General features: G+C 49.9%; 30 protein-coding genes. 13 read left to right on the forward strand and 17 right to left on the reverse strand.

Going from position 1 to position 55,174, the window contains the following annotated elements; genetic code table 11:
• The first annotated feature begins 399 nt into the window (after positions 1-399).
• Both NDI52_RS25340 and NDI52_RS25345 read left to right on the forward strand, forming a co-directional pair.
• Positions 400-660 carry a hypothetical protein gene (locus tag NDI52_RS25340; protein ID WP_190772782.1) on the forward strand — a complete coding sequence of 87 codons (261 nt, stop codon included), beginning with the start codon at positions 400-402 and terminating at the stop codon, positions 658-660.
• Between the two features lie 555 nt (positions 661-1,215).
• Positions 1,216-3,492 carry a hypothetical protein gene (locus NDI52_RS25345; RefSeq protein WP_190772783.1) on the forward strand — a complete coding sequence of 759 codons (2,277 nt, stop codon included), beginning with the start codon at positions 1,216-1,218 and terminating at the stop codon, positions 3,490-3,492.
• A 226-nt stretch (positions 3,493-3,718) separates the two neighbouring features.
• On the opposite strand, the gene NDI52_RS25350 is transcribed toward NDI52_RS25345, so the two are convergent.
• From NDI52_RS25350 to NDI52_RS25360, 3 genes are all read right to left on the reverse strand, one after another.
• On the reverse strand, positions 3,719-4,636 hold the full coding sequence (locus tag NDI52_RS25350) for a DMT family transporter (protein ID WP_190789544.1): 918 nt from the start codon (positions 4,634-4,636) through the stop codon (positions 3,719-3,721).
• Between the two features lie 440 nt (positions 4,637-5,076).
• Positions 5,077-6,057 carry a nucleoside hydrolase gene (locus tag NDI52_RS25355; RefSeq protein WP_190772785.1) on the reverse strand — a complete coding sequence of 327 codons (981 nt, stop codon included), beginning with the start codon at positions 6,055-6,057 and terminating at the stop codon, positions 5,077-5,079.
• Between the two features lie 76 nt (positions 6,058-6,133).
• Positions 6,134-7,534, reverse strand: coding sequence for a nucleoside transporter C-terminal domain-containing protein (locus tag NDI52_RS25360; RefSeq protein ID WP_190789545.1), 1,401 nt, complete (start codon positions 7,532-7,534; stop codon positions 6,134-6,136).
• A 181-nt stretch (positions 7,535-7,715) separates the two neighbouring features.
• Between NDI52_RS25360 and rbsK the strand changes: the two genes are divergently transcribed.
• Entirely contained in the window at positions 7,716-8,633 is a 918-nt protein-coding gene (rbsK, locus tag NDI52_RS25365; RefSeq protein ID WP_190772787.1) for a ribokinase, read from the forward strand.
• A 165-nt stretch (positions 8,634-8,798) separates the two neighbouring features.
• Here the strand turns inward: rbsK and NDI52_RS25370 are convergent, their stop codons facing one another.
• Positions 8,799-12,182, reverse strand: a complete 3,384-nt coding sequence (locus NDI52_RS25370) for an ATP-binding protein (RefSeq protein ID WP_190772788.1) — start codon at positions 12,180-12,182, stop codon at positions 8,799-8,801.
• Between the two features lie 1,005 nt (positions 12,183-13,187).
• On the opposite strand from NDI52_RS25370, the gene topA reads away from it, so the two are divergent.
• The 3 genes from topA to NDI52_RS25385 all read left to right on the forward strand — a co-directional run bounded on the left by topA (position 13,188) and on the right by NDI52_RS25385 (position 17,472).
• Positions 13,188-15,452 (forward strand): type I DNA topoisomerase, encoded by a 2,265-nt coding sequence (gene topA / locus NDI52_RS25375; protein WP_190772789.1) that lies wholly within the window; start codon positions 13,188-13,190, stop codon positions 15,450-15,452.
• 226 nt (positions 15,453-15,678) lie between these two features.
• Positions 15,679-16,899 carry an MFS transporter gene (locus tag NDI52_RS25380; protein ID WP_348256548.1) on the forward strand — a complete coding sequence of 407 codons (1,221 nt, stop codon included), beginning with the start codon at positions 15,679-15,681 and terminating at the stop codon, positions 16,897-16,899.
• Positions 16,900-16,959: 60 nt separating this feature from the next.
• Positions 16,960-17,472, forward strand: coding sequence for a 2'-5' RNA ligase family protein (locus NDI52_RS25385; protein WP_190772791.1), 513 nt, complete (start codon positions 16,960-16,962; stop codon positions 17,470-17,472).
• 227 nt (positions 17,473-17,699) lie between these two features.
• Here the strand turns inward: NDI52_RS25385 and NDI52_RS25390 are convergent, their stop codons facing one another.
• The 3 genes from NDI52_RS25390 to NDI52_RS25400 form a co-directional block, all read right to left on the reverse strand.
• A complete protein-coding gene (locus NDI52_RS25390; RefSeq protein WP_199308056.1) occupies positions 17,700-18,068 on the reverse strand; it encodes a response regulator in 369 nt (122 codons plus the stop codon).
• Between the two features lie 239 nt (positions 18,069-18,307).
• Positions 18,308-20,869, reverse strand: a complete 2,562-nt coding sequence (locus tag NDI52_RS25395; RefSeq protein WP_190772793.1) for an ATP-binding protein — start codon at positions 20,867-20,869, stop codon at positions 18,308-18,310.
• A 762-nt stretch (positions 20,870-21,631) separates the two neighbouring features.
• The gene (locus NDI52_RS25400) at positions 21,632-21,985 is read right to left on the reverse strand and encodes a response regulator (RefSeq protein WP_242045929.1); all 354 of its coding nucleotides are present in this window, start codon (positions 21,983-21,985) and stop codon (positions 21,632-21,634) included.
• A gap of 1,137 nt (positions 21,986-23,122) precedes the next feature.
• Here NDI52_RS25400 and NDI52_RS25405 point away from each other — a divergent pair.
• From NDI52_RS25405 to glpK, 4 genes are all read left to right on the forward strand, one after another.
• Positions 23,123-24,133: an SDR family oxidoreductase gene (locus NDI52_RS25405; protein ID WP_190772795.1), complete on the forward strand. Its 1,011-nt coding sequence runs from the start codon at positions 23,123-23,125 to the stop codon at positions 24,131-24,133.
• A gap of 285 nt (positions 24,134-24,418) precedes the next feature.
• Positions 24,419-24,832: a hypothetical protein gene (locus NDI52_RS25410; RefSeq protein ID WP_190772796.1), complete on the forward strand. Its 414-nt coding sequence runs from the start codon at positions 24,419-24,421 to the stop codon at positions 24,830-24,832.
• A 182-nt stretch (positions 24,833-25,014) separates the two neighbouring features.
• Positions 25,015-26,355, forward strand: coding sequence for an FAD-dependent oxidoreductase (locus tag NDI52_RS25415; protein WP_190772797.1), 1,341 nt, complete (start codon positions 25,015-25,017; stop codon positions 26,353-26,355).
• 68 nt (positions 26,356-26,423) lie between these two features.
• Entirely contained in the window at positions 26,424-27,932 is a 1,509-nt protein-coding gene (glpK, locus tag NDI52_RS25420) for a glycerol kinase GlpK (RefSeq protein ID WP_190772798.1), read from the forward strand.
• A 98-nt stretch (positions 27,933-28,030) separates the two neighbouring features.
• On the opposite strand, the gene NDI52_RS25425 is transcribed toward glpK, so the two are convergent.
• The 10 genes from NDI52_RS25425 to NDI52_RS25470 form a co-directional block, all read right to left on the reverse strand.
• Complete coding sequence (locus NDI52_RS25425; protein WP_190772799.1) at positions 28,031-29,845, reverse strand: response regulator; 1,815 nt, start codon at positions 29,843-29,845, stop codon at positions 28,031-28,033.
• 24 nt (positions 29,846-29,869) lie between these two features.
• Positions 29,870-30,832 carry a diguanylate cyclase gene (locus NDI52_RS25430; RefSeq protein ID WP_190772800.1) on the reverse strand — a complete coding sequence of 321 codons (963 nt, stop codon included), beginning with the start codon at positions 30,830-30,832 and terminating at the stop codon, positions 29,870-29,872.
• Positions 30,833-30,944: 112 nt separating this feature from the next.
• Positions 30,945-34,046 (reverse strand): response regulator, encoded by a 3,102-nt coding sequence (locus NDI52_RS25435; protein ID WP_190772801.1) that lies wholly within the window; start codon positions 34,044-34,046, stop codon positions 30,945-30,947.
• Positions 34,047-34,112: 66 nt separating this feature from the next.
• Entirely contained in the window at positions 34,113-38,210 is a 4,098-nt protein-coding gene (locus tag NDI52_RS25440; protein ID WP_190772802.1) for a PAS domain S-box protein, read from the reverse strand.
• Positions 38,211-38,817: 607 nt separating this feature from the next.
• Complete coding sequence (locus NDI52_RS25445) at positions 38,818-39,222, reverse strand: hypothetical protein (protein WP_199308057.1); 405 nt, start codon at positions 39,220-39,222, stop codon at positions 38,818-38,820.
• Positions 39,223-39,643: 421 nt separating this feature from the next.
• Positions 39,644-40,216 (reverse strand): hypothetical protein, encoded by a 573-nt coding sequence (locus NDI52_RS25450; RefSeq protein ID WP_190772803.1) that lies wholly within the window; start codon positions 40,214-40,216, stop codon positions 39,644-39,646.
• Between the two features lie 781 nt (positions 40,217-40,997).
• Positions 40,998-41,945 (reverse strand): UV damage endonuclease UvsE, encoded by a 948-nt coding sequence (locus NDI52_RS25455; protein WP_190772804.1) that lies wholly within the window; start codon positions 41,943-41,945, stop codon positions 40,998-41,000.
• 218 nt (positions 41,946-42,163) lie between these two features.
• The gene (locus NDI52_RS25460) at positions 42,164-45,937 is read right to left on the reverse strand and encodes a hypothetical protein (protein WP_190772805.1); all 3,774 of its coding nucleotides are present in this window, start codon (positions 45,935-45,937) and stop codon (positions 42,164-42,166) included.
• A gap of 125 nt (positions 45,938-46,062) precedes the next feature.
• Positions 46,063-47,436 carry a peptidoglycan-binding protein gene (locus tag NDI52_RS25465; RefSeq protein ID WP_190772806.1) on the reverse strand — a complete coding sequence of 458 codons (1,374 nt, stop codon included), beginning with the start codon at positions 47,434-47,436 and terminating at the stop codon, positions 46,063-46,065.
• A 401-nt stretch (positions 47,437-47,837) separates the two neighbouring features.
• Positions 47,838-50,504: a hypothetical protein gene (locus tag NDI52_RS25470; RefSeq protein ID WP_190772807.1), complete on the reverse strand. Its 2,667-nt coding sequence runs from the start codon at positions 50,502-50,504 to the stop codon at positions 47,838-47,840.
• Between the two features lie 883 nt (positions 50,505-51,387).
• Between NDI52_RS25470 and NDI52_RS25475 the strand changes: the two genes are divergently transcribed.
• The 3 genes from NDI52_RS25475 (at position 51,388) to egtD (ending at position 54,346) form a co-directional block, all read left to right on the forward strand.
• Positions 51,388-51,576 (forward strand): CsbD family protein, encoded by a 189-nt coding sequence (locus tag NDI52_RS25475; RefSeq protein WP_190772808.1) that lies wholly within the window; start codon positions 51,388-51,390, stop codon positions 51,574-51,576.
• Positions 51,577-52,046: 470 nt separating this feature from the next.
• The gene (egtB, locus tag NDI52_RS25480; protein WP_190772809.1) at positions 52,047-53,312 is read left to right on the forward strand and encodes an ergothioneine biosynthesis protein EgtB; all 1,266 of its coding nucleotides are present in this window, start codon (positions 52,047-52,049) and stop codon (positions 53,310-53,312) included.
• A gap of 53 nt (positions 53,313-53,365) precedes the next feature.
• Positions 53,366-54,346, forward strand: coding sequence for an L-histidine N(alpha)-methyltransferase (gene egtD, locus NDI52_RS25485; protein ID WP_190772810.1), 981 nt, complete (start codon positions 53,366-53,368; stop codon positions 54,344-54,346).
• The last annotated feature ends 828 nt before the right edge of the window (positions 54,347-55,174 follow it).

Raw genomic sequence — 55,174 nt, forward strand, 5'->3', positions numbered from 1 at the left:
AGCTGCTTGGTCGCTGGGGCTAAGGGTCAAAACTGGAGGGCGGAGTCCAGGCATAATCTTAGGGAGCAGTGCAACCCTCTAATCATAGGCAAACTTAAGCCGCTGAGTACTAGTACATTTAATAGAGTTGAGTTATTTAGGATGTGCCTTCAATCACCTATCATTCTTTTTGCGAGAATGATGGCGATGCTGCGACTCCCACAAAAAGAATGACAGGTTATTTTGTTTGTGCTTCTCAGCGGCTTGTTAAGAGGTTAAATCTTGGGAAATTTGCAAAGAAAGGTAAAGTCTTTCTTCCTAAGTTTTAAGTATCTATACGGTTTTCTTTGCTCTTCTAGAAAAACGTCAGAATTGAGATGAGGAATGCTTCCACGATCGCCACAGATGAGAGGCAATACTATGAACAGCCCCCTTAATTCAATAGAAACGGAGCCGCAGTCTACACAAAGCCCATCCCCCGATGAGCTTCAGGAGAACATGAGTGAGGAACTTGAAGAATCCTCTACTACCGTAAAGGATGAGTTAGAGCGTCTAGAATCTCGCCTTGAAGTTGTTGAAGATCAGTTGTCTCATCTAAATTCCAATTCCTGTTTAAAGGTTTCGAATCCACGGATGGCCGCTTTTCACCATGTTTATGATCCTGCCCATCGCACTTGGTAAAGAAAATGGGCAAAATTAAACATAAAATCTAAAAGACTGTACCACCCGTTTCACGAGCAACACAGGTTCTGGCTTTTTGTTCAATTGAATTACAGCGCTTTGCGCTTGAATCAGCCACGCTTGTTTTTGTGAGAGCTGCGCGGCTCTAGCTCTCACAAAAACAACCAGGTTTAAGCGCTTGAAAAGCGTTGTAAGCCTACATATGCAATGCAGCTCAGTCAGGACTTACGCATTTGTGTTGTGGGTGGGGTGCTTCGCACCCCACCCACAACACAAATGCGCTACAGATAGCGGACTTGCGTAAGTCCTGTCAGTATGAGACAAAAAATAAACTATCTCTAAAACCCAAATTTTTCGCTATGAGGGCAAAGCTGCCATAACGGAAAAGCTGGGGTTTAAGGGTTTTGTCCTGCACTGAGCGATACAGATACAAAACTAGAGATGCTAGAAAACTGTGTGAATGGTTGTTCTGGCACTTTTGGAGTTAGGAATCGTCTGGTGATGTAGTGTATCCAAATCTTTAGACATACACGGTTCATTACAACGAGAAATTTTATGGTGAGCGTGCAAATACAGCCCCGCTGGTTGAGTGGGGTGATGGCCCTTTGTCTGATGGGACCGCTTGCTTCGGCTTGGGTGCCTGTACAGGCACAGGGTCCTATCCAGGCGCAACCTGTAGTCTGTGCAACAGAGCGGCAGCAAGTGATACAGGGAGCCTTGCTCGATATTCAAAACGAATTTGAGCGTGAACTACGGAAACAGAATTATCCTCAGGCTGGGCAAACCCTGGGCGATTTTTTTGAGGCAACTCGTCAGTTAGATGAGCAAACGCGGGCAGGTTATCTAACTTTGTTTTTGTTAGAGGAATCAAATCAGCAATATGCTCAATGGCGGCAATTAGTTGATTACTCGGTTAAAACAAAAGACACAACGGCGATCGCTCCTGCTCTCACTGCGGCAGTCGAGGCGACCCAAACCCTGAGTAGTGGGCATAGTTTTTCTAAAACTCGCCTCTTTACAGTTCTGGCGGGTATTTATACAGAACTGGGCTATCCAGAATCCGCGTTAACACTTTTGAACCAGGCTCTACAGGCCAGCCAGACAATTCGTGGAGCGGAATTTCAGACCAATGCTCTGGCCCCTCTGGCAGAAGCCTACTTAAAGATTCAGGAACCCGTGCGAGCAATGACCGTTCTTGATCAGACACGAGCCATTGCAGATCAGGTCAATGATCCAGCTTACCCAAGTCGGCGGGGACGGGCTTTAGGGCAGGTGGCAGTTGTCTACGCCAAGGCCGATCAAGTTGGAACAGCGCTGGACTTGGCTGAGCAGATTAAAAATGATCCCGAAAATCAGGGTTACGTGCTGCAAGCAGTCGCGGAAGCTTACCTCCGGGCGGGAGATCGAACGACCGCCATGAACCTGACCGGTACGATTGCATCCCCTGCGGTACGAGCCGCAACATTGCTCAAAATTGCCGAGTATGAAGCCAGTCAGGGTAATTCTGAGCAGGCTGCGGCGTTATATGCCCAGGTTGGGGAAATGTCTCCAGAAGAGATTGGGATTTTAAATCCATTTATCGAGGGCTATGCTCAGCTCCAACCTGAGACAGCCTTGAGGGTGGCTCGTGCTTTGTCAAGGCCAGAACAACGATTCTCTGCTCTATCGACTGTTTCACTAGCCTACCGACAGGCTGGAAACGCAGAGCGGGCAGATGCCGTCGTTGAAGAAATGGTAGCGGCTGCCCAGCAACTTCCAGAGGATTGGCAAGGTTTCAACATTAGCCGTGAGGTGGAACGGGCGATCGCAATCCAGGCGTATGACCAGGCGATTCGTCTGGCCCTAGTTCCCGATCCGGCGCTCCCCTACTACTCGCGAGGGCAGGTGCTGGCTGACATTGCCTATCGTGCTGCGGAGGCGGGGAATGATGCCAGCGTAAGCCAGGCACTCGCGGCGATCAATCCAGCAGAGGTGGAGATCCGTACTCTTGCCTTGGAATCTGTAGCACAGGTTTATGTGCGAGCCAATCAAGTGGATCGGGCATTAAGCTTGGCCGAGCAGATCGAAGCAGCCTATACGGCTTACCGGATTCGGGTTGTGGCAGCGATCGCCGGGGAAGTGTACCGCATCGGTGGTATCGATCCAGCTACACCGTTGTTTGATCAGGCACTTCAACAAACGCGGGCCTTGTCTCGGCCCGAGGATAAGGTGATAGCATTGGGGGCGATCGCCCTGGCCTACAGCCGCACCGGTCAGATCAGCCAGGCACAGGAATTGATCGATCAGATGAAACCCATCGTGCCAAGCTTTACGGAACCGTATTTAGCAACAGCGGCTTTAAAGCCTCTGGTGGAAAAGTTTAGCGCGACTGACCAGCATGTCATTGCTCTGCAACTGGCTCAGTTGATACCGGAAACTAGCCCGCGTAGTTATACGCTTGAGGCGGCGATTGAGCAAGCAATTGATGCTGAGCAGTATGGGTTGATTCCACCTATGTTGGATGGGCTGGAGTTGCCGGAGACACGGGCACGATGGTTGTTGGTACTGAGCGATCGCTATCGCCAAACGGATCAAGCCGTGGAAGCTTTAGGAGCACTGACACAAGCTCTAGAGGTAACACGTACCGTGGCAGATCCAGAAACCCGTGTTTTGGTGTTTGGAACAGAAGGAGCAACGGTAGTAGAGGATGATTTTGATCGGGCCAGTTTACTGGAAAAAATTGCCCTGCGTTATGTGTTGATGGGGCGACGACCTCAAGCGCTCCAGGTGACGGCACTGATTCAGGATCAGGCAAATCGCGATCGGGTAAATCAGCGGCTTCGCTGTTGGTAGGAGCACAAGTTATACCTCACCAGTATTGTGGGCATGGCCCAGAGCGTCACGCCCACAATAGCTGGCCAAACAAACCTTAAGGATCTCGTACAAAATAAGACCCTGATTTTTGAGGAAAGCTCGACATAGTCGAGCCTTCCTCAAAAATCAGGGTCCTATTAAATTCACGCTCTTAAGGGATTGATGGTGTGTGCGAAGCACGCCACATCAATCCCTTAACGAATTATCAGCTGGAACGGGCGATCGGCGCTTTTTTCCCCAGAGCAACCATGACTACCACAATGAGAGCTGTACCAATCGTCATCGGTGTGACTGTCTCATGGAGCAAGAACGCAGAGGCAAAGAGGGTCAAAAAAGGTTGCAACAGCTGCACCTGACTAACACGGGCAACACCGCCGATCGCCAACCCATGGTACCAGGCAAAAAAGCCCAAAAACATACTAAACACACTGACATAGCCAAAGCCCAACCAGGCTTGAAGCGAACCCTGTATCCCATGATTGATTACGCTGAAGGCAACCGGCACTGCCAGAAACGGGGCAGATAACACCAATGCCCAACAAATTACTTGCCATCCTCCTAATTCGCGGGATAAGCGGCCACCTTCGCCATAGCCAATAGCCGCTGCGATCACCGCACCCAACAATGCCAGATCTGCCAGTTGCAGGTGCCCCCCACCCGATAGGATGGCAAACCCAACGACGATCGCACTACCTAGACTGCTGCATACCCAGAAAGCTGGAGAGGGGCGATCGCCTGTCCGTAATGCTCCGGCTAACGCTGTCGCCAGGGGTAAAATGCCCAATACAATTGCACCGTGGGAAGCTGGTAAGAATTGCATGGCCCAGGCAGAGAGCAGAGGAAAACCGACAATGACTCCCAGTCCGATAATTCCCAGGCTGGCTATATAACGACGAGCGGGAAGCGGTTGCCGAGTTACTTTTAGCAACACAGCCGCGAGCATTGCTGCCACGACAGCCCGCCCCAAGCCAACGACGGTGGCCTCCAACTCTGCTACGGCCACACGAGTCGCTGGCAACGTCAGGCTAAACGTTAACACCCCTAAAAAACCATAGAACAGCCCCAGAGTTTCGGGATGAATGTCCTTCAGGGTATGTCGGTAAGCAACGAATCGATTTCCCATGGTTGTTGGCAGTGTGATGCGCTGTTACCAGCTCAAAATTGAGAAACCTACAATGTGTTTCTTTATTTTTTAGAACATGACAGTGTATAACTGCTTGAGCTTAGCGAGATGGATTGAGTCTTTGCAAGGGCCAATTTCTACCTGTTGTAGCAAACCACTTTGGTACGATTGGCGTACTCAGCCCCATTAAATATAGGACTTAAAAGGCTGTGCCCTTGAATCAACCACGTTGTTTTTGTGAAAGCCGCGCTCTGCGTGGCTCTCACAAAAACAACCAGATTTAAGCGCTTGAAAAGCGCTGTACGTTTAAGTGCAACCACTTACTCTGTTATTTGGGTCATGTTTCAAATACATGGATGGGGTGTGGTGAAAGAGGCACAAAGTGTCCTTTTCACCACACCCGCAGAACACTACCGTTACGTGGAAAAGCTGGTTGAGTATTAATCCTGGACCAACTTTTTCAGATCCTCAACCATCACGGCTAGTAAATCAACACTTCTGGTTTGAAGCGCAACCCAGGCATTGGCCGATTGCTTTGCACTATGACGGCGATCGAATAATGTTTTCCCTCGTGTCCAGGTTCCCTGCATTTCAATTTCTACCTTTGCTCGCTGAAAGTGCAGCATTTCAGGGTAGAACAAATAAGCCAATGTTGCGGCATCATGCACCAGAAACCCAGAAACTCCCTTTGTTTCACGGTAGGCCAAGGCCGTGCTCGTCATAAATTCACAGAGCGGCACGATGAATTGAGAAATTTTATTTTGTGGGTTTACCTGGCTGACTTGTCTGGCCATCTCTGGCGTAAAGATCAGGTGATGCGTCACATCAAGCGGAATGACAACTAAGTCATCCCGGCTGTTCAACACGACGTTCGCCGCTTCTGGATCAAACGCAATATTAAACTCGGCTTCAGGTGTCACATTTCCCCACGTTTGAAAGGCTCCCCCCATGATCACAATTTCTTTGGCATTTTTGAGAATGCCGGGTGACTTTTGTTCTGCGGCTGCCAGATTGGTGAGGGGGGCGATCGCAACGATCGTAATTTCCCCCGGCATCTGATTGAGTTTCTCAATCAAAACCTCATCAGATGGACGGGCTGTCTCAAAGGATTGGCTCACCTCAGGTAGCGTATGGGACAAATTCCCCATCCCATCTGCTCCATGGATGTGAGCCGCATCTTCAATCTCGGCTCCCGGTTGCCCCACGCCTCGACCGACTTCTACAGCATCAAAGCCGCCTGCAACAAGCAGCTTGCTGGCCCCCAAAAAGGTGTTGCGTGCATTCACATTGCCGGCTGAAGCGGTGACTGCAACAATATCCGCTAATCCCTGTTTCGCTAAACTCTGCAACCACAGCAGCGCAAACGAATCATCACCACCCGGATCAGTATCTAAGATAATTTTGGGTTTATCGAGTTGCATGATTGTGAATTGGAGTTCCTTGAGGGATAACTTTTTTGTGCTCGTATCGCATACGGAATAGCTCTTTGAAGAAGAATTAGAGCAATAACCCAGCGATCGCAGCGGTGATAAAGTTGCATAACGTTCCAGTCAGCATGGCTCGGAAGCCCAGCTTGGCAAGGTCTGGAATTCGTTTGGGTGCAATTCCGCCAATACCACCGATTTGCTGACCAATTGACGAAATATTTGCAAAACCACAGAGCGCAAAGGTCGCGATCAGGATTGATCGTTCAGAAATTGCCCTGGCTTCTACCATGCCTCTCAAATCAACATAGGCAACGAACTCATTAATAATCGTTCTTTTACCGAGCAGAACCCCAACTTGCCCGGCATCTTGCCAGGGAACTCCCATGAGGAAAGCGAGCGGAGCGAGCAGCAAAGATAGTAGCCATTCCAGGGAGAGTTGGGGAAATCCAACCAATCCACCTAACCAGCCCAGAATAGCATTCAAAAATGCGATAAGTGCCAGGAATGCAATCAAAATGGCAATGATATTGAGAACCAGCTTCATCCCTTGAATAGCGCCATCTGCGATGGCAGCGATCGGGTTATCAATAGATTGTTCTGATTTGATTTCTTCGTCTTCCTGTAAACGTTCTTCAATTACATCTTCTGTATTAGCGTCTGGATCAATATCTCTGCCGACATCGTCATTCGGATACCGGGCCATCGTTGCTGCAGGAGCACCAGGATTCGGGCCAGCAATCTCATCTCCTAATGATTTGGTATGCTCTCTACGATTCACAGGCAATACCGCACTTCTTTCCTTTCTGTTTGATCGATAGCGAGACCTTTCTAGCTCTGGATACACAATTTTTGATATAGCTAACGCACCCGGCGCATTCATTACAGTTGCTGAAATCAAGGCTTGTGCAGAAAGCCCAAACCCAATGAAGGCGGCTAGCACACTTCCAGCAACCGTTGCAAATCCACCCACCATAACGGCATGAAGTTCTGATTCCGTTAGATGGTTGATAAACGGCTTAATCAATAAGGGAGCCTCTGTCTGCCCGACAAAAATATTGGCCGCACAGGATGTTGTTTCAGGACCTGAAGTTTTCATAGTTCGCTGCATAACCCAGGCGATGCCACTCACAAGCCGCTGCAAGATGCCGTAATAGTAGAGCAGGCTAATAAAGGCAGAAAAGAATATGACCGTAGGCATTACCTTAAAGGCAAAGAATATGTCTCTAAAATTTTCACCAAAGACAAACTCCGCCCCTGCATCTGAAAAATTCAGAAAGGCGGTCACTAAATTACCAATTCCATTAAATAGGTGAAAACCAACTCCTGTTCTTAACACAAACACGCCAAACAGAAATTGCAGCGCAAAGCCCCATACAACAGTACGCCACTGAATAGCTCTACGGTCAACGGATAATAGATAGGCAAGCCCAAAAAATACCAGGATGCCAATCAAAGAGATAAAGCGTTCCATCTACTTTTAACCGTATGTTATGGATTCGTTCACACAATTCAATATTGCGATCTCTAAGATTATAGAAACAGCAACCTGAAGATTAGATATGAGAAATAAAGCAGGAAATTTGAGGCGAAAAGTGTAAAATCAACACCGAATAACTAATAATTAAAGTATTCCTATTTAATTCTCCTCTATCATGAGTGTGATTATTTTTGGCAGTATTAACATGGATTTGGTCGCCCGCACGCCACGGCTACCAGCTCCCGGTGAAACGTTAACTGGACATACATTTGAAATGATTCCGGGAGGTAAAGGAGCAAATCAAGCGGTTGCTGTAGCGCGCTTGGGAATCCCTACAACTCTGGTTGGGCGTGTAGGAAATGATAGCTTCGGCCAAACACTACTACAAGGGTTAAAAACTGACAGAATTGCATGTGACCCTGTTTTAGTCGATCATTCAACCCATTCGGGTGTTGCTGTTATTGCTGTTGATGACGCCAGCGAGAACAACATTATTGTGATTCCAGGAGCTAACGGCAATATTGAAACTTCAGATGTTGATCGGTTGCGATCGCTACTTCCTCAGTTTCAAGTTTTGTTACTTCAGCTTGAAATTCCGTTACCTGCTGTCATATCGGCAGCTCAAGCTGCCAAAGAAGCTGGCGTAACCGTCATTCTCGACCCCGCTCCAGCCCAATCTAATTTACCTGCCGAACTGTATCCTCTCATTGATATCATTACTCCCAATCAGGTTGAAACCAGTCAACTGGTTAGCTTTCCAGTTAAAGACTTAGAAACTGCGCATCAGGCTGCACTGGTTTTACAGCAACGAGGTGTACAAACCGTGATCACAAAATTGGGTAAGCTAGGGGCACTGTGCTTAACAGGGTCTGAAACCTTGCAAGTTCCCATCTTTCCAGTACAAGCCGTTGACACTGTTGCTGCGGGTGATGCTTTTAATGGGGGGCTAGCCGCAGGTTTAGCAGAAGGTCTTCCGCTAGCGCAAGCAGTGACTCAGGCCACCGCAGTTGCAGCGCTCTCTGTTACAAAAGCAGGTGCTCAGCCCTCGCTGCCAACGCGCGAGGAGCTCAACACATTTCTGGCTCAGCACTAGTAGGCTGCGGCCTAAGTTCACAACCTATGTTTTGTGTGGGGTGCGAAGCACCCCACACAAAACATAGGTGATGGATTTCCGCCTCAGCGTACTAGTTTAATCGGTTGCAGGTTCCCCTTCCATCCACCTATTGAAACGTCATTCTAAAACAGGTATTGCAATAGCTCAGCGAGACGCGCCTATAGATGATGGCGTTGGTATCATGACAAGCTTAGCGATCGCCCTTACCAATGCTTCCGGGTCCACAGGTTTCGAGAGATGCAGCTGAAATCCTGCTTCAAGGGCTTGCTTCTGGTCATATTCCCCCGCGTAGGCGGTGAGGGCAAGTGCAGGTAAAGGAGTTTTTGCCTGTTGGGCTTCTTGCGATCGCACCTGTTGCATGAGCATATACCCATTCACCTCGGGCATACCGATATCGCTTAGAAGGACATCTGCCTTGGTATGTTCCAGCAATTGCAGTGCAAATACCGCAGAGGAGGCTGTTGTAACCGTTGCTCCCGCCTGTTCCAGAACATAGCAAACAAAATCGCGGCTGTCGTCTTCGTCATCCACCACAAGCGCATGAATCCCGTGCAAAGCCAAATCGGCAGCAAATGAGGTTATATCGGAAGGCCCATCGAACTCTTGTTTTAATTCACATAACACGGGTAGTTTAACGGTAAATGTTGCACCCTGGCCTTCACCTGCACTCTCAGCCCATACCGTTCCTCCATGTAACTCCACCAAATGCCGAACGATCGCCAAACCTAAGCCCAATCCTCCAAATCTGCGGGTCGTCGTGCTATCAGCTTGCCGAAAATAATCAAACACATAGGGCAGAAACTCCTGAGAAATACCTCGGCCTGTATCTTGCACAGTAATGAGTGCATCAGAACCCACCTGAGTTAAGCACACTTCAATTCGCCCTGCCGGATCAGTAAACTTAACCGCATTGGATAGCAAATTCCAGACAATTTGTTGGAGCCGGGTTTTGTCACCCAGCACGTGCCCAGCCTGAGTATCTAACTGGGTTTGGATTGTGATGTTTTTTGCAAAGGCGGCAGCTTGTACCGTTTCAATGGATGCCTGAATGACAGAGGCCAAATCTATACGCACCATCGTGAGGCTAAGTTTGCCCCGTAAAATGCGCGAGACATCCAACAAGTCTTCAATCAGTTGCGACTGTAAGTTGGCATTGCGTTCGATGGTGGCGAATGCTTTTTGTAAGGTAGGTTTGTCAAATTCACGGGTTTGTAGCAGTTTGGCCCATCCCAGAATGGGGTTGAGGGGCGATCGCAACTCATGGGACAACACCGCTAGGAATTCATCTTTAATACGATTGGCAGATTCAGCTTGCTCACGGGCCAGACGCTCCCGAGTCAACAGTTGCTCGCGTTCCTGTTCCATTTGCTTGCGTTCTGTCAGATCGAGTACAAAGCCAATCACCTGGTTTGACGCTTCTTCAATCAATGCACAACCCATTAGCACAGGTACACGGCTACCGTCTTTACGGATGTATTCCTTCTCAAAGGGAGTACACACGCCCTGAGTTTTGAGTTCATGCACAGAGTGCTGACTGATAGCTCTAAACTCCGGAGGCGTCATTGTCTTCCATCCGATGCGATTGCAACGCAAATCCTCACGGGTATAGCCAATGATTTGTAGAAATGCGTCATTTGCTTCCAAAACTGAGCCGTTTAGATCCGCCAGAATCACACCGATCACATTTGATTCCACTAGACGACGCATTTTAGCTTCGCTCTGGCGTAATTCAACTTCGGCCTGATCGCGCTCTGCGGTACGGGCTATGAGGCGATCGCGCATAGTCCCAAAGGCGTGAGAAAGGTGCGCTACTTCTGTAATACGACTGCGTGGAAGGGGAGCCTGGCGATCGCCCAATGCCAGTTGCTCGGTAGCATAGGCCAGGGTACTGAGCGGTTTTGTGAGCCTGCGAGCAATTAATAAGCCAATGAGTAGGGCGATCGTTGCAATAATAATCAGGGTGACAAAGTCACGGTTACGCCGTGTATTCAGTGCCCGTAAAACATCCGCTACCGGACGTTCTACGATCACTCCCCACCCTAGCTTTGGCACATGGGCATACCCAGCCAATTGCCAGGATGACGAATCCCAGTAATGTATCCCCCCATAGCCCGTGGTTGGATTAAGTACTGCTGCTACCGGAGGCGATGCTGAATAATCGGCGAACTCATTTACCAGGGCTGTATTCGGATGGGCAACAACCCGTCCCAGGTCATCCACTAAATACGCTTTCAAGTTCGCTGTACCGGAGGTTTCTACTAACTGTTTCGTCACCTCTGTAGCCTCAATGGCCCCCGACACCACCCCAGCAAACTCTCGATTACGGGTATACAAGGGGCTTAAAAAGACGAAAACAGGTTTGCCGATAACGCGTCCGACACGAATGCTGAGCGTTGGTTCTCCCGTCCGGCGCGCAGTCTGAAAGGAGGAGCGATCGGCAATAGAAGGCCCTAAAGGGCGATTGTCACTGCGGGCGATCGCATTGCCTCCTGCATCGTAGGTGGCCAGAACGACGAAATCGGTATAGGTCTGGTTAATCAACCGTAAAAAGTTTCGCTGCTCCGTTGGAGACATGCTGGCCAAATTAGGTTGTTGCGCGAGTGCATGGACAGCTGCCCGATGTAAGCTCACATAACTGGCAATATCTTGGGATAAAGCTTTGGCAAGCGTTTGTTGCAGCGCCAGCGCTTGCTGAATGACGGTCTGCTCCTGAGGGAGGGTCACGAGGGTCACTGCCGTCAGGAGGGGCAACACGACTACACTGACCAGAGTGACAGCTAGTTGAGTTTGCAGAGAGCCCGGATCGACCCGTCGCAGCCAGGGGGAGAGCCATGGCAAAAGGGCCAATAGGCTACCCAGTCCACCATAGTAGAGAACAGAGTTCCAGGTGGGAGCTCCCAATCCAATCGTCCACGCCCACATGACCCCACCGGCTATTAGATGAGCACATCGAAAGCACCAGGGTGGAGTCTTTGGATAAAAATAGGCAGCGAATAAGGCTAACCCGCCTACCAGGTAACCAATACCGTACCAGAGCAGATAGGGGCGAACCGGATCATAGAGGTGAGCCTCAAATTGAGGGTTGAAGGGGGCCAGCACAATCAAGCCATCTAACAGGCTTCGAGTGGCCATGATGAAGGCAAACAGATCAATTTGCCGGGGGAGGGATAGCCGCCAGGAGCTAGGAATCAGGGGGGCGATCGCAATCCCAATCCCTAAAAGGCTGAAGTCTACCAGTGCTGTCCAGGTGTTTGCCAAAAAATGCCCACGAGCAACCTGAAACAGTGCAAAAGCCACCATGAGGTGGGCAGCCATCAGAAACAGACGACGCGGTAGCAGGGTGATCGCCATAATCAGGGTTACCCCGGCAATGACTTGCCAGGCCCCTAACCAGGGCAATTGGGCTTGAATCGCAACAAATACATGAGTCTTGAGGGTATGAGGCAGCATCAGCATCAACATCCCTCGGACGACAATGTAAATCCCGATGAACCACTGTAAAGTGTCAATTCTGATGGGCTGTTTCATTCTCTGCTTCCACAAGGAAATATAGGCAATTTAGTGCAGCAGCAGATCTCCGCAGCCCTCAAAAAGGATTTTATTTGGCAAATAGCTAGTTTCAAGGTACTATTCAGCAATTCTTTGGTAGCAAGTGATGATGCTGGAACATCGAACACAAGCTTAATTCTCAGTCCAAAGAGAGCGGATCTTATCTACCCTTAGCAGGATTTACAGCGGACGAGCGACTTCACTAATTCCACATTCGCTACCACTGGATACTTTCGCCACATCAGTTAGTTCTGCCAGTAGAACCTACAGCACTTTGCGTTTGAATCAACCACGGTTGTTTTTGTGAGAGCCGCTCTTCGCGCGGCTCTCACAAAAACAACCAGATTTTGAATGCTTGAAAGCACTGTAATAGAAGAACTTTTAGGATTTAGGGTTATCTGTTGTTTTTTCAAAGCAGAAAATATTGTGAAGTAATGAGATCCTCTCAAATACTTAGGCAGCTTTAAAATTATGATGCAAACGTCATCTCAGATCGATTGGATAGAACCGTTTAAACACACACCAATCCGATGCGGAAAATGGAAAAAAAGAAGGAGTTAATTAGTACAGAATTACAACTTTCATTTCATTGATTTGTTCGAGAAGAATTAATGACGTGTTTACAACAGCATGAATACAATAATTAAGTTAACCTCAGTTCGGGATAAGCTGAAGTGCCCATTTTGGCGTGCGCAAAGCGCACGCCAAAATGAGCGTTTTCGAGTGCCGCGCGTTACGCGGCACTCGAAAACGCCCTTAACCCGAACTCAGGTTAAGTTAAGTGGGCATAGCTCAAGCAAAGTTATAAACCCTCCTCAATTGCCGAAGGACTCATTCGCCATCTGGGGGGAGAACATGCGCCCGTTCCATTCCACCTAACCACACATTTGAAATATCACCAAAGCACTAAGTATCCAGGCTTTTACATTTGTGCCACCAAGGCAGTTCGCGTGTACTATTAAAGCAGTGAGCTGCGGTTGGGCGATGGCAAATCTGTTGTTGATTGAGAGTCCAGGTAAATCTAAAAAGCTAAGCCAGATTCTGGGTCCAGGATGGATTGTCAAAGCCAGCATGGGGCACATTCGGGAACTGGCAAACGACGGAGAAGATGCCCTCGGATTTGACCTGGGCAACACCATCGACTGTCGCTATATTCCACGGGGCGATCGCGGCAAAAAGGTAATCGCCGACTTACGGCAGGCCGTGAAACAAGCCGAGGCCGTCTACATCGCCACTGATCCAGATCGAGAAGGGGAAACCATCGGCTGGCATTTGCAACAGGAATTGCGGATCAAGAACCCTCGCCGCGTAGTCTATAGCGAAATCACGCCTCAGGCAGTACGGGCCGCGATCGCCCATCCCCGTTCTCTGGATCAATCGCTCATTGCAGCAGGGCGCGCGCGCGATTGCCTGGACAAGTTGGTAGGTTATAAAGGCAGCAAGCATGTGGTTTGGAAGCTCAACATTGGAGCAAAATCCATGGGACGGGTGCAAAGTGCAACGTTGCACCTGCTGTGCCTGCGCGAGAAGGAGATTCAGGCATTCCAGCCTCAGGATTATTGGAGTGTCTGGGTGGAGTATGCAGAAGGATTCAAGGCGTTTTATCGGGCCAACTTGAAAGCGCTCAAGCCAGCGTCGGAGGAGGAACTGGATGATGCGGCAGCAGAAAAGAAGGGGCCAGAATCGGACCGGGTGACGAGCCAGGAAGAGGCAGATCGGTTAGTGGCGATCGCCCGCAACCATCCTCATCAAGTCGTCAAGGTAGACGGCAAAGTGACAACCCAGTCACCACCCCCACCCTTCATTACCTCCAGCTTGCAACAGGCCGCCGGAGCCAAGCTCAAGTTTAGCCCGGATAAGACTATGAAGGTAGCCCAATCCCTTTACGAGGCGGGCTTCATTACCTACATGCGAACGGACTCAGTGATGCTGGCAGCCCCCTTCTGCGATGCGGTGCGAGAGTATTTGGAGCGCAACGATCCAGACAATGTGCCCAGTACAACAACACGCCATCGGGCCGTGAAGGGTGCCCAGGAAGCTCACGAAGCGATTCGTCCGACGGATGTGAATCGGCTCCCAGCCCAGTTGAGTGGAGATGACGGTAGGCTATATGAGCTGATTTGGAACCGGGCGATCGCCTCTCAGTGCTGCCCCGCTCGTCTGCGCAAAAGCCGCATCCTATCGCGATCTGAGAATGCCCATTGGGAAGCCCGAGGGCAGATAGTCGAGTTTGCAGGCTACACCCGCTACTGGAATAACCTGAGTGCTGACACGCAACTACCCACTGTTCAGCAGGGGCAACCCCTGACATTGAAGCAAGCAGGCTCGGAGAAAAAGCAAACTCAGCCGCCACCCCGCTATACGGAGCCAAAGCTGGTGCAACTCATGGAACGTAAAGGGATTGGACGACCCAGTACCTATGCCCCCACCATCAAAACTCTGAAGGAACGGGACTATGTGCAGGTAAACAAGGGCAAACTCCACCCAACAGCTCTGGGGTTATCGTTGGATGGGGCACTGGAGGAGTTGTTACCTGACCTGCTCCAACCAGAATTTACAGCTCAGATGGAGTCTGCTCTGGATACGATTGCCCAGGGGCAGCAGGATTGGCAGGCTTATTTGACAACCTGGCATCAAACTTACTTTGCCCCTGCTCTAGAGAAAGCCCGTCAAATTCTGGGCTCAAGTGCCTCTCCTGGGCTACGAACTGAAAATTTCTCAGCATCAAAAGCAAAGCCAGCATCTACGAAGACTAAGAAAAGGTCTTCCAAGACCGCTTCGCCTCCGGAAATGGCTTCTGCCAAAGCTGGTGGTGCAATAGAGGAAATTTCAGAGGGACAGCATCGATCGCATGGGATCCCGACTCAAACTCCTTGCCCCAAGTGCCAGAACCCAATGCATAAGATTTCGTCCCACTCCAAAAAGATGAAGGCGGATCATTTCCTGAAATGTATTACTCCAGCCTGTGGCACGGTGATGTTCTGGAACCCTAAAAATAAGCGTTATGAGTTGCCCTATGCAGAGCGATCGCTCAGCCCCGATCGTTTTGTAGATCATCCATGCCCGGTTTGCGGTGCTTTGCTAGAACGCTACGTCTACACCAAAGAGGGAAAAGAAAAGGCGATGTTGCGCTGCTCCCTGCCAGATCATCGGCGTGATAAGTGTAAAGAGGTGGCATTTTTTGAGGGGCGTGATGGGTTCTGGTCACCCAAGTTTGGCACTCTGAAGCTGGAGACGTTGCATCGTTAAGGATCACGAACAAAATAACCTGTAATTCTTGTTGTGAGAGGGGCGGCTTTGCCGCCCCTCTCACAACAAGAATTACAGGTTAATAAATACACGATCCTAAGCTCGTTTTAGACATATTTTTTTCGTGCGCGACGCGCACGAAAAAAATATGTCTAGCAGAGTGTGAACGATGGAAACTCATGAATAAATACTTTGGGCAGTAGCCTGAATAAGCAATCGTACTGTATTGTCCTATTTTGATAATGCTGTCCTCGCCTTCATGAATCGCAATTTTTGGATTATTGCTCTCATTTCGCTGATCAACTCTCTGAGCCTCACCATTCTGATTCCCGTCATTTACTTGTACGGTAAGCAATTTGGCCTCAATGAGCTACAGACCAGCCTGCTTTTCGCAGCTTACTCCATCGCTCAATTTTTTGCGACTCCTATTATTGGCAGATTATCCGATCGGTTTGGGCGGAAGCCGTTGTTGATGATTTGCCTATTCGGCACTGTAATTGCCAACCTGATTGCCGGATTCGCCTCTGCTGCCTGGATTCTATTTCTAGCGCGATTTTTAGATGGCATCACAGGTGGAAATGCCTCTGTTGCCCAGGCTGTAATTTCTGATGTGACGACCCCGGCAACACGGGCACGAGGATTTGGCATCAATGGCGCAGCCTTTGGGCTGGGGTTTGTGTTGGGGCCTGCCATTAGCTTGTTGGCGCAGCAAATCTCTCTGGGAGCGGCGTTTCTGGTGTCAGGGGCGATCGCAGCCGTCGCCTTCGTAATCACCCTGTTCTTTCTTCCCGAAAGCTTACCAACACGAACTCAAGCCGGTAATCTGTTTGACTTAGGTTTGGCTTCACTCATTCGGGGGTTAACGTTGCCACGAATCGGGATTTTGTTGATTCTCAATTTTCTAATTGGTACAACCTTCACGATCTTTACCTTTGCATTTCAGCCCTATTTCATTCAGGTATTAAACCAGACAAACAAAGAACTAACGTTAATGTTCTTTACATTTGGTGTTTTAGGAGTTTTGATGCAGGCCTGGGGGGTAACAATATTAACCAAGCGTTTTAGCTTAGTTTCAATTCTATTCTTAGGTTTAGCCATTCGTAGTGTTTTCTTTATTTTGATGCCAGTTTGGCCCAACGTTGTTTATTTTGTTGTGGTTAGTGTTGTATTTTCCCTATTTAATTCCCTGGTACAACCGATGATCAACGCGTTGATTTCGTTAAACGCAAAACCAGAGGAACAGGGATTTGCATTGGGTCTAAATTCGTCTTATCTTGGGATTTCTAACGCCTTTGGTCCTGTTATTGCCGGGTTACTAATTCGTCAATCGAATCCAGCGACCTATTCACATCCGTTATATTTAGCAGGGGTCTTGACCTTCATTGTCTTGGTATTGGCGATCGCAACTCGCCAACGCTATCAAATTGAACCCCAGGCTGCGCCTTAAACACGGATGATGAACCCAGTCGTTGCATGAGAGATCTTCACCATCTGTGAAAGAAATGGTATGGCAAACGATCCACGGCCTCTGATTCTAACCCTCAAACTGGATACACCCGCCTTTGAGGTATTCAACACCATGCGGCAGCAGCACTTTCCGTCGGAGCGGAATTTTTTACCGGCCCACGTTACACTATTTCATGCCCTTCCGGGTCAACACCTTGAAGCTGTTTGCTCAACCCTGCGTGAAGTTTGCGCAGAAACAGCACCTTTATCTCTCTCGTTTCCAACGGTACGCTTTCTGGGTAAAGGTGTTGCGATTCAGGTGGAAGCTCCAGACTTGTTGCACGTTCACAAACGCCTCGCCGCTGTGTGGCAAGACTGGTTAACGCGACAAGATCAACAATCCTATCGACCTCACATTACTGTGCAGAATAAAGTTGATGCGGCAGTGGCGCGATCGCTATACAACCAGTTAAACCAGACCTGGCAGCCGTTTACGGGATGTGGTGAAGGGCTTCTGTTATGGTCTTACGAGGGAGGCCCATGGGCTCTAATCGAAGAATTTTTATTTATATAGAGTATTGCCCAGCACAGGCTAAAACCCTTAAAGCCTATATCATGTCGTGTTAAATGCACACAACAAAAAGCAATGTGACGCAAAGCGTCACATTGCTTTTTGTTGTGTGCATTTAACCTTATTTGTTATTACATCAAAATTCAGAGCCTCTGTTTTCGCCTAATGCCCAAAATAGAGGCTCTGAATTTTTATGCAATGTGCAAAATATAAATTTTGTCGTACAAGAACTAGCTACTAGGGGGGAGAATGGCACGAACCTGGTTGAGTAATTGAGTGATGTCTACAGGCTTCCGAATAAATCCATCAGCTCCTACATTAAAGCCGTCAGCGGCTGTAGGCTGGTCGTGTCCGGTTACCAGCACAATAGGAATAAAGGGGAGATTCGGATTTGCACGAATCTGCTGAGTGACCTCATAGCCGTTCATGTCAGGCATCATCACATCCAACAAAACCAGATCGGGAGGCTCAGCGGCGATTTTTTCTAAAGCTGCCGGACCGCTATCAACTACATCTACCTGATATCCCTCTGACTCCAAAAGAGTTTGCAGGAAGAAGGTGTTATCAGGGATATCATCAACAACCAAAATCCGATCCATTTCGATGCTTGGGGGGGGATACGGAGTGTTCATTTTACCGTGAGAGCAAATTTTCAACAGGGAAGGGATGTGCTCATTGTCGTTAATGTAACATCCTTTGCCCTCCTTCTAAAGGGAGGGGCCAGGTCTACTAGAAAAAATAAGCAGTATCCCTTAAGGTGTACATGAATAGCCTTTCATGCTGGGTTTCACACCCCATAATTCTGTAACAGTGCCCCGATCTTGAGCTTCTTCAGAGGTTATGAATGGGTAGGCAAGGTCACTGTAAAGATTGCGCCCTTGCCTTCTCCTGGGCTTTCGGCCTGAATGCTGCCGCCGTGTAGCTCAACCAGTTGGCGGGCGATCGCCAGACCTAAGCCCAGGCCCCCGTGTGACCTGGTATTAGAAGCATCAGCCTGACGGAAGCATTCAAAAATATAAGGTAGTGCCTCCGGCCTGATGCCCAATCCGGTATCGCTAATTTGCAGGCAGATGTTACTACTATTCTGCTTCAAAGCAACTTTGACAGACCCGTCTTGAGGCGTAAATTTGACGGCATTGGCTAATAGGTGTTCAAACACCTCCCGTAATCGGTCAGGATCGCCAGGAATAGGGGCGATCGCGTCAGGAATTTGGCTTTCCAGATGAATAGACTTACTTGCTGCTACTGGCTGTATGGTTTCTAGCACTTGAGTTAGCACCACTGGCAAACTCACCGGACTACAATTTAGAGCGATTTCTCCCCGTAGCAGACGAGAAATATCAAGCAAATTATCGATGAGCTGGGTTTGCAGGCGAGCATTGCGCTCAATTGTTTCTAAAGCGCGTTCTGTGACCGTGGCATCAAACTTACGACTTCGTAGCGCTTGCGACCAGCCCAGAATGGAATTAAGAGGAGTCCGTAATTCGTGAGAAACCAGACCTAAAAACTCTTCCTTCAGGCGGTTAGCCTGCTCCAACTTTTGAGTTTGCACCTGGAGGGTATTAACAGCGATTTGCAACTCTTGTCGTCGCTGGCTAACCTCTTCGACCAGGGCTTCCAAATCATGGCTCTGGCTTGCTAATTCGCGTTGCAGCCGATCGCGCACTCGATTAATAGCAATTAAATTGCCAATGCGAACTCGCAACTCTTCTACGGAAAAGGGTTTCATTAAGTAATCCTGTGCCCCCCAGCGCAGTAACTCAATCCGCAAATCCACATCCGATTTTGCCGTCAACATAACAACGGGAATGGTGTCCAGCTCTGGGTACGTGCGAAGCTGGTGGATAAATTGATCGCCGCTCAGGTAGGGCATCATGACATCACTCAGAATCAGGTCAGGCTGAAGGGCGATCGCCTGCTCCAACCCGTCCTTTCCATTGGAGGCAGTAGCGGTGCGGTAATCAGAAGCTAGAGTTGAGGTGATGAACTGATTCATTTCGGGATTGTCTTCGACCACCAGTACCAGAGGTTTACCTTCAGGTTGTACGGGGCCAGATTGACCAGCGGGATTAATCGTGCGAAGCTCTTCAACAATGAGATTGGCAATATCATCAGAGCTAGAAACAACGTAAGGAGATGTTGTTTCTTCTCCGGAAAGAGCATGAATGGGAAGTTCTACAGTGAACTGTGCGCCGCCATCGGGTGCATCCCCAACCGTAATCGTGCCACCCTGCAACGTGACAAACTCACGGGTAATGGCGAGACCGAGGCCGGTGCCACCGAACCGCCGTGTTGTGCCGCCTTCCCCCTGGCTAAACCGCTCAAAAATAGTTTCTCTCAACTCCACGGGAACCCCACAACCGCTATCCTGAACTGACAGGACTGCCCGTGGAAGTGGCTCGGAGTTGTCAGCCTCCACAGACTGCACCCGTAAGCGACAACGAATAGTGCCACCCTGGGGGGTAAATTTGAAGGCATTGGAAAGCAGATTCAAACATATCCGCTGGGTTTTGGCCGCATCAAGCTGCAATGGAAGCGACTCGGGAACATCAACAATAAAGGTAATTTGCTTCTCCTGAGCTATCCCATCAAAGTTGGCAGCCGTCAGGCGTACCAGATGAGCCAAGTCAACGGGAACATAAGTTACCGCCATTTTGTTGGCTTCTAGTTTAGACACATCCAGCAAATCGTTGACTTGCTTGAGAAGAAGGCGCGCATTACGCTCCACAATATCTAACGACTGGCGTTGCTCCGAGGGTAGGTCGGAACGGCTGAGTAAGGTTTCCAGTGGCCCCAGAATAAGAGCCAGGGGTGTGCGCAATTCATGGCTGACGTTGGTAAAAAACTGAGTTTTTAGAACGTCTAGTTCTTTCAGACGTTCGTTGAAAGCTTCTAGTTTGAGATTAGCGGTTTCTAAATGCGATCGCCGCTCCTCCGATAGCTTAGCGGCCTCGACCAGGGCTAAGGCCTGAGGCACCAGCATCGGCAGGATGACCGCCGTTGTTACAGAGGCGATCGCTGTCACTACTTTCAGTGCCCCTGACAACCAGTAGGTTGGGTGCCACAGCGTCCACACATCCATAAAGTGGGTGCTGGCGCAGGCCACAATAAATGAGCCAAAAGCCAGAAACATCCAGTGGAAGGGGATTTCTCGGCGAGTTTTATATACCAAGTAAGCCAGAGTTGCAGAGATCGCCACATAGGCGATTGCAATCAGCGAATCTGAAATGACGTGCATCCATACCAGACCCGGCCTCCACAAGTAGCAGTGCCCATGAGGGATAAACCCACTTACGGATAGGAGAGATTTCCAGCCTCCGGTAAAGGTGAGGAGAAAGGCGATCGCTCCCAGGGCTATCGCAACGGCATAACTAACATTGTTTTGACGGGTACTAATCATGAAATATTTGAGTCTGGAGGCGGGCTTTGTTCTGACTCATTCCCTATTCTGGCATTTTGCCCAAATAAACATATCTACCCTCACATCTTATTCAAGACTACAACTCCTCTGATCCAGCATCGCAACTCAAAACACCAATTTTGCCATCGTAAAGCAGCAGAATAGGTACAGCTCAGTCTTGAGCGTGGAACTACCTACCCACTAAAAGAAAAAATCACCCATGTTTTGAAAAGGGAGTAAGAAGTACCCTCCCTTCAAACATAAACAAGGGTATAGGAATTAATCCCTTCAAACTCTTTTCACATATTCCGGGCTTATACAAGCCTGCCATGTCTGGAGTATTTTTGTTATGGATGGTGTGTGAGACACATCCCCCATAACAAAAATACTTAAGTCCTAATTTCTATATACCTGTCTGAAGGAAATTGATTTCTCTTGCACTTGTAGCAGGACAAACCAATTATTTTAGCCTGAGTTCGGGTTAAGGGTATTTTCGAGTGCCGCGCAAAGCGCACACCAAAATGGGCACTTCAACTTATCCCGAACTGAGGTTATTTTAAGAGATTTTGCAAGAACTATAGCGGGTGCATCCCACTTTTGTAAGTGAGGCGGGCTAAGCCCGCCTCACTTACAAAAGTGGGTTTCCAAATCTGCAAAAGTGGGATGCACCCACTATAGCGAGGTAGGAGAGATGGATGCAGAACTTTTTCCTGTATCCATCTCTCCTACCTCACCAGATTGGAGAGGAATATGTTCGAATGATTAGGATGGCTTTAGAAAAGCTTCGATACGGCTCAATAGCTGATCAAAGTCAATGGGTTTACGAATAAAATCATTAGCTCCCAATGATAACCCTTGCCTTGCATCTGTTTCAGAATAGGCTGTCACTAGCAGAATAGGAATAGATGATAATGCCTGGTTCTGTCGAATTTGTTGGGTCACTTCATACCCACTCATGTCCGGCATCATAACATCCATGAGGATTAGAGCAGGTGGCGAATTTTCAACTTTTTCTAGAGCCGAATGACCGCTGTCAGCCACTTCAATGTTATATCCCTCTGCCTGCAAAAGGGTTTGCAGCAAAAACAAATTGTCAGCTGAGTCGTCTACGATCAAAATGTAGGGACTTGGAATGGAACACACAAAATACAGATTTTAGAAAGAGGATTGTTATACAAATATTATTATATAGCATGAGTTCAGGAGGTTTATGAAGGATCGATCTTGTCTTTATCATGAAGACAAAATCAATCCTTCATAAACCCTCCGGACTCTCTATCAAACGCTTGTTCTATAAGTACAAATATAGCCGCGCGATGATGGAAGTTTCGAAACGAGTTATCGTGATCTTCTCCAAATCACATCTAGCTTCAGACAGAAATATTTACTTTCACGTCTTTTACTAGCCCCAGAATCTATTTATAAAATAAGTGGATGTCATTAAACATAAAATCCTAAAAATCTTTGTCGCTCAATTTGCAGGTGAGACAGATTTTCGGAATTTTATATGGAATTGAGCTGGGTAACTCACCATCACAACCAAATGGCAAAAAGAATCGTAAATCTAGTTTTACTCTCAAGAAACTTATAGATTTTTATATAAGGAAATTAAGGGCGATCGCCCCGAACTCTCCAAGAGGCTCCTAAAACCATACCTAATTTCCCATAATTTCCCTCACCAAGCCAAATAGTAGAACGGCTTTGTTTAGTGAAGAGCTTACAGCTTATATCTGCACAAACCCAAAACTTGAAACTCCTATCTTTTTGTTGTCTTACAAAAAGAACAGGCGTTGCCGCATAGGTACATACAGCGCTTTTTAAGCGCTTAAAATCTGGTTGTTTTTGTGAGAGCCGCGCGGAGCGCGGCTCTCACAAAAACAAGAGTGGCTGATTCAAGCGCAAACCGCTATAAACCTGGAATAGGAAACTATAGTTTTCCATTTCATATTCATATATCTACTCAGCAACAGAAGAAAATACATTAGTTCGGACAGTTTTTCTGAAACCCTTGATTTTGCGTGCGCTTCGCGCACGCAAAATCAAGGGTTTCAGAAAAACTGTCCAGAGTATTGAAAATAGAAGTTACACATTTTGCTGCAGAGCACGAGTTTAGCAAGATGAAAGATAGAGCTGTAGCTGTTTCTGCTCAATCCCTAGGAGATGGATCCTGGCTTGCCTAGATCTTTCATATGACAGACGTTATCGCTAACAAGCTGACGTTATTCTCCGGACATCAAGACAGGAGTAATATTCATGCAACTGAAGCCAATTCAGGATCAGGTTGCCGTCGTCGTTGGTGCAACCAGTGGCATTGGTCGAGCAACCGCCCTTCAGTTTGCCGAACAAGGAGCGAAGGTTGTTGTTTCAGGACGGTCTGAAACAAAGCTAGCATCCCTAATGGATGAAATGCGCAGCCTTCCCGGTGAGGCAACTCCAATCGTGGCTGAGGTCGCTGATTTCAATCAGGTTAAGGCGATCGCGGATAAAGCCATTGATGTTTATGGGCGGATAGACACCTGGGTACATACCCCGGCAACGGCAGTGTTCGCTCCCTTTGAGCAAACAACCCCCGACGAATTTAAGCGTATTGTTGAAGTGAGTTTGCTGGGACAAGCCTACGGAGCTATGGCAGCTCTTCCTCACCTGAAGCAAGGGGGCGGAGCTTTAATTCATATTTCTTCCGTGGAAGGGACACGAGCGTTGCCCTTGCAGAGCGCCTATGGAGCCTCCAAGCATGGCATTGAAGGCTTCCTGGAGGCGCTGCGGGTTGAGTTGAAACACGAAAAGGCTCCCGTTAGCGTCACCAGCATTCGTCCAGCCGTTATCAATACGCCCTTCTGGAACAATGGTTTGACTCGCTTAGGGGTGCAGCCCGCTGGCCCACCACCTTACTATGACCCTCGCTTAGTGGCTGATGCGGTGCTATATACGGCAACCCATCCCACTCGCGATTTCATCGTGGGGGATGCAGGCCGCGCAGTGGATTTGATCCAGCGGATTTCTCCGGCTTTAATGGACACTATCCTACTTCAGATTGGTTTTCCCATGCAGGACTCGCGCAGGCCCAAGTCTGAGGATGACCCCAACAATTTATACGAGTCTGTGTCAGATCCAAAGCACAACCGCATTGATGGTGATTACAGCCACCTTGTGGCTCCCAGTGTTTTAGATTGGGTCGATAAGAACCCAATGCTGAAGTGGGGAGCACTGGTCAGTCTGGCCGCCATCTTTGCCCTAACCCAAGGAATTCGGGAAGGTTCTTAATCATGCCGTTCCTGGACTGACAAATGTAAGATGCTCACTCTCAACTCCTGTTCCAACATGGAATAGGAGTTTGAGAGTTCTTACCAATTCTAGGGTCTGCTTTAAATGTTGTTTTTGATTGCACAAAGCATACAAAAAATACCCTTCCAGCCAGCTTTAAAGCTCACTCTAGAATAATACTTTTTCCTGAATGAGAAGGGGTTGGGCGGTAAGGAAATACGTTCTGTAAGTGATGAGCCTGTCTCCACAGCGAACCTTTATAAAACCTCATTGAGAGAAGTCGTCATGAATGATTTGGCATTCTGGAAATCTGTTTTCCTAGCAAAGTCTGTCATTACCGCTGCTGAAGGTGCAGCCCTGTTTATTGGAGATGCCTGGTTGCGTTACATTCTCCATGCACCACCGCTGGTCAATACAGAATACTCTCAATTGTTTTATGGAGTTGTATTTTTCATTGGAATTGCCTACAGTTGGGTAAGCAGTGATGTGGTAAGGAATCTCGGCATTATCAAATTTGGTGTTTGTGTGCAAACCTTTGTATTTGTCGTTTTGGCTTATCACACGTTTGCCGGGAACATCCACCCGTTGTACTTTACACCTGGCATTATCGACCTGATCTTTGCCATTCTCTACAGTGTATTTCTAGTGCAGTATTCTCAAAATTCTCCTGAGCCTGTTCTGGGAAGCGATCTTGCTTAAAAAGATATGGTTGCGAGGCATCAAACCAATGGTTTCACGCCTCGCAACCATATTAGAGCCTGTTTAAAGATCATTTTTTCACGCGCGAAGCACATGAAAAAATGATCTTTAAACAGGCCCAAAACCAAGAATGTATAGAAAGCGCATGGAGGAAATTTTCATAATATAGGAACTTAAGAACTATGAACTGTGATTATGAGCTTCTGGTGATTGGAGCCGGCTCTGGTGGATTAGCGGCAGCGCAACGGGCGGCATCTTACGGGGTAAAGGTAGCGATCGCAGAACGCTTCAAGCCCGGAGGAGCCTGTGTCAACTATGGCTGCATCCCCGAGAAGCTGCTGGATCATGCGGCGAGCTTTCGACGGCTCAATCACGTGGCCATCCATTACGGATGGGGAGAAGACCAGCGGCAGTTCCACTGGCCAGAGTTCGTGGAAGCGGAAGAACAGCACATTGACTTCTTGAATGCCTTACACCAGAAGCATTTAGAAGATGCTGGAGTAACCTTGCTGCGGGGTCAGGCCTACTTCGCAGATGAGCATACAGTAATAATTAATGATCAGCCCGTTACCGCTGACAAAATTCTCATTGCTGTGGGCGCAAAGCCCTGTAAGCCCGCAATTCCCGGTATTGAGCATACTATCACCTGGCATGAACTCTATTACTTGAAAGAGCAACCAAAAAGCGTTGCCGTGATGGGAGGTGATCCCATCGGTGTGAAGATTTGCGGCAGTCTCAATGCCCTTGGCTCTCAGGTAACGCAAATTATTCTAGAAGATCGCATTCTTCCGCTTCTAGACGAAGAATTGATTTATGTCATTCAAGACCGTATGCAGCAACATGGTGTCCAATTATTAACGCAGCGGGTGGTCGAGAAAATTGAACCCATTAGCGAAGGTTTCGCGCTTAGTCTGGTCGGTCATTCTGCACCCCTCATTGCTGCATCCGTTCTTGCAGATACGGGTCGCATGCCAGATACCGATGGGCTACAACTCGAAAATGTAGGGGTAAAGCTAGCTTCCGGCATGGTTCAGGTTGATGAGTTTAGTCGCACCCACTGCCCACACATTTTTGCGATTGGTGATTGCACCGGACGAATGCCCCTGACCCCCAGTGCGATCGTCCAGGGGCGTATCTTTGCTGATAGCGAGTTCGGCAATCACGCTAAACCTGTTCGTCTGGATTTAATTCCAATGTCGTTATCGTCGCATCCAGAAGCCGCGACGGTGGGGTTATCTGAGGCACAGGCCCGCGATCGGTATGGGGAGGCGATCGCCTGCTACCGCAAGCACTTTCGCCCCCTGCTCTACGCCATCACCGGTCTGGAGGAGAGAACTTTTATGAAAGTGGTCGTGAACCGGGAGGATGGCGATCGCATTCTCGGAATCCACATGGTCGGTGAAGGTGCCGTGGAAATTGTGCAAAGCCTCGCCGTTTCCCTCCGCCTCGGTGCTACGAAACAGGACTTAGATGCAACCATCGGCATCCATCCCTCCAGCGCTGAAGAATTGTTCTCGCTCTAGAGTCTGTTTTGTACACGAATGATAAGCCTTTTGCATTGTAGAGTAGGATTGGATTTGGCAATGGGATTATGGCCGTTTCTCCTCAATACATTCTCGCTTTAGATTTAGGCACAACCGGTAACCGGGCGTTTGTATTTAATGCGGCGGGGCAAGTTGTCAGTCAGGCTTACCAGGAGTTAACCCAGTATTACCCTCAACCGGGTTGGCTGGAGCATGACCCTATGGAAATCTGGCAGGCGACCTGTACTGTCATGCAGTCTGCCATTCAACAAGCGGGGATCCAACCGTCTGAGATCGCAGCTATGGGTCTGACGGTGCAGCGCGAAACCTGTTTGCTGTGGGATAAAACTACAGGCCAACCTCTGCATCGTGCCATTGTATGGCAGGATCGCCGTACAGCCTCCCTTTGCCAAAAACTACAAAACGAGGGGTATGGAGCCGAGATTTTTGAGCGAACGGGTTTGGTCATTGATGCGTATTTTTCAGCGACCAAATTGGCATGGCTCTTAGAACACACTGTTCAGGCAGAAAACGTTGCGCTAGATCAGGTTTTAGCCGGCACGATCGATACCTGGATCCTGTGGAATCTCACTGGACGCAACGTGCATGCAACGGATGACAGTAATGCGAGCCGCACGATGTTATACAACCTGACAACCCGCCAATGGGACGAACGGTTGTTATCACTATTCAATATTCCAGCCCACCTCTTACCCACTATTCAACCCAGCCTGGGATACTTTGGTGCCACCGATCCCCAGGTGGCCGGAGCTGAAATTCCAATCATGGCAATTTTGGGTGATCAGCAAGCCTCGTTGTTTGGGCATGGGTGCGATCGCCCCGGCCTGGTCAAATGCACCTACGGTACCGGTAGCTTTCTCGTCGCTCATACAGGGAACCAGATTGTGCGATCGCCTCACCAGTTGATTGCCACCATCGCCTGGAGCCAGTCAAGTGCCGAGGGCGAAACTACGGCTGGCTATGCCCTGGAGGGTAGCATGTTCACCACTGGAGCCTGCATTCAGTGGTTGCGGGATGGACTGGGGCTAATTCGCACAGCGGATGAAACAGATGCATTAGCCCAACAAGTCTCTGATAATGGAGGTGTCTATTTCGTTCCGGCTCTGAGTGGCCTGGGTACGCCCCATTGGGATATGGATGCTCGGGGGGCGTTTTTAGGGATCACCGGAGGTGTGCAGCGGCCTCACATGGTGCGAGCGGTGCTGGAGGCGGTCGCCTACCAGGTGAAGGAGGTCGTTGAGGCCATCAACAGTTCTGGGGCAGCTCCTATTGAGCGCTTAAAGGTGGATGGAGGAGCCTGCCAGAATAATTTCTTGATGCAGCTTCAGGCGGATGTGTTGGGCATTCCGGTAGAGCGACCCAGGATGCAAGATACTACGGTGCAGGGCGTAGCCTTTGCCGCAGGAATAGCCAGCGGTTTCTGGCCATCGAGGGATGGGTTGCAGGGCAAGCAGGTTGTAGACCGGGTATTTGAGCCGGGGGAGGGAGGTGAAGAGGCGATCGCCAACTTTGCCACCTGGCAGAAAGCAGTGGAACGCGCAAAGCACTGGGCCTAGATTGAGCTTCCTCCATGGATTTTCCGGCTTCACCACACAACAATTCACGCCCCACAGTGTGTAGAAGGCGAGACGAAGCCCTGCCTCTACGGCTCTCATTAGCCCTGATCCATAGCAAGTAGAACGGTAAAACGGGTTTGATCAGGGTTACTTTCGACCTGGATATGGCCTTGCATCTGCTCAACAAGCTTTTTCACCAGGGTTAAGCCTAAGCCTGTACCGCCATGCTTCCAGGGGTCGTTATTGGGAATGCGGTAGAACTTGTCAAAAATGCGGGGGAGTTCAGTGGGCATAATCTCAACCCCCGTGTTGGTGACGGAGAGACGCAGCTTGATCGGCTCTGTTCCTTCATTTTGGGCAGAAGCTCTGGCCATGACAGAGATCGTCCCTCCGGCCGGGGTGTACTTACAAGCATTACTGAGCAGTTCAGTCACTACGCGCGTTAGGCTCAATGGATCGAGATTGAGGGTTGGAAGATCTGGGGCGATGGTTACATTCAGGCGTTGCTGCTGATTGTGGGCACGCGCCTCAAAGGGTTCGAGCAGATAGGGGATAAAATCCTGAAGGAAAACTGGGGTGGGCTGATTGTCGTAGGTTCCAGCTTCAATATGCTGAAGGTGTAATAAATCTTCCACCAGGGCGAGCTCACGATCGCACTCCTCCTGCAAAACCGTCAAGTATTGCACAGCCTTTTGCCGATGCTCCATGGAGTGTTCCATCATGTCGACGAAATTCTGTCCCTGATCGGTCAGGTTCATCAGCAATTTCAGAACCATTTTCATGCTGGCAACGGGCGATCGCAACTCATGGGAAATCGTACTCAAAAAGTCATCCTTAAGCTGATTCAATCGCTCCAATTCTCGTACCTGCGATTGGGCGGCCTCGTAGAGTCTGGCCTGACGGAGGGCGATCGCGCATTGATTAGCGGCCTGCTGCACTAAATGGACTTCCATCGCACTGAAGCTGGCGTAAACCTCCCGGAACAACCAGAGATCGCCTAGAATCCCTGATTGGTCTACCTGATGGTCAAAAATAGGGCAGGCCAGAATGGCTGAGTGATGACGAATAGCGGTGGGTTGAATTTGGCAGAACGCGAAGCAGAGCCGCTCTTGTAACTGCTCATATAACTCTGGGAAATCGGCCATGTACAGGGTTTGACCCTGGGTTACTGCTAGCCCAGGCTGAAGCCACTGATACCGAATAGTAGAGGTTGCATGATCAGCACTGTAGAGGGCAGCATCACAGCAATGCACATTGAGCACCTGGGCCAGGGTCTCAACCGCAGTTTGTAGAATCTGGTTTTGATCAAGGGAATCTCGCACCTGATCAGAGATGCGTTGCAAGGCTAGTTTCAGGTTTAGAGCCTGTTGTAATTCTCGGGTACGGGCTTCAACTCGTTGCTCCAGGTCAGCGTTCAGTCGCCGGACTTCTGCTTCAACGCGCTGACGCTCTTCAATCTCCTGGTGCAGTTTTTCGTTCTTCTGAATAACCAGCGCTTGTTGTTCCAAAATTTCTTTTTGCTGTTGCCGGATGAGAAGCTGATTTTTAATGCGAGCGAGCACCTCCATCTCATGGAAGGGTTTGGTAATATAGTCTTGCCCACCCACCTCAAAGGCGTAAACTTTATCACTTACATGATCAAGGGCGCTGATAAATATGATGGGGATATGCTGAGTTGTAGCCGAAGCCCTCAACTGTTGGCAGACCTCATAACCGCTCATCTCCGGCATATTAATATCCAGCAAGATCAGATCAGGTGGATCTCGGAAGATGGCTTGTAGAGCCATTTTGCCGCTCAATGATTTGCGTACGAGGTAATCATGGGATTCGAGTATTTTTGCCAACAGTCGTAAGTTATCTGGCGTATCATCCACCAGTAAAATATTCGCGATGGAGGGATTGGATGATACCATGGCACGTTTGCGATCAAGGATAAGTCAATGGCGTATTGAGTACTTAGCACGTTTATGCTCATACATGAGTTGATCAGCCTGGGCTATGAGTTGAGTCAGAGAAAAGCGATCGCCCAGGTTACATTGGCTAATACCAATACTCATAGATACCTGTTCAGCAGGTTCGCAAGTTTGATTGAAATTGCAGAGATTTGTCTCTAAACGATGACTGACATCTGCGGCATGGTCCGGACAAGCTGGAATAAAGACCGCAAACTCATCGCCGCCTAACCGCCCTACAATGTCAGCATCGCGAAAGGTTTGCTTGAGTAATTGAGCTGCATGGGTGATCATGCGATCGCCCACGGCATGGCCCAAAGTGTCATTAACGACTTTTAGTCCATCCAGATCAATAAACACTAAACAGCACGGCATCTGACTGCGCCAAGCAGCTTTAAGTTGGTGCTCGGCCAGGACAAAAAAGCCTCGTCGGTTATAAAGGCCCGTTAATTCATCGGTTAAGGAGAGCTGCCTGACCTCTGCTTCTGCTTTTAGCCGTTCTTTAATTTCCTGTTCTAATCGTTGGTTTTGTATCAAAAGTTGTTGTCGTTGCTGTTGAATGAGAAGCTGATTTTTTACGCGCATTAATATTTCTAGCTCTTGAAAGGGTTTGGCAATGTAGTCTTGCCCTCCGATTTCAAACGCTCGAACTTTATCATTGATCTGATTCAAAGCACTAATAAAAATAATAGGAATATGGGCTGTGCTTTCAGATGCTTTTAACTCCTGGCAGACAGCATAACCACTGATGTCAGGCATATTAATATCTAACAGGATTAGATCGGGAGGATCGCGGTAAACTCCCTGAAGCGCCATCCTGCCTGACAAAGATTTACGTACCATATACCCCTCAGCCTCCAGGATGCGGGCCAGCAACCGTAAGTTATCAGGGGTATCGTCAACAATTAAAATATTCGTCTCAGTAACAGATTTTAGTAAGGTAATCATAGCGTTCCTGTCCCAACGAATTCGGGTGTTTCTTCTACAACTCCTAATTTTGTAGACGCCTTAGATACACAAAATTAGGAATTACAGAAAAAATACCCAAGGTGTTGTTTATCTAACATTGAGTGAGGTTGGCGATTGTCTCCAATTGAAAGTTGTCAACCAGAAATTTCATCACACCAATTAGGTTTTGCTCCTCCGTAGGAATTTGAGCAATTAGCTGACGAAGCTTTATATCGTTCAGATCCAATGCAGCTTCATGAACTTGAGTTACCCATTCTAATCCCATTATTCCCAGTTCCTGAGAAGTCAAGTACTTTTCTTGATGTGTGGCCGCTCTCAACGGTATTTCCTCCGCATAACGGTAACGGATTCCTAAGTGATATGCCATTTTGTTAAACAGCACGCTTTCAGTAAAGGGTTTTGCGATGTAGTCGGTGCACCCCGCCTCGAAGCAAGCTATTCGATCATTGTCAAAAGCATAGGCCGTTAAGGCAATAATAGGCGTGCTACTTTTCTGGAGGACGGTTCCTGCCTGCAAGAGAGTGGTCTGAGCTTCCTGCATACGAATTTGCCGGATGGCCTCGTAGCCGTTCATTTCAGGCATTTGAATATCCATCAGAATGAGGTGTGGATGCCAGGCCTGCCAGTGGGCGATCGCCTCAACACCATTCTTGACGGCTTGCACCTCAAATCCTATAGATTCCAGTAAGGTCACCAGTAATTGCCGATTTTCGGCGACATCTTCAGCGACCAAAATGCGAGGGGTGGGTTGTCCGGGAGCCAGGCCAACGACAGAATATTGCAATTCAGGTTCCACAATATCTAATCCTTCTGGCAGGCGCAGAACTACCTGGCAAGTAAATGTAGAACCCCGGTTTACCACGCTCCGAACAGTCAGGGTACCCCCCATCAAGTTGGCAAACTGACGACTGATTGAGAGCCCCAATCCGGTGCCCTGAGCATGACGGCCCTGATCCGTCTGAATGAATGCTTCAAAGATGGAGTTCAAATCTGTACTGGCAATACCCGGGCCTGTATCTTCCACGTCAAACTGGAGAACAATGGGCTGCCGGGAGGAATTGGAGTGTGATTTTAAGTGTGTGAAGTCATTGCAGGATAATGCTTTAACTCGCAGGATGACCTTTCCTTCTACGGTAAATTTGATGGCATTACTCAGCAGATTGATCACAATTTGGCGAAGCTTGGCCTCGTCACCGCAGACATAGCACGGCAGATTATCATCCTGTTCAGTTTCAAGCCGTAGACCCTTTTCTGATGCCTTTAAGGTGAACATCTCTTGAATGGACAAGATTAAGCGATGAATATCAAAACAGGATTCGGTTAAGACCAGTTGTCCGGCCTCAATTTTTGACATTTCCAGGACGTCATTAATCAGGGTCAAAAGATGTTCACCACTGCGGCTGATAATACCCAACTGTTCTCGAAACTCGGTGGGAGTTTCCTGGTTGCGAGCCATCAGTTGAGTGAATCCCAAAATGGCATTCAGGGGGGTTCGCAGTTCATGGCTCATTTTGGCCAGGAACTGACTTTTGGCGCGGTTGGCGATCGCCGCTCGCTCTGCCGCTTGTTCCAACGCCGCCTGGGAAAACTCCAGGACTGCAAGCATCAAGGTGTTGCGCATTTCTGCTGCAGCTTCCAGTTCCGCTAACTGCCAGGGGCAAGACATCTCCTGCACCGTTTCCTTCCAGAGCTCAAAGGATTTCCGGGGATTGAGGCGCATGTTGCCAACTTCATCAACACTAATAGCTGACTGCGGATTCCCAGCCCAATTCACAGTTTGGACTTGTTCGGGTCGAAACCAGAGAATGTGGTATGACTTTTGCTTCACCTGACTCAGGACAATGGAAATGGCCAGGATGCCGCTGGCACAATCCTTAAACTGCCGGGCCGGGGGGTATAAAGCGGGAAGCGTACTGGTCGCAAACACCCGCTCTCCAGGTGATAGTTCAGAGTTGGGTTGGTTGCTTCGGTGCTCCCCCAGCCAGGTAATTAAGGACTGCACCTCATCGCTAGAAGGTGTTTGCCCAATGAGGGTCAACTGACCATCAAGGAGTAAGGCGGCTCCCTGGGCATGAACCAGATTCAGGAGTTGCATCGTGTTGTCTGCGAGCACTTGTTCGATCGCGCTGGCATCTCGCAAAAAAGCCCATTGCAATTGATCTTGAATAGCCTTGACTTGCACCCGGTATTCGTTCAACTCACGCTCTTGTTGGTTAACCAATTCAATGGAGGCAAATTGGCCTAAAAATTCACAGGTTTTGCGTAATTCGTAGTCCAACAGATGGGGGGTGTAGTGATGGCAGGCGATCAATCCCCACAGCTTTTTATCGTCAATCAGTGAAATGGTAAATGTCCCCGCAACACCCATGTTTTGCAAGTATTCCACATGGTATGGCGATACACCTCGCAGAACACAGGTACTGAGATCCAGTGATGAGGGCTTGTCGCTGTCAAGGATGAGTAAACGAGCCGAGGAAGCACTGACATCAGGGATTTGACGTACCCAATTGTGGCGGAAGAGTTGACGTGCCGGAACAGGAATATCGAAGGCGGGAAAATGCAGCCCCAGGTAGCTATCGAGATGGGGCTCCTTCTCTTCGGCAATGACCAATCCATGCTCATCCGCCTCAAATCGGTAAACCATGACGCGATCGAATCCTGTCAGCGCCTTGATTTCTTGGGCAAGAATTTGAGCTAACTCCTCCAGGTTTGTGGACCGGCGAAGGCTCAGGGTTGCCATTTGGAGCCGATGGTAGAACTGAATGGAATGGGTTTTGTTGATGGGCGTGTGGGGTTCCAATTCCAACAAAAGGCCGTTTGACATTCGATGCAACGTGCAACGGAAAGCCCTTTTTCTTAGATGGGCCTGATGTCCTTTACGTTGAAATTTCAGGTCGAATGGATTGTGCAATTCCAGATTAGGATGAGCCAAAATCTGCCGCAGATGCTCGAGCTGTTTTCGGGAACATATTTGTTGTAAAGACCGGCCCAGTACCTTCGCAGCAGGGATACCCAGAAAGGCCTCTGTGTTATCGCTCACCTGCACAATCTTGAGGGTTTCCTCCTCTAGCACCAACACCATTCCATGGGGCTGGATATAACCAGGAGCGTAGACGGATGCGTCATCACACACCTCCAGAGAGGCCAGTTTTGTAGCAGTTAATAAAGGAGTAAGTGCGATTTGTGACTTCATGGTGGTGGCGAGAGCAGGAATGAAGGAAGGGAAATCCGGGACAACCCACAAAAACTTTAGGAACTGCTAGTGCTCAACGGGTTGGTGGAGCAGGTGTAAAATGTGCTCAAATGCAAACTGGTCAACCAGATCAAGCAGAAAGGTGGCGAGCTGAGTCGCCTGCGTGGGCAATTGGGCTACCAGTTCGGCGATCGCCCGGTCATTGCCACAGATCGCAGCATCCTCCAGAGCCTCTAACCAGGAGGCGGGCTGGGAAGTGAGTAAGGCCACATAAGGCTCGTTGGCATGAGGAGAGGCTGCTGGGAATGGAGTGATGGCCACATCCGGTTCTGCATAGATATACTCCAATCCCAGATACTCCCTCATTTTCAGAAATAGGGTCTCTTCACGGAAGGGCTTGCTGATATAGTCATCGCAACCCGCAGCCAGAGCGAGGGTGCGATCGCTCTGGGAGGCTTGAGCGGTAAGGGCAATGATGATACTATTGGCCCCCTGTTCCAAAGCTCGAATTTGCCGGGTGGCCTCATACCCATCCATCCCGGGCATCCGAACATCCATCCACGTGAGGTCAGGGTACCATTCCTGCCAGAGGTGAATTGCATCCTCCCCATTACTGGCTTCCCGCACCTCCAGTCCTGGCTGGGAGAGCAATCGCATCATGAGTGTACGGTTTTCGAGTTGGTCATCTACGACAAGAATGCGGCGAAGGGGTTGTCCGGGAGTTAGGCCGATGACAATGCGATCGCTGGCTTCGGGGACAACACTAACCCCACTGCAAGGCTGCACCGGGAGAGTAAGGGTAAAGGTACTTCCCTGTCCCAGGGTACTCCTGACGGTAATACGACCCTCCATCAATTCCAGCAATTTGCGGCTGATGCTTAGCCCCAATCCCGTACCGCTGGCAGATTGTCGCCCAGCCTTCGCTTGCACAAAAGCATCAAAGATTGTGGTCAGTTCGTCCTCGGCGATGCCCGGCCCGGTGTCGATGATGGTGACCTGGAGCGTCAGGGGGGCAGGGGCAAGTGGATAGGTGGAGGGGTAGGGCCTAGACTTAGCGTCTCCACCGGGCCACTCAGCCACTCGGCCACGCGTCGGCTCCTTAATGCGCACCTGCAGCGTGACACTTCCCCGATCCGTGAACTTAATGGCATTGCTCAAGAGGTTGAGCAGGATTTGGCGCAGTTTTTGAATGTCGGAAAGAATGAATTGAGGAACTTCGGGGGCAATGTCAAAGAACAGGAGTAACCCTTTGGCTGTGGCGCGTTCGGCCAGCATGGTACGCAGGGAATGCAATAGTGCGATGAAGTCAAATCCGCTCAGGTCAATGGTGCTATAGCCAGCTTCAATTTTGGAGAGATCCAATACGTCGTTAATCAGATTCAGTAGATGATCGCCGCTACGGCGAATGGTTTGCAGGTCGGATTGTTGCGGGAGGGTGAGGGCCGGGTCGTGGGTCATGACCTGGGCAAAGCCGAGAATGACGTTGAGAGGGGTACGAAGCTCATGACTCATATTGGCGAGGAACAAACTTTTGGCCAGATTGGCCGCTTCTGCGGCTTCTACGGCCTGGCGCAGGGCTGACTCACGGCGTTTGCGATCGCTCACATCCTGCCCAATACCCAGGGAATGCCCGTTGGAAAGCTGCACATTGGCCCAGGAGATGTCGAGGTTCCGTCCAGACGCGGTTTGAATGGTAAAGTCATGCCATTTCCCACTGGCTGCCAGTCGATGGGCGCGCATTTGGTGTCGTGCGTCTGGGGAGCTGTTATGTTGAGCCGGAGTATCCAGGTGTTGCCAGTCTGCCAGTGACCAACCCAGTACCTTTTCCAGTTCGGGGTTGACCAATTCCACCTGGCCTTCCCCATTGAACAACACAATCATGAACGGAATGTGGTTAACAATGGCCTGAAAGATTTCTTTCTGGTGGCGTAGTTCAGCTTCGGCTTGTTTGCGATCGCTAATATCCCGATAGGCTCCAATCATGCGGAGTGGCTTACCATTGGCATCATGAACAACGACCTTGCCATAGTCTGTAATCCATTTCCACGTGCCAGATTTGCATCGAACCCGATAGTCACAGGTATAGGTGTGTGAATGATCGTGCAGGTGAGCTGTGAGGCACCTCAGCACTTCTGCTTGATCGTCTGGGTGAATCGTTTCCTTCCAACTGGGTAAATCCAGGAGTACCTCACCAGGCTGGTATTCGAGGATCTCTAGATAGCGATCGCTATGGTAAATATCTCCCGTTTGCATATTCCAATCCCATAGCCCATCCTGGGAGGCATCCAAAGCCAGCTTCAGGCGTTCCTCACTAAATTGGAGATTGGTCTCAGCGTGTTTGCGATCGCTCACATCAATAGCATTGCCAATGATGCCCCTGACATGGCCATCTGCGTTGGTAAAGGGGCTGATAGTGGTTTGATACCAGCGGGTCATTCCGTAGCGATCTTGAATTTCTTGATCAGGAAAGGTGATGGGCGTAAGGTTTTGAATGACAGCTTGGTTCTGGCTAGCAAATTCCTTCGATTGCAAAAGGTTCTCGTTGAAGTCGCAATCCTGTTTACCAAGCATCTCGCTAATGGGAATGCCATAGATAGCAGATGCTGCTTGATTGACGATCAAGAATTTTCCCTGTTGGTCTTTCACAAAAATCGAACTGGGAACAGCATCGATTACCTGTTGCAAAAAGTTCTTCTGAGCTTGCAGCTCCGCCTCAGCCTGTTTGCGGGCGGTAATGTCGCGTACCATCACCAGTACATCATGTTGAGGAAGGGGTACCACACGCAACTCTTCATGGCGCTGTTGCCCACCGAGAAGAAACTCATGCTCATAGACCTGTAGTTCATGGCTTTGCAGAGCCTGGTGGATGGACTCCAGACGTAATTGAGCGAGATGAGGGGGCAACACTTTGTTCAGCGTAGCGCTGGCTGCGATCTGATTTGGGTAGAGATGATCAAAGCCATTTTTAGACATAAAGTCCACATAGCTTCCATCAGAACGCATGTGAATAAGGAGGTCTGGAATGGCTTCGATGATGGCTTGCTTAGTGGCTTCACTCTGGCGTAATGCGTTCTCAGCTGTTTGGCGTTCTAATTCCATGCGTTTACGTTCACGCAGGGCAGCCTGCTGCTCATTAATATCAATGAACGTCACAACGACCTGAAGGAGCTGATGATTTTGATCAAATTCTGGAAATGCGTTTGCTAATAGCCATCGCGGAGGTTTTTCTGCTTGCTGGATGCCCAACACAACGTTTTTGAGAGGAGCCCGAGTCGCTAAAACCTGGTTCACAGGATGGCAATCCGGAGGGATGGGTAAGCCATCCTCATCGGTAAAATGCCAGGTTGGATCCATTTCATCTTTTCCCAATGAGCCCATGGAAAGACCCAACAGATCACAGGCGATTTGATTGCACATCAAAATCTGGGTGGCTGTCCTATGAATCACAAAACCTGCGTTGAGATTTTGGATTAATCGTCGATAGCGTTCTTCGCTTTCCCGCAAACCGACTTCAGTTTGCTTCTGCTCTGTAATATCGGTGTGAGAACCTGTCATACGAACTACACGCCCGGCATCATCCCAGAGCGCCTGCCCACGGTCAAGAATCCACTTATAGGAGCCGTCTTTACACAGTACTCGATGCTCCGTGATGTAAAACGGTGTTTTTTTCGCAAAATGATCTTGAATGGCCTGGGTAACCCAGCCTAGATCATCGGGGTGAACTCGTTTTGACCATTCATCGATATGATTAGCAATTTCATGGTCTGCAAACCCTAGCATTTCCTTCCAACGGCTGGAAAAGAAAACGTCGTTTGTTTGCACGTTCCAGTCCCAGATGCCATCGTTATTACCCCGCAGTGCAAGTTGCCAGCGTTCTTCGCTTTCTCGCAGGTCTTGTTCAATGAGTTTCCGCTGGGCAATTTCGTGGTGTAGCTGCCGATTGAGCGCCTGGATAGAGGTTGTTTGTTGGCGTAGATAGACCATGAAAGCGATCGCCCACCCGCCCACGGTCCCCAACAGCACCATCATGGTCAGGATTGAGGGTGCTTCACAGAAGGCCTCTCGATGGGTCCAGAAATGCCATATTTCTAAAATCAGAATTGTGGCGATCGTGGCTGAGCCAAAAACCGCGCCAATGAGAGGAAACCGTCGATAAGCGCTCATAGTTTTTAACAGAGTACCCCTCTTAGGATTCCCTGACTAGGGACGCAAACATGAGAGATTTACGGCGTGAATGTTTAATCAAATATGAAATATGGTTTCAGCTAGAGAGTCATACAGATTGGAGAAAGTTTTATTGATAATTCTTAATCCGTAGGTTGTGTTTGATGAGCTATAGTTCCAGGTTCTGTAGATGGGGTACGCAAGTAGTCTCTCCTAAATACCCCATTTACAGGATTGCAGGATAACGCTAAAACCCAGATTTTTTCATTGCGAAGCGAAGCTCCCACAATATAGCAGTTCTCATTTTGAAATCAGGCCCGAAAACCGCGCGCCTTTGGCGCGCGGTTTTCGGGCCTCAAAGCCAAGAGTTCACGTCCTACGGGCGTGAACTCTTGGCTTTGAGGCCCATACTAAGAATTACTGCCCACAATAAAAATCTGGGTTTTAGAGGTAGTTTTATTAATATTTAAGTGCTTCTTAAGCGCTTATTCCTTTCAAAAAGCTGTTTTTTCGTGTGCAAAGCACACGAAAAAACAAATCTTCCAAACAGCTTTAAAACAGGCACTAGGCAGGTGGGTATCACAGCCTGTTGGAGAGGAAGCGGCGTTTATCCTTTTAAGACTTGATCGAGTAGATTCCGGGCAGGTTGGGCTTTGTCTAACGCAACCTGGTAGTCGGTGTAAGACCGTACCAGGCGAGAGAGGCCCCCAACCCCGACTTTTAGTTGTTCCAATTCGTCGCCGGAAACCAGTTCACCGTCCAGCAATCGCCCCACTAAAGGCTTGATGTCGCCTACTTCCTGACGGGCTTTTTGAAGTTTTTCGACGGTACTCAACAGAGTTTTGAGTGAACTGAAGATTTCGTCGATTTGCTGCATATCGGCAATGGGCTCAGACGAAGTGCTAGCAGGCTGCTTGCTGGCTTTGTCTGCAGGGGTAGATGATTCTCCGGAGGAGGCACTGTGAGATCGCTCGGCCGGGGTATGGGTTTCAACCTCTTTAGTCGGCTTCATCAACATTTCCTTTAAGAATTTCTTTCAGTGTATAGCAAGCATTTAGTTGCTTAGGGCCGTCGGTTTTGAAAACTTGTACGTTTCACCAGTTTTCAAAACCGACGGCCCTAAAAATTACAAATAAACCAATACCTCCGCCATTTTTCTCAAGCCCTTGATTTTGCGTGCGTAACGGGCACGCAAAATCAAAAGCTTGGGAAAAATGGCGAGCATGGTGCAAAATAACCTGTCATTCTTTTTGTGGGAGTGGCAACTTCGTACCGTTTTCACAAAAAGAATGACAGGTTATTCAGTACACGGTCCTGAGCAGATCTCCTAAGGTTATATAACCTTGCACAATCTGGTTAGGCCAGTTCATTCTTGTTGAGTGTGGTGGGTTTCACAGGCCACACTCAATAAAAATGCGTCAGCATTGGATGATTTAGGCTGATTTGAATAAGCGGTTGAAGCCGTACCGTACCAGGCGGCGAATTTCTTCAACAGAAAGGGTAAGACGGGGTTTGTCGGGGTTTTCCATCAGACGCACCTGAGTAAACCCAAAAGATTCCACTCCCATCAGCCAGTAGAGCAGAGGAAGCACGTCTGAGATCCGCACAGGCTTTGCGTACAGATCGAGACGGGGTCCGTTAGGGTGGACGGTCAATCCATCCTGCCGCAGACGCTGCTGGACAGACTCGGGCAAGGTTTCCATGTACAGTAGCCATTGAAGCTGGGATTCGCATTCCAGGGAAACCAGGATTTGGCAATCGACACAGGATTCCAGGGTCATCTCGTGGCGATAGTTGGCTTTGTCGGTGATGACCAGGTGCTCACAGCCGACAGAGTCGAGGGCATCCGCCCAGATAGAGGCGATCGCCAGGGCTTTAGCCTTTGTCTCGTCGGGGGCAATGACAGTTAGAACACCTGTAACAATGTGAAACCGGACCCCCTCCAGGTGTTCCCAGAAGGTTTCGGGCAAGGCTCGTAGAATGGTTTCTTGCAGAATCGCGTCCATGGAGTTGCTCGCAGCATCGGCAGGGGAGGGCAGCTGAGCATCCTAGGCTGTACGGCATAGGGTGCAGTGTTTGGAGTAAGGTTAGAGAACCTAAGAGAAATGAATTTTCTATGGGTATCATGCATAAAAAATTCACGTTTCCAAACATCTCTAGTTAACAACGAAACCAGCTCATCAAAAAATCTCCTACCAGGGATAGATGAAATCTTTACAATTCACGACAATTGAATTAATTCGGCATAACGTGCTTGCGTTCAGATAACGACCCTGCAATGACTAAAGCGCACTTTTTCTGTCAGTAAGAGGTATTTCAACGTGAGCTTTTTCGAAGTGTTCCTTGCAAGCTGATGATGAAATAGCATTAACGCTTCGTGGGGCTGGCACAACCGGAACTCTCAAGAATTGAGGTCAGGAATCTGAGCTCTTGATGAAGTAGCCTGGGTCCGGATCAGGGGCGTTTTCGAGTGCTGCACGTTACATAAACACTCGAAAATGCCCATTTTTGGGTACGCTTCGCGTCGCAAAAATGGGTACTTCAGCTTAGCCCAAACTGGGATTAAGTTAGTGCTTTTGTCGCTTTACGCAATTTACAGCGCTTTTCAAACGCTTAAAATCCGGTTGTTTTTGTGAGAGCCGCGCGGAGCGCGGCTCTCACAAAAACAACCGTGGCTGATTCAAGTGCAAAGCGCTGTAAGCTATAGCCCTGATGGTGCCGTTGTGAAGCAACTCATCTCACGCTTTTCTTTGTTGCAATGGAAGCATTAATCTTTGTTACAGAAAACTAACTCAGTTGCATAGGCTGCAACCACTCTTGCCGGAGGCGGGCGATCGCTTCCTCCTTGTGCTTGGCTTCAATTTCAATCCAGGGCACCTGACGGAAGGCTTCGGGCATATTCCAAATCACATCACTATGGCTGGGATCGTGAAGGGAGTCGCGCCCGTTGGAGATGTGCACCAGCTGCCAAGTGGGATCAGGCCAGGTGCTACGGGCCTGGGCGATCGCTTCCGCAATGCTGGGGTCGTCGTAGCTGTCTAAGCGTTCGCGTACAAGGTGATGATGAGCATCGAAGACCATGGCAACCCCTGAAGCCTGACAGATCTCGAAAATGGATGTTGCACTATACATGTGCTCGTCATTCTCCAGGGTAAGCCGGGTACGAATAGGATCAGGCAGATCACGAATCACCTGGATTAACCGTTCTACGCGATCGCCTTTGCCCCCGTGGATGTTCATCGTAGTCCAGGGAGATTGGGGTTGGCCCATCAGGTCAAACTGGTAGGCGAGAGCGGATAGGACCGTAATGCTGTTCTCGATAACAGTGGGGTTATCGGAATTCAGCACAACAAATTGTTCGGGGTGTAGCACCAGACGGAGGCCGTACGCTTTGGCGCGATCGCCAGCCTGCCGCAATTGAGGAGCCAACTCATCGAGCAAATCGCGACCCAGGGGAGTATCGCCAAAGGGGAACAGGTTGGAGGGAAGGCGATACAGACGAATGGCCTGCTGATGGCAAAACTCAATGGCCTGGTTGAAGCGGCGCAGGTTCTCAAGATAAAGCGATCGCAATGCAGTGGTTTGCTCCTCTGGGCTCATCAGCAGGAGGCGCTTGCGAGTTAAGGTTTTGTAACGAACTGCTTGGGAGGTGGTGATACAAACAAGCCCTAATTCGGGGATTGCAACACTGGGGGATAAGCAGGACGGGCTGGTGGAGGAAGTCTGCACAGGCATAGACCTTAATCTGCACTTTCTTCCACTATGACAATGTGTAACAGACGAAAAATCAGCTTTTGGGTGGGGGTTTCCGTTGTTTTTGGCCGGATCTTTCTCCAGTGTTTGAATAGGCTGAAAAGCCCGTATGGAGGGATTTTTAGCCTATTCAAACTCAAAAATGGCTGCCTGGTGAAACCATCTCGAAGAGATAGCTCTACCAGGCAACTGCCCCTACCTTAGTCCCATTGCTCCAAAGCACCGAGCCAATAGCGAACGAACTCTGCAATTTGGGCGCGGCGAGCTTCAAAATTGGCCGCAATCCAGATGAAGAGGAGGCCCAAAGCAATACCAACGGCCCAGAGGAGAAGGGGGTAAAGGTCGATGAGCACGACTAACTGACGGAGAACCTGGTAGATGAAGGCAAGCGTGCCGACGAACAAATAGGCGCGGACTCGAAAGGCTAAACCCGCAATGACGAGAAGCAGGGCGATCGCCAGGGCGAAACCGGCCATCCCCAAGCCCCGCTCGGCTTCGTAAATGCTGGTCAGTACAATTAAGCCAACGGCTAGAATGCGCAACCAATGGCGATTCTGACGGCTGTTCGCCGTTTGCAGGTTAGGATCGACCTGGGCCAGATAGAGCAGGGATAGACCTATCAGCGACGCATAGGCCAAGGGTTCTTGAATGCCTTGCTCATTGAGCCATTGGAAAACGCCCCAGTTCGCCAACAGCACACTGAAGTAGCTCAACCGAACCTGATGCCTGACTTTAGCGACCCAGGCATAAAAGGCACCAACGATAAACAGCGATGGGGCAGCCGCCTGGTCAGCGAATAAAACAACGAGGGTGAGTGGAAGAATCAGGGCAGAGTTTTGCCAGGGGCGATCGCTCCAGCCAAGGCGAGGCCACGGTACCAGGTACATGGCGCAGGCGACAGGGGTAGCGATCGCGCCCGCCCAGGCCAGTAGTAACGCTGTATCAGGAACGGCAAGCCAGAGGCCGTAACCACAGGCCACGGTCGCCGCTGTGATACCGGCATAGGTTAGATTCTCCTGAGTGCGGCCCTGCCAGAGCGCATCAGCTGCCAGAATCAGAGCGACGCTAATCCAGAGCAGGCCACCCTGAAGGCTGCGGTCGAAGCTCAGTGCCATCAGGAGTAATCCACTGCCCAGAACCCAATGACCCAGCGCAAAACTCTTAAATTCATCATGGGTTAATCGCAGATAGGGCCCAATCCAGCGGCTGAGGAGGCGATCGCCGACCCCCAGCACCGCTGCCAGTCCGGCCAGCAGGACCAATCCATCCCCTGCTGCCCCGCCGGATGCCTGGCTGAGTTGATAAATCAGTAACTCATAGAATCCGGCCGTGATGAGAAGCATGGCCCCAAAGGTCACGGGTTTGAGCCGGGGGCGTCGCCGTCCCACCCCTAGCCCGATGAGCGCAGCGGCGAGGGTGTAGAGTCCGGTGGCAGGGCTGAAGGGTTGCCCATGTCCGATGATGATGCCAGCAGCTCCGTATGACAGAGGGATCAAATGCCAGCTTTGGCGATAGGGTCGTGATTTCCGAGCCGTCCAGAAATCTCCAGCAATTTGGGTTCCTAGCCCCAGAGCCAGGTTGGCGATCGCCCACATCTGTCCATCCAGTGGGGCTGTTGGCTGGAGGTTGTGGATGAGAGCCAGCAGCAACATTTCGACGGCGATGGCAAGGCTATAGAAGCCGGGGTTGCGAGGGGCCAGCCAGAGGCGATAGGCGATGGCAGCGATCAGCAGGACTATCCCTGCGGTCACTTGCCTGCTTAAGGGCACCTGCTCCGCAATGGTATAGAAAATGAAGCCATACAAGACGATGAACGTGCCGATGGAGAGGGCGATCGCCCATCCCGTCAAACTGGGTTTGTAAACCCGGCTGAGGGGGTTCTCTTTGCGAGATTGCCAATGCCAGAGACCCCATAAAGCAGCAATCATCAGGGGCAGCACTACGGGCCACTCAGGGGCTACTTGCTCCCGGACTTGCCAGAAGAGCGCACCGACAAACAGAAGACCCAACCCAATATGGGTAGTGGCATTGAGGCCAACTGATTGCCTACGGGTGTTGAAGAGTAATAACCCCGTCATCAAACCCAAGCTGAATAGCCGAGTTTCCCAGGTTTCATAGGTCAGAGCCTGGACGAGAACAGCCGCAGCGGTGCTACATCCAATTGCCGTTCTGTAAGGGGGAAAGGTGGGTAAATAGGCCAATCCAGTTAGAGCCAGAGGCACAGCCAGCCAGAGCCAGCCCCAGGGTTGAAGCACGGCTTCATTCCAAAACATCAGCCCACCCAAGCTGGCCAGCCCTAACCCGAGATGCCAGCTACTCTGGTGTACCCGAGACCAGCCAGGGCTGAGACAAAACCCCCACTCTACCAGAGCTGCCCCCAATAGCAGTAAGCTCCAGGTGGTGTAACTCAGCGTCGGGAAGGCCAGCGCAACCCAGGCCGCGATCGCCCCTAATCCTAGAAATTGTGCTCCATAGATGACCCAGCCCGGCAGCTCTTCCCGCCGACGGACGGTCACAATCAGGGTCAGGAAGGCAAGGCTGAGGGTGAGCGATCGCATCAACGGGTTAGGCAGACTTACAACCACCAGTCCGACGCCCAGGGCCAGAGCCAGGTGCTCAGCCGTACGACCTAGAGACCTTTGGGATTGGCGGTAGTACCAGTTCCCCACCAGTAGTGTCCCGATCAGGTAAGGAAACATGGATACGCCCAACGCGGCCCAGGGCATACCCGCAGGGCCAGCCTGTTGCACTAACCAGGCAAAAATTCCTCGACGGGTTTCTGGCGGGATCACGCGGCCCATCAACCAGTAGGCTTGTAAGCCCACCAAAAACAGTGAGGCCAGATCTTCTCTCCGCTGCGTGTGAAGCAACTGCTCCAAAATCAACCCAACACCGATTAGACTGACGGCGATCGCCTGGAGCGGGGGCTGAGCTCCCACCGTGACTCCCCAGCCGAGTAACAGCAAAGCTATCCCCAATTGCATCCACAAACGCCGGGCAGGGACGCGGCGAGATTGCCAGGCCAGAAGTCCACCACAAATACCGAAGGCCAGCCCCAGTTGAGAAAAGGGCACCTGGGCAACCCATAAGGCTCGCACCAGCAGTATCAGCAGGGATAACAAAATTACGATAATAGGCTGGCTCAACCCAGAACCCGTTGGGGGTTCACCCTCCTGGGAAGTCGTGGGAGGAAATTGGGCCGTCAAGGTCAGGGCGCTGCCGATGGTGGCTCCATAGCTGGCAATCAGGGCCATCCCAGCGATAGCCCAACCTCCATGCAACCAACTCAGGGCGACGATAGTTGCGATGACCCAACGGGGTTGGGCTGGCGGCTCAATGGTTGGTCGTAATAACGTGACCAGCATGGCGCTTAACATCAGGGCCGCCAGAGGAGCGATCGCCCAACCCCAGGGTTGCTGCCAGAGGGCGATCGTATCCATGCGCCAGAAATTAATTGGAATGAGCAGCAGGGTTGCCATCTGCACCATCTGGGTGGTGAGCTTCAGCGTCGGACGACGGGCCGTCCATGCCGTTGCTGCAAAGAAGGCCACGCTGTAAGCCAGCAAAACCAGGTATTGCCCTGTTGGAGAAAAGTTTTGCCATTGGCTGGCAGCCAGCACCCCTGAGGACACAATCACCAAAAACACGCCCAAAAATAGCAACCAGATGATGCTGATTTCTTCCATCAGGGCCTGGAGGCGTTGAGTTAACCAACCGGGTTCGGCGACCGAGCGAGGAGCGACGGCACGCTGTCGATTTGCTGCTGTAGGTTCAACAAAATTGCCCACAGGGGAAGGAGGAGCAATAGCCTGAGGGGATGGCAAAGGGCAAGTTAAATGGCGGTGGCAGAGTTGCCGTACTTGCTCATCGGAGAGCAAGCCGAGTTGCTGCCAGAGGGCTAACCCTTCGAGGAGAGCCGTATGGTGGGCAGGTACGACAACTTCAAAGCGAATGGTGGATTGGGGGTCTGTCACCGATTTTAGAACGCAAAGTGATCCCTATTTATATCAATCACCCGTCCGGTTGCGACAAAACAGTGATGGAGCTTCACACCTGCTTGCTAGTCCACCTGCCCCTACCCGCCAATAACAGTGGTTACTTATGCTGTTTTGCCGATAGTCAAGTTAAAAGACTTGTCGATAAACTCCCCACGGTTACTGGTGCGGCGAATGGTGATGGTTTTGTGAATGGGTTGACCCTTGCCATAGCGTTCCAGGCGACTCTTAAGAACACGCAGCTCATTGCCCCGCAACACAAATAAACCTTCAGCGCGATCGACTAGGGAATAGTGGAAGACCTCTTCTTCCAGGTCCGTTGCTGTGGCCGGAAGACGGGCGACGACTTGTTCGTCGGATAGATCGACAATGTCGCTATCGTGATCTTCCAGATAAGGAAAGAGATAGTCTTCCGAGGTGAGCCGTCCGGCATTCGCCAGTGCAATGGGGACTTCCTCTCCGATCGCTTCCACCAGCGGCATTTCTGGGGCAGCGGGCGGTGGAGGTGAGGCGATCGCGATCGGTTCAGGTAAAGGAGCCGGATGAGACTGCGGTGGAGGAGCCGGGGGTTTTGTGGGGGCTGCGATCGCGGCGACAGGTTCAGATCGGGGAGTGGGAGGGTTAGAGGGTTCGGTATTGGGAGCGGTTTCTGGGGGGTTGGGACTGGAGTGGTAAGTTGGGGGAGATTCAACGGGAATAGCGCGTTTTGTACGCCTGGCTTGATGCTGGCGCATTCCATCACGGATGATGATGACCCAGCCTGCTCCATAAATGACAGCCCAACCAACGATCCACAGGGCGTAGGAGGGGGAGTCCGTGTCAAAATCGTAGGTGATCGGAGCCCGTGGGCGATCCTGGGGCTGAGGCGTAGCTTCCTGGAGAACCTCCGGGGCTTCTGTTAGCTGGGAAGGCTTAGCTGCCTGGGGTTGAGGCGTGGCTTCTGGAGACGATTCTGAGGTCTCGGCTGGAGGTTGTGCTGGAGCCTCAGGTGATTGAGTCGTGAAAGACGCTGAAGAAGGGTCTGAGGGTGAAGTCAGGGTGGCCCAAGTCTCTGCACCAACCATGCCATCGTCAGGTAGATTGTGCGATCGCTGCCATGCTCGTACGGCTGCCTGGGTGCGTCGTCCAAAAATGCCATCTGTGGCGTCGGTGTAGTAACCCTGTTGTTGGAGCTGGGTTTGCAAGCTTTGCACCGCTTCTCCCCGGCTACCCAGTTGCAGGAGGGGTTGGACGGGTGCGGCAGCTGATTGTATCCATGCACGATTGGGTTGGGTGGCCGGAACGGAAGGGGGCGTCTGAGGTGTACGCGCAAATTCAGCCTGAGTAATAGCATCGGGTGTCTCGATGCTGGGGGTGGAGAAGGATGTTGTGGCGATCGCCACCGTCACGTTATCCCCCTGCTCCACATCGGTCTGCTGAATGGAAACAGGGCCAATCTCGGACGGGATGCAGTCAGGGCAGGTTAGAAGCATCACCATAATTACTGCTCAACTCGTTGGAGGGGCATGAAATTGTACGAATGGTGCAGGATTCAAGCCATGGGTAACGATCTTTCCTGGATATTTCCAGGGGAATTCACAACGGTCACAATTTTGCTTACCCCCCTTTACAAGCCACCATCCGGCAAACCGGATAATGCTTGACAAAAGTTTTATCCAGTTGCGCAATATTTACAGCGTTTTTCAAGCACTTAAAATCTGGTTGTTTTTGTGAGAGCCGCGCTCCGCGTGGCTCTCACAAAAACAACCGAATTTGATTCAAAGCAGTAAGGGGAGGGCTAAGCCCTCCCTTTACTGCTTTGAATCAAATTCGGTGAAAGAACCTTGTTATGGTTCTTTCACCGGAAATCTAAATACTGAGCTGAGCGACGTAGAGAAAACTATGCCAACGTGCTGCTAGATGCCATGCCTCGGAAATTGGACTCCGTCAACCCTTCGAGGGCGAGGGGTTGGGGTGCAGCAAGGGGATCCAGGGACGTTGTATTGCCATTGCCAACACCCGGGAGTGAGAGGACATCGCTATTGAGTGTGGCGATCGCCCCCGGTTGCCCGGCTACGGACGCCTGTAGGGGATGAGTAGGAGCCATCCATAGAGAAGCGGGTTGTTCACATCCTGGGAATTGACCGCCGACCAGAAGCTGATCGGTTGCAACATCGCTACCATTCACACCACGACTACCGCCAGGGGTGGGCACCTGTGTTGTTCCGCTAATGGGGTCATCGGAAACAGAAACGGTGACATCATCTGTGACGGCTTGCAAGCTGAAGTCGTCTCCACCGCGATTGGAGGCTTGAATGGAGCCATCAGAACCACTGGGGGCAAGGCTATTGGGGTCGTTCATAACACGGCGATCGCTGGTGTTGCTCCCATCGACCGTGACCGCCAGGGGGGCGATCGCATTCGTTTCACTAAAGCCGCTGGTCGTCAGGGTCGTGGGGCTAGAACTTCCCGCGCTCAGGCGACTTTGAATGATGTCTTGCAATGCACTCCATTTAGGACTGGTGGTTTGATACAGGCTTTCCCGTGCCCCCCAACTGCCCCATTTGCTGGGGGTATAAACGTCGCTAAAGTTGGTAAATAAATCTCCACCTGAGTTGTTCCAGTTATTGAGATATTGCCGATACAGGTCGCCCATACGCGGGTCACGGTTAGCGGCAATGAACAAGTTGGTGATGGCCTGGTTATTCGCAACGTTACCTACTCCCGCCAGGTGCTGCCCGCCTTCATAAGCTGTCATCGTCAGGCCATTTTGCCGGGCCAGGCTAGCAAAGTTTTGCATCCATCGCGTCGCAGAAGCCAGGGCACCCCCGGTGGGGCCGCCGCTCAACTGGCCACCACTGGAGAGTTCGCGGAATAGCCGATTAAGACCTCCATCTGCGTCCCGAGTCCAACTGGTGATGGTGCTTTCGTATTGGGAGTTGCCCAGGTAGCCGCCAAAATAGGGGGCGATCGCAATGGTATCAATCCCGGCTTGCTGCGGTGTCCAGCCCTGGCTACGAATGTAATTCAAGACAGACGTGGCAGTTCCCGTATTCGCAGCCTGAGCGGCTAATACGCCCATCACTCGACCTTTATCTGCACCAAATACCGAATCAAACATTCGGGTAATATCAGTGGTGCGCTTGGCGAAAAAGAGGCGATTGCGATCGAAGTCACTGCTGCCCTGATTGGGAAATAGAAGATTGCCCTGTTGTGTGGCGTAGCTGGTCTGGGAAAATATCCCATTCCATACTTCATTCGAGTACTCCACATACACTTTCAGCCCAGGATTGAGATGCTCTTTCACATATTGGGCAAAGTTGCGAACGTAGTCATCGGTGGCCTGATGGGGGATGTTAAACCAGGGGTCAACACCGGTCTGGTTTGCCAATTGCACCATCAGTTCCAGCGGCACTCCATCGGCCGAGTAAATGGCGTCGTTGGCCTGAGGGCGATCGCTCCAGTTTCTCTGGGTGGAGTTGTTGGTATCCATCCAATCCATAAACCGCAGGGTTTCCATTCCCCGCACGCTGTTAACAAAATCAGGATTAAAGGGCTGTGTCTGGTAAATGTTGATGTAGGGCTCTGGAATCACACGAATGTTGCGGACGTAATTACCCGTGCGATTAGGATCGGTGCTGACGATACTGAGCTGAATGGGGTTGTTGCCCGTGGTCGTGATCACATCCCGTCCGGGGCGTGAAGCGGTGGTGTCACGAGTGCCATTCCCGGCGTAGCGCAACTCCCCTTCCCCGTCATACAGCACGATGTAGCGATTGAACTTGGCGGCTGTAGGAACCAGGGTGGTGACTCGATTGAATTGCAGGCCACTGCTGCTAGTGGGTAGCGATCGCACCCAACCCTGGCTATCCAAATCAATGCGACTGGTTTCCCCAGTATTCCAGGTGCTGGATGTTCCCGGTATCCAGGCACGGGCGTTTTTGAAGAAGTCGGTAAAGGGATACTGAGTTGACCAATCGCTAATACCGTTTAGATTGGTGCCAATGTTTGTATTGGCTGCCGCGGTGCCCGTGGTGGGGGGTGTGCTGCCGCCGCTGGTGGGAGGTGTGCTACCTCCTGATGGGGCAGAGATAGGCACAAACTCAATGTAATCAAACCGAGCATATTCGCCCTGATTGCGCGTGCCTTGAATCTCGATGCGATCGCCCGGATTCAACTGAATTGAGTTATGGGTTACACGTGTTGTGAAGGTTCTGGGACTGGCGAGGTTATCAAGGGTGCTGCGATTGAACGAAAAGGAGTTACTCTGCCCAGCAACGCGAATAGTTGCCGAAGCGACGCCATCATTCTCATCAAAGTAACCTACACGAACCTGGTAAGTACCTGCTGGCCCACTAAAGGTGCCAACAGCGGACCCTGTATTGCTGGTCGATTGGTTTAGGGAAATCTGGCTTCCCCCAGAAGCTCCAGAACCCGAGGTCGTTTCAGTACGATATCCCGTTAACGTCAGACGCTCAGCTTCAATGCGAATGGGCGTAGCCGTGGTTGTTAGCTCAGTGCCTAAAAGATTGGTTTCCTGAGAAAGGAGCGTATTGTTAGTCGCCATCTATTTGTCCTCTGAACGAAATGTTTGCACAGATTGCACAGCAAAATCTGTAATGAATTGGCAGACGCAAACGATCGAATGACAGAATCAAACGATGGTTAGGGAAACTGTTTCATAAGGTTTAGCGAAACTTTTGAGAAACTGTTCTCCCAATACTTGAAATTGACCTGACAAGACTAGGAATACAGGTGGAATGAAACTTACTGAAAAACTTCCTCCCAGAACTTAGCCTAATGTTTATGAAGATGGCAACAATTTTCTGATGTCTACTGGAATTAATTTATTCATTCTTATAAGCACTTTCTATTATTAGAAAACGCAAGCAACTGTCTTATCACGGAAAACATAGAACAAATATTTTTTTGCACAATTTCCGGATGCTTAAACTCTGGTTAAATTTAGGGATATCGGAGGAATTGTCATGAAAAATTGTAGAAAAAACCAGTAGAAGTACGGATTTATCTTGCTGAGTAAGGAGACGGGAATATTATTTATTACTGCAAAAGTAAAATACTCAGCGCGAGTGGTAGTAGAAAACGGGTAATAACCCTGAAATATAGATTTGTGATAAATAAGTCATCTAAAAGTCAAGAAATATCAGTTCTGTGAGTCTTTCAGGCGGCTTGCTTGGCCTCTTGAAGGTTGTGCCGGGCGATCGCACCAAACATGGAAGAGTGTTTTTTCTACCAGCGGATTGATACAGGTTCAGGCTAACGATAGAGCCAGGTTCAGCGATCCAGTTGCTACGCTTGTTAAATACTAAGGTCTGTTTTAAGGGGTCTTTTTCCTACGCGAAGCGCACGAAAAAATAACTCTTCCAACCAGCTTTAAAACATACCCTAGATTTTTCTAACCCTATAGAAGCGATAAAAGGAATATAACCATGAGTATCAACGATAGAGCGAAAGCAACAGGTAAAAATATTGAAGGCAAGATTCAAGAAGCGGTTGGCAAGGTGACAGGCAATCCTCAAGATGAAGTGGCAGGCCGGGCAAAACAGCAAGAAGCATCCGCTGAACACACCGTAGAAAACATCAAGGATAATTTGAAAAAAGCAGTAGATGGACTATAAATAGCATCTGCAAGCCGCTTTAGTGAATGAGATGAAACCCTGAGGGAGTTGGGGCGATCGCCCCAACTCCCTGACACAAGAAGAAACAACCATCTTGAAAGCATATAAGAAGCATCCCATCTTCGAGGATGCTTTTTTTGTATGCTCACGCGAACACAAAACAGTCATGTTTCAAACAAATGGATGGGGTGTGATGAAAGGGACATAACTGTCTCTTTCATCACACCCCATCTGCATAAGTACAAGTCCGCATGAAGCGACAAGCGCAAGAAGCATAGGTAAGTCCTATCCTAACCACTTAATGACTTTTAGACTATATAATCATCAAGTTACTCCTTTAAATAGGCTGTATTTCCCTATCAACCCACGGGATTGTACAAACGCAACACTTGTATTCTTCCTTATAGAACTGGCGGGAACTGTGTTCTCTCCCTAAGCTATTAAAGACTATTTCCAGGGAACCCCCTACCATGGTTATTCCAAAGTCTCTCGTTCACACGCCAGTTCCTATCGCTCTGGCGGACGCCTATCCCCAGGTGCGCCGCCTGAGTGAAGCCATCTGCAACCCCCTGGCGATTGAAGATTACGGCATCCAAAGTATGCCTGATGTGAGCCCCCCGAAGTGGCATCTGGCTCACACCACCTGGTTCTTTGAAACATTTCTACTCGTGCCCCATTTGCCGGGGTATGAGGTGTTTCACCCCCAATATGGCTATCTATTCAACTCCTACTATGAGGCAGTGGGGCAGCGTCATCCTCGACCTCAGCGGGGGTTACTGTCTCGCCCCACGGTGGAAGAGGTGTATCGTTACCGGGCCTACGTGGATGATGGGATGCGATCGCTCCTCAACACACCGCTCAGCCCTGAAGTAAAAGATCTGATTACGCTAGGACTCCACCACGAACAACAACATCAAGAATTACTGCTGACGGACATCAAACACATTTTTGCGATTAATCCTCTACGTCCTGCATACCGAACTGATCTGAAGGAGGCCACGCAATCCACAACTCCTTCTAAAGAGTCCTGGCTGGATTATCCCGGCAACCTCTATGCCATTGGCTTTGAGGGCAATGAGTTTGCCTTTGACAATGAACTGCCCCGGCACCAGGTCTACCTTCAAGACTTTTGGTTGGCGGCCCATCTCGTCACCAATGGAGAATACCTGGAATTTATTGAGGCTGGGGGATACCAGCAACCGGATCATTGGCTATCGGAGGGCTGGGCAACGGTGCAAACGCAGCGCTGGGAAGCCCCCCTCTACTGGGAGAAACGGGATGGTGACTGGTGGATTATGACGTTGGGAGGAATGCGTCCATTAAACCTCAATGAGCCTGTTTGCCATGTCAGCTTCTTTGAAGCAGATGCCTACGCTCGCTGGGCCGGAAAACGGCTGCCTACAGAGGCAGAGTGGGAAGTTGCAACGGCATCTGTGCCAGTCAAAGGCAACTTTCTTGAAGATGATTACCTCCATCCCATACCCGCTGCTGGTCTAACTCGTCCCGACCAGTTGTTTGGGGATGTGTGGGAATGGACGCAGAGCGCCTATCTTCCCTACCCCGGCTTTAAGACCGCACCTGGGGCAGTGGGTGAGTATAACGGCAAGTTTATGTGCAACCAGATTGTGCTGCGGGGCGGTTCTTGCGTGACGCCTCCAAACCACATTCGTCCCACCTACCGCAATTTCTTCCCGCCCTCAGCTCGCTGGCAATTCAGCGGCTTCCGGTTGGCATAGCAACAACGAGAGATCCCCCCATTCTCAAACCACTTATTTGGAGACAACATTCAATGGCTGCAATTCTCAATCAGCAAGCCCCCGTTACCCTTTACGACTTGCATCCGCCCCTGGAGGATTTTCGAACCGAAGTGTTGCAGGGCTTAAGCCAGCCACAAAAAACACTTTCCCCTAAGTTCCTGTATGACAAGACAGGTTCGGAGTTGTTTGACGCCATCTGTGAGCTGGATGAGTATTATCTGACCCGTACAGAGATGGCAATTTTGCAAACCAATGCGGCAGAAATCGCCACATTCATTGGAGATGGTGTGCTGGTCGAATTTGGCAGCGGCAGTAGCCAGAAAGTGAGGCTCTTACTGGATGCCATGCCCCATTTAGAAACCTATGTTGCCCTGGATATTTCCAAACAACACTTGTATGAATCTTGTGTGCAATTGGTCGGGGCTTATGAAGGATTAGAGGCGATCGCCATCTGCACTGATTACACCCAACCCCTCCATCTTCCAGAAATTCCGCCTTTGAAAGGCAAGCGTAAGGTTGGTTTTTTCCCCGGTTCTTCCATTGGTAACTTAGAACCTACGGATGTCATTCAGTTTCTCAAAAATGCGGCCATGATTCTGGAACCCCAGGGAGATTTCCTCATTGGAGTTGACCTGAAAAAGGATAAAGTTATTTTGGAGCCAGCTTATGATGATGCAAAAGGTGTCTCAGCCGCGTTTGCATTAAATGTATTGACCCGTATCAACCGTGAGTTGAACGCCAATTTCAACCTGCAAAACTTCTCTTACAAAGCGTTCTACAATCCCATCGGGCGGATTGAAATGTACATTGTCAGCCTCATCGAGCAAGAGGTTCAAATTGGAGATGCGAGTATTTCTTTCCAGGCGGGTGAGCACATTCGCACTGAACATTCTTACAAATACAGCACCGTTGAGTTCCAAGACTTAGCCGCTATGGCAGGATTCCAGACGAAATGTGTTTGGACTGATCCCGATCAACTTTTTAGCCTGCATTATTTACACTCCGTTGCCTAGGAAAAGTTAACGCTGAGTGCCCGTGAGATCCCCCGGCTCTTTCCCAAAGAAAAGCTAAAGTCGTAAAACGGCTTTTATACCACAGCAAAGCCATCTCTCCAATCCCGCGTCAAACGCGGGATTCAGGGGATCTCATTTGCCCCACAGCGAAAAACCTGGTTTTTATGAGGTAGTTTTATTTTTTGTCCTGCACTGAGCAACCCAATATGAAGCTGCTCTGTCAGCTTCATATAGAAACGGTATTGGGTCGGCCACTGCATAGTTTGGTAGAAATGTCATACTCAAAATTAAGGTTTTACAGAAAATTTATTGCTTCCAAGAAACAGAGAAGTATTCAAGCTTTGTACGTAAAGTCTCTGTAATTACCCGTTAAACTTTTGAGCTACCTCTGTCTTTAGACTTAAATATACGAATATAGTCGAGGAGAGGCTAGTTTTGAGGTCAGTCAATTTACCGATGGTTGAACCATAGAAGCGTAGTTCTCTTTCCGCCCGAAGGATAAAATCGGTATTATTGCGCTGTCAAGCCGCCGATTGGGTGCCCACTAGGGCCGTCTACTGAGAAGGTGTTTGAAACTGCATTCCCGTCAGGATATTTACTGCTCCTGCATCTCGATTCCAGTTTCAACTACCTTCCTGGCAGTTGGTCCCTCAAGTTCAAGTTCAGTCTCGTGAGCATCATCGTGTTATTCAGTCAACTCAACCACCCGAACAGTTAGGGTGAACGCATACGTTTCTTAATAATTGAGTGGCAGGAGTTGGAACTCAGGAGAAGAGAGCGTAGAATCCAGAGCAGTCCTGATGTTGAGGAGTGTTCTGTGATGATTGA

It is taken from the genome of Leptolyngbya sp. PL-A3, from assembly GCF_039962325.1.
Lineage (GTDB): Bacteria > Cyanobacteriota > Cyanobacteriia > Elainellales > Elainellaceae > Vacuolonema.

Excerpts from the sequence above, each read along its gene's own strand:
- NDI52_RS25340 (WP_190772782.1), top strand. The coding sequence starts at position 400 with ATGAACAGCCCCCTTAATTCAATAGAAACGGAGCCGCAGTCTACACAA.
- NDI52_RS25345 (WP_190772783.1), top strand. The coding sequence starts at position 1,216 with ATGGTGAGCGTGCAAATACAGCCCCGCTGGTTGAGTGGGGTGATGGCC.
- NDI52_RS25350 (WP_190789544.1), bottom strand. The coding sequence starts at position 4,636 with ATGGGAAATCGATTCGTTGCTTACCGACATACCCTGAAGGACATTCAT.
- NDI52_RS25355 (WP_190772785.1), bottom strand. The coding sequence starts at position 6,057 with ATGCAACTCGATAAACCCAAAATTATCTTAGATACTGATCCGGGTGGT.
- NDI52_RS25360 (WP_190789545.1), bottom strand. The coding sequence starts at position 7,534 with ATGGAACGCTTTATCTCTTTGATTGGCATCCTGGTATTTTTTGGGCTT.
- rbsK (WP_190772787.1), top strand. The coding sequence starts at position 7,716 with ATGAGTGTGATTATTTTTGGCAGTATTAACATGGATTTGGTCGCCCGC.
- NDI52_RS25370 (WP_190772788.1), bottom strand. The coding sequence starts at position 12,182 with ATGAAACAGCCCATCAGAATTGACACTTTACAGTGGTTCATCGGGATT.
- topA (WP_190772789.1), top strand. The coding sequence starts at position 13,188 with ATGGCAAATCTGTTGTTGATTGAGAGTCCAGGTAAATCTAAAAAGCTA.
- NDI52_RS25385 (WP_190772791.1), top strand. The coding sequence starts at position 16,960 with ATGGCAAACGATCCACGGCCTCTGATTCTAACCCTCAAACTGGATACA.
- NDI52_RS25390 (WP_199308056.1), bottom strand. The coding sequence starts at position 18,068 with ATGGATCGGATTTTGGTTGTTGATGATATCCCTGATAACACCTTCTTC.
- NDI52_RS25395 (WP_190772793.1), bottom strand. The coding sequence starts at position 20,869 with ATGATTAGTACCCGTCAAAACAATGTTAGTTATGCCGTTGCGATAGCC.
- NDI52_RS25405 (WP_190772795.1), top strand. The coding sequence starts at position 23,123 with ATGCAACTGAAGCCAATTCAGGATCAGGTTGCCGTCGTCGTTGGTGCA.
- NDI52_RS25410 (WP_190772796.1), top strand. The coding sequence starts at position 24,419 with ATGAATGATTTGGCATTCTGGAAATCTGTTTTCCTAGCAAAGTCTGTC.
- NDI52_RS25415 (WP_190772797.1), top strand. The coding sequence starts at position 25,015 with ATGAACTGTGATTATGAGCTTCTGGTGATTGGAGCCGGCTCTGGTGGA.
- glpK (WP_190772798.1), top strand. The coding sequence starts at position 26,424 with ATGGCCGTTTCTCCTCAATACATTCTCGCTTTAGATTTAGGCACAACC.
- NDI52_RS25425 (WP_190772799.1), bottom strand. The coding sequence starts at position 29,845 with ATGGTATCATCCAATCCCTCCATCGCGAATATTTTACTGGTGGATGAT.
- NDI52_RS25430 (WP_190772800.1), bottom strand. The coding sequence starts at position 30,832 with ATGATTACCTTACTAAAATCTGTTACTGAGACGAATATTTTAATTGTT.
- NDI52_RS25435 (WP_190772801.1), bottom strand. The coding sequence starts at position 34,046 with ATGAAGTCACAAATCGCACTTACTCCTTTATTAACTGCTACAAAACTG.
- NDI52_RS25440 (WP_190772802.1), bottom strand. The coding sequence starts at position 38,210 with ATGAGCGCTTATCGACGGTTTCCTCTCATTGGCGCGGTTTTTGGCTCA.
- NDI52_RS25445 (WP_199308057.1), bottom strand. The coding sequence starts at position 39,222 with ATGAAGCCGACTAAAGAGGTTGAAACCCATACCCCGGCCGAGCGATCT.
- NDI52_RS25450 (WP_190772803.1), bottom strand. The coding sequence starts at position 40,216 with ATGGACGCGATTCTGCAAGAAACCATTCTACGAGCCTTGCCCGAAACC.
- NDI52_RS25455 (WP_190772804.1), bottom strand. The coding sequence starts at position 41,945 with ATGCCTGTGCAGACTTCCTCCACCAGCCCGTCCTGCTTATCCCCCAGT.
- NDI52_RS25465 (WP_190772806.1), bottom strand. The coding sequence starts at position 47,436 with ATGGTGATGCTTCTAACCTGCCCTGACTGCATCCCGTCCGAGATTGGC.
- NDI52_RS25470 (WP_190772807.1), bottom strand. The coding sequence starts at position 50,504 with ATGGCGACTAACAATACGCTCCTTTCTCAGGAAACCAATCTTTTAGGC.
- NDI52_RS25475 (WP_190772808.1), top strand. The coding sequence starts at position 51,388 with ATGAGTATCAACGATAGAGCGAAAGCAACAGGTAAAAATATTGAAGGC.
- egtB (WP_190772809.1), top strand. The coding sequence starts at position 52,047 with ATGGTTATTCCAAAGTCTCTCGTTCACACGCCAGTTCCTATCGCTCTG.
- egtD (WP_190772810.1), top strand. The coding sequence starts at position 53,366 with ATGGCTGCAATTCTCAATCAGCAAGCCCCCGTTACCCTTTACGACTTG.